The organism is Acidovorax benzenivorans (genome assembly GCF_028680575.1).
GTDB classification, from domain to species: Bacteria; Pseudomonadota; Gammaproteobacteria; order Burkholderiales; family Burkholderiaceae_C; genus Acidovorax; species Acidovorax benzenivorans.
In genome coordinates this window covers 1-57,671 of record NZ_JAPCKI010000006.1, presented here as the reverse complement: position 1 = coordinate 57,671, position 57,671 = coordinate 1, and the positions used below count along the sequence as shown (strand labels likewise).

The following is a 57,671-nucleotide window of genomic DNA, read 5'->3' as shown; positions in this document are numbered from 1 at the left end:
GGGGCAGCCCGGCACTACGGCGGCGGCGCCGACCGGTTTGACCACACCGCGCTCGACGGCACCCTGGGCCTGGCCTGGCGGGCCGAACGCCATGAACTGATTGCGTCTGCCCAGGGCTCCTACTACGCGCTGGACGGCACGCGGCTGCGCACCATGGACGGTGTGCTGGGCGAGTGGATCTATCGCATCGACGGTTTTCGCCAGTGGGGTAGTTTTGTGCAGGTGCTGGAGGTACGTTACCCCTCGCAGGCGCTGCGCAATGTGCGCCGCAGTGTGGTGGGCACCTCGTATTCCCACCTGTTTCGCAATGGGTCGTCGGCCTATGGGGGCGTGTATGGCGGCCAGGAGCGCGCGCAGGCCAACGGCGCCGACGCGCTGGGGCACCGGTTGTGGGGCCTGCGTGCAGGGGGGCAGTGGCCGCTGGCACCGCAGTGGTCTGTGTTTGCCAGTGCGGACTGGGAGCACCGGCGCTATGGCGGGCAAGACCCGTTTTTTGCAGTCACCCGGACCGACCGCCAGTCCCAGGTGGCGCTGGGGCTGAACTGGACGCCATCGCCTGGCTGGCGGGTTACGCCGCAATGGTCGTTCACGCGCAATGCATCCACGCTGCCCATTACCGACTATGAGCGCCGGGTGTTTTCTGTCACCGTGCGCCGGGAGTTCTGAATGTTGCTGCAAACCTGGGTCTGCGCCGACTCACCATGGAGTTGCCTATGACGTCCGACCAAAAACGCGCACGGCTGGCGCTGCTGATGGGCATGGTGGCGGCGTGGCCACTCACGGGGCTGGCCGCTGCCGGGCTGGTGCAGTTCACGGCGGGCGATGTGCAGCTACGGCGCGGTGAGACCTTGTCGCGTTTGTCCAAGGGGGCAGAGTTGGACGGTGGAGACGTGGTGCTCACCGGCACCGAGGGCAGGGCGCAGATTCGGTTTTCGGATGGTGGCCTGGTGGCCCTGTACCCAGACTCGCAGTTCACCGTGACCCGGTATGCCGACGGCGCGGGGACGGGCGAGGACCATTTTGTGGTCAACCTGCTGCGGGGTGGGATGCGAGCGCTCACCGGGCTGATCGGCAAACGCAACCCGGCCAATTACCGGGTGGTCACGCCGACGGCGGTGGTGGGTATTCGGGGCTCGGCCTTCTTGTTGGCCATCGATGCCAACGGCCAGGTGTTCGTGTCGGGGGAGCAGGATGAGATCGAGGTGTGCACCCAGGCGGGCTGTGTGGGGGTGACGGCTGGCGAAGCCGTGCTGGTGGTGTCGGACCAGGACTTGCCCGTCTATACCCACACCCGCGCGTTGTTGCCGGTGCCCCAGGTACAGACGCCCCTGGTGGCGGGTGACCAACTGGATGTGCAGGGACGCCGCGCGTTTGTGTACATCGTTCCTGCGCCGGTGCCTGTGGCGGTTCCCCCACCGCCAGGGGCCACGCCACCCCCCGCACCCGTGCCGATGGCGCCCCCGCCTCCCACGGGCGCGCCGCAGCCGGGCACCCCTGCGCCGCCTGCGCCCACGCCCACCACGCCACCGCCGCCCACGCGGCCAACGGCGCCGCAGCCTCCGGGAACTACAGCGCCGCCACCCGTTACCACGGCACCACCCCCAACGGTACGGCCGCCGTTTGTGTTCATCCCGGTGTTGCCCATCATCCTGCTGCCTCCGCCGCCACCGCCCGTGATCCGGTAGTGGAAAGGTAGGTCACCCACTGGCCGATGCGTGCGCGTGGATGTTGCAGCGCTGCCCTTCCGCGTCTGTTGACGGCCCTCTGGGGGGCGTCAACGGGCCCTCAGAGTTGGTAGAACGCCCGGATCAGGTCCCAGGCTTCTTGTGGGTCATCGGTGTAGTGGAATAGCTGGAGGTCCTGCGCCGAGATCGTGCCTTCTTCCACCAGCACATCAAAGTTGATGAGGCGCTTCCAGTAGTCGGTACCGAACAGCACGATAGGTACGGGTTTGGCCTTTTTGGTCTGCACCAGGGTCAGCACTTCAAACAGCTCGTCCAGCGTGCCAAAGCCGCCTGGGAAGGCCACCAAGGCCTTCGCGCGCATCATGAAGTGCATCTTGCGCAGCGCGAAGTAGTGGAACTTGAAGGACAGCGAGGGCGAGATGAAGCGATTGCCGCTTTGCTCGTGGGGCAGGGCGATGTTCAGTCCCACGTTCAGTGCACCGGCGTCGTGCGCGCCCCGGTTGGCGGCCTCCATGATGCCGGGGCCGCCGCCCGTGCAAATGTAGATGCGGTCGGCGGGGCGCTGGTGTTCGCTGTAGTCGGCCACCAGCTTGGCGAACTGGCGGGCCAGGTCGTAGTAGCCCGCGTTGCGCACCGCCAGGCGCGCGCGGCGCACCCGCTCGGTGTCGCCGCTGGCTTCAGCGTCGGCCAGCTGAGTGGCTGCCTCGTCGGGCGCCACGAAGCGCGCGCTGCCATAAACCACCACAGTGTTTTCAATGCCTTGCTCGGCTTGGCCCAGGTCGGGCTTGAGCATTTCGAGCTGAAAGCGGATGCCCCGGGTCTCGCGGCGGAACATGAATTCGGGGTCGGCAAAGGCCATGCGGTTGGCATCGGCCTGCAGGGGGTTGCCGTTGTGGGCGTGGTTGTGCAGCTCGGCCCAGGCATCGGCCAGGCGGCGTTCGTTGAGTTGGGTGTTGGATTCCATGAGGGGCTCGCGTGTCGGTCGGGGAATGAGAGAAGGAGTGGCGGCACCGGCAGCAGCCGGTGGTGGCCCGTGCAGTGTGGCGTGGATTTATGACGAAATAGCTTGCAGGCGCATACGCATCATGCGCGTGATGCTATGAAATAAGAAGCACTTTGCATGCCAAGCACCGTGAGGCCCAGGGAGCCGAGCAGGTGCAGCGCTGTGGTGCCCAGTGCCATGGCGTAGCGCTGCACCATCAGCATCTCGACGACTTCGGCCGAGAAGCTGGAGAACGTGGTGAGTGCGCCCAGAAACCCGGTGACCAGTGCCAGCCGCCACACGGGATCGATCTGGGGCATGGCGTGGAACACGGCGACGAACACACCGATGAGGTAGCCGCCCACCAGGTTGGCGGCCAGCGTGCCCCAGGGGATCAGACCCCCTGGACTGAGCCACAGACCCAGGCGCCAGCGGGCCAATGCGCCCACACAGGCTCCGAGGCAAATGGCAAAAACATTGAGCATCGGGGGATTGTCGCTGGATTTGACACCCCCTTTTGAGCCGCCCCCGCACGTTGCCCTGCGGCCACCGCCGGGCCCTGGCCGCAGGCGGCCTTGCTGGGTGGCCTGGGCGAGGGCTGCGCCTGTTTCATGCGCAGCTCCCCGGGGGAATGTGGCCGGTGGCGGCCGTTCAGCGTGCCGACATCTGCTGTGGCAACCAGGTCACGATGCCGGGGAACACATAGATCAGCGCCACGGCACCACACATCAGGAGAAACATGGGCATGGCCACCTTGGCGATCCAGGGCAACTGGCGCCCCGTCATGCCCTGCAGCACGAACAGGTTGAAGCCCACGGGGGGCGTAATCTGCGCCATCTCGACCACCAACACGATGAAGATGCCGAACCAGATGGGGTCGATGCCGGCCGCCTGCACCGTGGGCATGAGCACGCCCATGGTCAGCACCACCATCGAGATGCCGTCCAGAAAGCACCCGAGGATGATGTAGAAAATGGCCAGTGCCACGATGAGCTGGGCCTGGTTCAGGCCGAGTGATGCGATCCATTCCGCCAGGTGGCGCGGAAGGCCGATATAGCCCATGGCCAGCGTGAGAAAGGCAGCCCCTGCCAGGATGAGCGCGATCATGCAGTACAGGCGCGTGGCGCCCATCAACGAGTCCTTGAAGGTGCCCCAGGTCATGGAGCCCTGCACGGCCGACAGCACCAGCGAGCCCACCACGCCCACGGCCGCTGCCTCGGTGGCGGTGGCAAAACCGGTGTAGATGGAGCCCAGCACCGCCGCAATCAGCAGCACCACGGGGATCAGGCTGCGCGATTCGGACAGCTTCTGCATGAAGGTCATGCTCCCGTCGGCGGCAGGCACTTGCTCGGGGTGGCGCAGCGCCCAGACCATGATGTAGCCCGAGAACAGGGCCGCCAGCAAAATGCCCGGCAACACGCCCGCGATGAACAGCTGCGAGATGGAGACCTCTGCCGACACGCCGTAGACGATCATGATGATCGACGGCGGGATCAGCAGACCCAGCGTGCTGGCCCCGGCCAGCGTGCCCACCACCATGTGCTCGGGGTAGCCTCTGCGCGTCAGCTCGGGCAGCGTCATCTTGCCGATGGTGGCGCAAGTGGCGGCACTCGACCCCGACACGGCGGCAAAGATGGTGCAGCCCACCACATTGGTGTGCAGCAGGCGACCCGGTAGCGCTTGTACCCAGGGGGCCAGGCCCTTGAACATGTCTTGCGACAGCCGGGTGCGAAACAGGATTTCGCCCATCCAGATGAACAGCGGCAGGGCGGTGAGGGTCCAACTGGAGGCGCTGCCCCAGATGGTCACTGCCATCGCATCGCCCGCCGGGCGTGCAGAAAATAGCTGCATGGCGATCCAGGCGACGCCGGAGAGGGTGAGCCCGATCCATACGCCGCTGCCCAGAATCAGGAACAGCGACAGTACGAGCAGGCCGGTTATGGCGAGATCACTCATGGTAGGTAGTGCCGGGTTTATTCATTGCGCAATGCTTCGCCGGATGAGGCATCCACACGCTTGCCCATCATCTCCAGCACCAGTTCGTCCACGAACGCGATGGCCAGAATTACCGTGCCAACGGCCATGGCGATTTGTGGAATCCACAGCGGTGTGGCGTCACTGCTGGTGGAGATGTCGTGGAACTCGTGCGACTGCCACGCCAGCTTGCAGCTGTACACCGCAAACAACAGCGCCAGCAGTGAGGCAATGGCCAGGGCCCAGATCTCGAACGCCTTTTTGGCGCCGCCCTTCAGAAAGTTGAGCAGCAGCGTGACGCGGATGTGTTCGCCGCGCTTCAAGGTATGGGCCAGCGCCAGAAAACCCGCAGCGGCCATCAGATAGCCCGCATAGGCATCGGTGCCCGGCACATGGAAGTGGAACTGCCGGCTGGCGATGGACAGCAGCACCATCCCCAGCAAGCCGATCATGAAAAGCGCCGCCAGGGCGGCGGCGCTGTCGTACAAAAAGTCCAGCAGACGACGCATGGGCGTGGGTGCCTGGGCTTACTTGCGGTAGGCGTCGATAAGCGCCTTGCCTTCGGGACCGGCCTTGTCGAGCCATTCCTTGAGCATGGTGTCACCCACCTTGGCCATGTCGGCCTTCAGGGCGGCGGGTGGGGCCTCTACCGCCATGCCGTTGGCCTTGAGCTTGGCCACCGTGTCGGTGTTGACCTTGGCACTGTTGGCCCAGCCGCGCGCTTCGGCGTCGGCTCCGGCCTTGAGCAGGGCGTCCTGCAGTGGTTTTTCGAGCGCGTCAAACGCCTTCTTGTTCATGAGCACCGCGTTCTTGGGCAACCAAGCCTGCGTGTCGTAGTAGAACTTGAGGTGCTCGTACAGCTTGCTGTCCACACCCGTGGCGCCCGAGGTCATCGTCGATTCGACCACGCCTGTGGCCAGTGCCTGCGAGAACTCGGCCGCCTGCACCGTCACGGGCTGTGCGCCCACCAGTTCTGCAATGCGGGCGGTGGCAGGGCTGTAGGCGCGCCACTTAATACCCTTGAGGTCAGCGGCGGAGGCCAGCGGCTTCTTGGTGTAGATGCCTTGGGGTGGCCAGGCCACGGCGTACAGCAACATCATTCCCTGTTCAGCCAGCTTCTTTTCCAGGAAGGGCTTCTGGGCAGCGTAGAGCTTCTTGGATGCGTCGTAGCTGTCGGCCAGGAAGGGCAGGCCATCCACGCCAAACAGCTGCCATTCGTTCTGGAAGTTGGCGAGCAGGATCTCGCCCATCTGTGCCTGGCCGCCTTGCACGGCGCGCTTGATTTCAGGCGCCTTGAACAGTGCGGCATTGGCGTGCACCGTGATCTTGAGCTTGCCACTGGTGGCCTTGTCCACATCGCTGGCCAGTTGCACCATGTTCTCGGTGTGGAAGTTGGTGGCCGGGTAGGCGGCGGCCAAGTCCCACTTGGTTTGCGCAAAAGCCGAGGTGACGGTCAGGCCAGCGGCCAGTGCCAGGCCGAGTGCGGTGACGGGGAAGATTCGACGCTTCATGAAGTTGCTCCGCAGGGTTGTGTATGTAACAAATCACTGTATCGGAAGCCGATCCAATTGCGATAGGTGTTTTGCCTAAACGCTGACAATTTGCCAACAAATTACCATCGACTTGCCTACAATGCCCCATGCATATCCCGTGCCAATGACAGCAACCACAGGCCCGAACCCGCCATGAAATCTGAAGCCAAGCCCAAATCCAAGGCCAAGGTCGACTCCGGTCCCATCGTTTCGTCGGCGCACCTGGTGTCGGCCCAGAGCGCAGAGATGAGCGAGTTTGAGTTTGGCCTCATCGTGGCGGGCAATGCGTTTCATCGCTGGGTGGCGCATTGCATGTCTGCCTCGGGGTTGAAAGACCTGGCGCCGCTGGATGTGCTGGTGTTGCACCACGTCACACACCGGGCGCGCGACAAGCGGTTGGCCGACATTTGTTTCATCATGAACATGGAGGACACCCACCTTGTGAACTATTCGCTCAAGAAGCTGCAGTCTCTGGGCGTGGTGGCCTCGCAAAAAAATGGCAAGGAAGTCACCTACGCGGCCACCGACATGGGGCGCACCTATGTAGAGCGGTACCGAGAGATTCGCGAGTCTTGCCTGATGGATGCGCTCAAGGCCGACGATGCACTCAATCGCGACATTGGCGAACTGGCGCGGCTGCTGCGTGTGCTGTCAGGTATGTATGACCAGGCGGCGCGCTCTGCGGCATCGTTGTAGGCGCTGAACGGCAGGCCGGATTCAAGGGCAGAGGGCGGCCAGCGTGCCGTGCGGTCGCAGATGACGTCGTTGTTGGATATCAGCTTCGGCGGGCTAGCTTTTGCCAGGCCGCAGTGGCCGCCAGCACGGTGTGCATTTGCACCGTATGCGCTTGGCGGAAGTCGTCACCTTCAATGGTTTCGTCGGGGTACTCTGTGATCAGGGTGACCGGCGCGGAGTCGGGGTTGGCCGTTTCGGTCGCGGTGTAGGCCGTGCCGTGCAGCACTTCAAATTGAAGCTTGCCCGAGTGGCGCTCGTACAGCGCCATTTGCCGTGCATTGAAGGCGGCGAGGCCCGGCACTTGGTTCAGCGCGGCGCACACCGCGTGCAGCAATGCCATGGCTTCGTTTTGCCAGCCTGGGTGGTACCGCAGGATCAGAAAAAAGCCCTTGGGTATGGTCCATAGCTCAAAACCGCGCGGCATATAACCCGACAACGGGCGCGTCCATTCGTGGGCCGGGTAGCCGTGCAGGTTGAGGTGCAGTTGCGCACCCGAGCGGGCGAGGGCTTGCTGGCGGGCTGCGCGCTCATACAGAGGCGCCCCCTTGCGGTACTCGATGTCGTCGCCCAGAGCTGAATACCGCGCCGCATGGTGCATGTGTAGCGCGTTGTGCCCGCGCAGTTCGCGGTGCAGGGCGTAGCCGTCGGGATTTTCCAGGGCCATCAGCACAAAGTGGGCGCCAGCGTGGTTGTTCAGTGTTCGGGCTGCGCGCAAGGCGCCGACGATGCCAGAAGTTTCGTTGGCGTGCTGACCACCACTGATGAATACCGGCGCGTCGGTGCCGTGGCGGTACAGGGCCTGAACCGCGCGGCCCTGGCGGCTGGCGGCGCCGAAGCGTTCGCCAGCTATCTGGTCCATTTCGGTGGCGATGCGTTCGGGCGATGGCGCTGTGCCCAACACGTCCAGTGGTTCATCCGTTGCCGGAAGCGCCGCTGCGCACAGGTCTTGGGCTGCCGTGTCAAAGGCTTTTTGCGCGATGCGTAGCCGTGGCGCGTGCGAGCTGGCACGCAGGTCGGGCACGATTTGCCCAGGTTGCAGACTGCGGTCGCCCGCAGGGCGGCCAGAGCGCCGCTGGAAAACCTCCAGCAGCGAAAAATAGATGTCTTCGTGCAGGCCCTCAAGGCTGCTGATGGTCTCGTGACCGACGGGTAGTCGCTGCTCGATACCAGGCATGTCGATGCGGATATCAAGGCGCTCAAAGTAGGGCTCCTCGGCACGCCAGGGGTGGTTGGCTACCGTGTCCATTACCGTGGCAAACAGCTGTTCGTAGTCGGTGACCCGGGCCATATCCAGCACGGGCTGTGTGGCGGACTCAGGCGTGGCCCGCACCCACCCCGTGGGGGACAGCAGTGTGATGCCTTGCAAATCCGTGTGCACGCGGTTGGGCGCCCAGACGCGAGCCTGGAGCCGTGTGCCGTCGCGATAGGTGCCTTCGATGCGGTAGTGCAGATCCTCCGTACCCGGCACGAAGCTGAGTTGGCAATGCACCAGCAGTGCCGTCAAGGGATAGGCTTCTTGTAAAAACCGCTGGGGGGACGCCTGCGGGTGCACCGGATAGTGGATCGTTACTTCAGCCAGCAGGCTCGCGTCGATGTCTTCGATGAAATAAAACACCAGCGGCTTGTAGGCGCTGTGCAGGTGCGCCTGCACGCCCGCTGCGGCCAGTTGGCGTTCGGCCGCGCGGCGGGCCGCCATGCCTTCAAACAGCCAGGCCTGTACGCTCGCTCCGCGCCAGGCGGGGTTGGAAAACTCTTCGACCCATGCATCCAGGGTGCGGGGGAAGCTCTGGTCCAAGAGGAGCGCGGTGTTGGTTTGCATCACTGTTTTCCGGTCGGGTCGATGCGGTCACGCAGCCAGTCACCCAGCAGATTCAAGCCCAGTACGGTCAACATAATGGCCATGCCTGGGAAGACACTGATCCACCAAGCGGTCTGCATGTAAGTGCGGCCGTCGGCCAGCATGCCGCCCCAGCTGGGGATCAGCGGATCGACACCCAACCCCAGAAAGGTCAGGCTGGACTCCAGCAGGATGTTGTTGGCCACGTTGAGTGTCATCAAGATGATGACGGGGCCGATGACGTTGGGCAGGATATGGTGACGAACCATTGCCAGATCCCGCACGCCAAAGGCCCGAGCTGCCTGGACGAATTCACGCTCTCTCACCTGCAGCACCATGCCGCGCACCAGGCGCGCAAACTGCACCCACTGGGAGATCACCATGAAAACGATGATGTTGAACAGGCCTCCGCCCAGGATGGAAATGAAAGTCAACGCAATCAGGATGAAGGGCAGGGCCAGCTGAATATCCACACAGCGCATCAGCAGCATGTCCCAAAAGCCGCGGTAGTAGCCTGCAACCAGCCCGATCACGATTCCGAGCACCGAGGCGCCCGCCACCGAAGCGAAGCCCACCAGCAAGGAGATTCGACCGCCGACCAAGACGCGCGCCAATACGTCGCGCCCCAGGGCATCGGTGCCAAGGGGATGGGCCCAACTGGTGAATGGCGCGGTCAACCGGGCACTCAGATCCATGGCAGCGCCGCCGTCCGGAAAAATCCAGACCGAGCACAACACAAGCAGCAGCATCGACCCCGTGAGCACAACGCCGAGTACGAATTCGAGCGAGCGCCATTGCATCCCGCGAGAGGTTTGAACCGGTGCTGCCGCCGGGGTAGTTGTAGAAGCGGTGGATTGCATGGTTTTGCAGTGTTTCTTGCAGTGCTATTTGGTGCGAATGCGAGGGTCGACCAGGCCGTAGGCAATATCGACCAGCAGATTGACGGCGACGATCAACACCGACAACACCGTTACCGTGCCTTGCAGCACCGGATAGTCGCGGCTGGCAATCGCTTCAAACGCCAAGGTGCCTAAACCGGGCCAGTTGAAAACGCGTTCGACAACCACTAGGCCTCCGACCAGATTGCCAAACTGCAGCCCGATGTACGTGATCAGGGGAATGGCGCAGTTGCGCAGCGCATGTTTGTACAAAACAACGCGGTCCTTGAGCCCCTTGGCACGCGCCACCATGATGTATTGCGCAGACAAGGTTTCCAGCATGGCCGTGCGCACCAAACGCACATTGGTCGCCGACAAAATGATGGCCATGGTCAGTGCCGGCATCACCAGACTAATGGGGCCGTCCCAGCCCGACGGCGGCAGCAGTGGGAAGGTGATGGACAGCAGCAGCACCAGCATGATGGCCAGCCAGAAGTTGGGAAACGACAGGCCCACCAGCGAAAGAATGCGGATGCATTGGTCTGTGCCTTTGCCTTTGTGCACCGCCGCCTGTATGCCCAGCGGCACCGAAACGAGCACCGACAAGAACAACGACACCAGCGCCAGCGCCAGCGTGGCGGGCAAGGCGTCGGCGATCAGTCGCGACACGGGTGTGCCACCCATGAAGCTTTTTCCAAGATCGCCCACCACCGCGCCTCGAAGAAATTCAAAGTACTGCACCGCAAAGGGGCGCTCCAGCCCCAGTCCCTCGCGGATGTTACGCAGATCCTCTTCGGTCACGCTACCGGCCCCCTGGGCCAGCATCAATGCGGGGTCTCCCGACAGTCGCACTGCATAGGCCACAAACAGGGTGACCACGAGCACGACGAAAATCGCCTGCAGCAGTCGCTTCATCAAAAATCCACTCATGGGGCTGGCGAGTCAGGTTAGAGGGTGGAAGGGGAGCTGGAATGGCCTAAAAGACGCTCAGTCGACCGAAGCGTCGACGAAGCGGAAGCGGCCATCGGCTGGCAACGCCAGGTTTTTGGCGCGCTTGTTCAGGCCGTAGATGGTGTTCAGGCTGTACAGGGGCATTTCCAGCGCTTCATCGGCTACGTAGCGCGCAATTTGCTGGAGCGTGGTCTTGCGTGCAGCCTGATCCCAGGTGTTGCGCTGGGTGTGCAGCAAGGCGTTGAGCTTGGCGTCGTCGTCAAACGGGTTCCAGCGCTGCTTGGTGTAGTACATCGAATACGCAGTGTTGTCGTAGTCGAAGGTCCAGCCGCCCCATTGGTTTTGCCACATCTCGCCGGTCTTGCCTGCGGGGATGATGTCGTTGAGCAGCACGTTGGTGTCGTAAGGCTTGAGGGACGCCACGATGCCCACGCCCTGCAGATAGCTGGCCACGGCCTGCGCCACTTCACGGAAGTTGCTGTCCGAGCCGCGGAAGTCGATCTGGATCTGCGTGCCGGGCTTGACGCCTGCCTTGGCCAGCATGGCCTTGGCCTGGGTCGGATTGAACGGCAGCGGCTTGAGGGCCGGGTCATTGCCGAAAGACAAAGTGCCCTGGAAGCTGGCGATGGGCTTGGCATTGCCCAGCAAGATCGACTTGATGATGGCATCGCGGTCCACGGCCATGGTCAGCGCCTTGCGCACGTCCTTGTTTTTCATGATGCCGCGCTGCGTGTTGTAGCGCATGGCCAAGGCCACAGGGCCATCCATGCTCTGCACGGCCAGCTTGCTGTCTTTTTTCAGCGTGTCGATCATCGCCAGGGGGATCTGGTTGGCCACGTCGATACGGCCCGCCTGCAATTCGGCGGCTTGTGTGGCGGGCTCCGTGATGAAGCGGTAGACCAGGTTGTCCAGCTTGGGCGCGCCGCCCCAATAGCTTGCATTGCGCTCAAAAGAGAGGCTGACCTTGGGTTTGTAGTCGACGAATTTGAAGGGGCCGGTGCCGACAGGGTTCGCTCCAAAATAGGTGCTGCCCTTTTCGGTGATGTACTTGGGTGGAACGATCATGGCGCCGTAGCCAGCCAGTTTGGTCAGTAGCACGGGGTCCGGGTTCTTCAGCACGAAGTCCACGGTGTTGGCGTTGACCACCACCACTTTTTCGATCGCGTTGTAGTTCGATTGTTGTGGGCCCTTCTTGCCTTCGTCGCCCAGCAGGCGGTCGAATGTGAACTTGACTGCATCGGCGTTGAAGGGTTCGCCGTTGTGGAACTTGACACCTTCGCGCAGCGTGAAGCGCAGCTTGGTGTTGTTGTCCAAAAACTCCCACTTGGTGGCCAGGCCGGGCACCAGCTTCATATCGGGTGTCCGCATGATCAGGCCATCAAACACCTGGCTGCCCACCGCGCCCCACGACACCAGGAAGGTCGCGATCGGGTCCCAGTTGCCCGGGTCCTGGTGGATGGCCACGTTCAGCGTGCCAGCGGCATGGGCGCCTGTGGTCAGAACGCTGGCAAGAGCGAAGCTGGTAGCGGCAACGAGGGTTTTCAGTTTCATGGTGTGCATCCTGGAAGTGAGTTGGGGACGAGCGTGGAGCGGCTGAACTTTTTGCAGATGGACTGACGGAATAACCAAACAATGGCGAACGGACTGAATGAATGAATGACTGAAGGGCGGACGCCTTGGTGGGCGGGCTGATGCCATGTTTCAGGCTGGGGCGACGAGCGCGACGCGATGGCCTGGTGCTACATCGCGAAAGCGCAGGATCGCTGGCTCATTGCCCACCTTGCGCACGGGGCTGGGGATCTCGCCTTCGACCAGGCGGGCGTCAATGGTGCGTCCTGGCTCTGCGATCGGTACGGCGGCCAGCAGCTTCTTGGTATAGGGGTGCTGCGGGTTTTCGAAAATATCCTGGCGGCTACCGATTTCGACAATCTGCCCCAGGTACATCACAGCCACGCGGTGGCTGATTTTTTCGACAACGGCCATGTCGTGGGTGATGAACAGGTAAGACAGTTTGAGCCGGGCTTGCAGTTCCATCAACAGGTCAATGATCTGCGCTTGAATCGAGACGTCAAGCGCTGACACCGACTCGTCGGCAATGATGAGCTGGGGGTTGCAGGCCAGGGCACGCGCAATACACACGCGCTGGCGCTGGCCGCCGGATAGCTCGTGTGGGTAGCGGTGCAGGTGTTCGGTGCTCAGGCCCACATCGCGCAGCAACTCGGCCAGGCGTTTTTGCACGGCTTCGTTGCTGGTCAGAAGGCGGTGGGTGTGGATGGGTTCGGCAATGCTGAAGCCGATGGTCTTGCGCGGGTCCAGTGCAGCAAAGGGATCCTGAAAGATGTACTGGATTTCTTGCTTGATGCGCTGGCGGCCCGCTGCGTCCAGGCTTTGAACATCCTGGCCGTTGAATCGCACCGTGCCACCGCTGGCGGGCACGAGTTGTTGCAAGGTTTTGCCAATTGTGGATTTCCCACTCCCGGACTCGCCCACTAGCGCCAAAGTTTCACCGGGGTGGATTTCCAGGCTCACTTGTTCGACGGCGTGCACACGGTGGGTCACACGGCCCAGCAGCGAGTGGCCTACGTCAAAACGGGTTGTCAGCTTGTCAACGCTGAGCAAGGTGGTGGCGGCATCGACCGTGTCTTGAACTTGTGTGGTGCCCACTTCGCGCGGCGTGTCGCCATCCAGCACGATCAGCGGCGTGCGTTGGGGCAGGGGCTGGCCTTGCATGCTGCCCAGCTTGGGCACGGCCGAGAGCAAGGCGCGCGTGTAGGGGTGCTGGGGGTTTCGGAAAATTTGCTCGACGGGGCCTTGCTCGACCTGGCGGCCTCGCCACATCACCACGACATCGTCGGCCATCTGTGCCACGACACCCATGTCATGCGTAATGAATATGACGGCGGTGTTCAGGTCACGCTGCAGCTCACGGATGATGTTCAAAATCTGCGCTTGGATCGTGACGTCAAGGGCCGTGGTGGGCTCGTCGGCAATCAGCAGCGAAGGTTGGCATGACAAGGCCATGGCAATCATCACGCGCTGGCGCATGCCGCCCGACAACGAATGCGGATAGCTATCTGCCAGACGCTCGGCGTCCGGTAGGCGCACCTTCTGCAGCAGGACCAGGGTCTGCGCCCGTGCCTGCGCCGGGCTCATGCCTTGGTGCAGGATGAGCGCCTCTGCGATCTGGTTGCCGATGGTGAACACGGGGTTCAGCGAGGTCATCGGCTCCTGGAAGATCATGGCGATCTCGTTGCCACGGATGCGCCGCAATGTGTCGTCCTTTGCGGCTGTGAGGTCCAACGCGCCACTGCTGGGAGACTGGAACAGCACCTGTCCATGGGTGATGTGACCAACCGAATAGTCGGTGAGCCGCATGATGGCCTGCGAGGTCACGGATTTGCCCGAGCCCGACTCTCCCACGACGGCGAGTGTGCGGCCCGCGTGGACATCAAAACTGACCCCGTCCACCGCCTTGAAGCGACCGCCGGGCACGTTAAATTCCACGGAAAGAGACCGCACGGAAAGCAGCGGCGTTGTCGCCGATTCGGGACTGATTGTCATCGTGGAAGGGAGGAGAGGAGCATCAATTCATGTGCGTGGAAGACGAGCCGCAAGATGATGGGAGCCGCCGCTGGATATAAGCTGTTGCTCACAAGTAGTGCTCGATGGAGTGACGCCAACGCAGGGAGATCAATGTACTGGACGGAGTGCTCTGTCCATCTAGGTGTTTGCCACAGTGTCGACAAATTATCGACAAATTACCATCAAAGCGGCACCATAATACCTGCTTGCACATCCCGTGCCAGCCGTGTGCCCGGTCGGAACCTTCGCCATGAACATCTCCGCTAAGCCAGCTACCGATGCGCTTTCCATCGTTTCGTCGGCGCACCTTGTCTCGGCCCAGAGTGCAGAGATGAGCGAGTTCGAGTTTGGCCTCATCGTGGCGGGCAACGCGTTTCATCGCTGGGTGGTGCATTGCATGGCTGCAGCTGGGCTCAAGGACCTGACACCGCTCGATGTGGTGGTGCTGCACCATGTGTCCCACCGCGCACGCGATAAGCGCCTTGCGGACATCTGCTTCATCATGAATGTGGAAGACACGCACCTGGTGAACTACTCGCTCAAGAAGCTGCAGACCCTGGGTGTGGTGGCTTCGCAAAAGAATGGCAAGGATGTCACCTATGCCGCCACCGACTCGGGTCGCTCCTACGTGCAGCGCTACCGCGAGATTCGTGAAAGTTGCCTGATCAATGCGCTGAATGCCGATGATTCGCTGAATCGCGACATCGGCGAGCTGGCCCGTTTGCTGCGTGTGCTTTCGGGTATGTATGACCAGGCAGCGCGCTCTGCGGCTTCGTTGTGACTGCGGCCGCCCTTGTTTCTTAAAATTTTGAATAAAAATGGCTCTACCGCTTATCCATAAAGCGGTAGCAGCTATAAATTGAGTAGCACTTATATGTCCAACCAACCCTCTCCTTTGTCCCGCTGGCAGTTCTGGATCGACCGTGGAGGCACGTTCACCGACGTGGTGGGCAAGCGGCCCAATGCGGATGGGTCTTTTACCCTGGTCACCCACAAGCTGCTGTCCGAGAACCCCGAGCAGTACAAGGATGCCGCCGTGGCGGGCATTCGTCACCTGCTGGGCCTGCAGCCTGGCGAGCCGGTGACGCCCGAGCTGGTGGAGTGCGTGAAGATGGGCACCACGGTGGCCACCAACGCGCTGCTGGAGCGCAAGGGCGAGCCCACGCTGCTCATTACCACCAAGGGGTTCAAGGACGCGCTGCGCATCGCGTACCAGAACCGCCCGCGCATCTTCGACCGCCACATCGTGCTGCCCGAGCTGTTGTATGAGCGCGTGATCGAGGCGCAGGAACGTGTGGGCGCACAGGGCGAGGTGATTGAGCCGCTGGATGAAGACCACCTGAAAGAACGCCTGTGGGCCGCCTATGACGCGGGCCTGCGCAGCGCAGCCATCGTGTTCATGCACGGCTACCGCTACACCGCCCACGAAGAAGCCGCAGCCCGCATTGCGCGCGAAGCGGGCTTTACGCAGGTCAGTGCCTCCCACGCCACCAGCCCCATGATGAAGCTGGTGAGCCGGGGCGACACCACGGTGGTGGATGCGTACCTGTCGCCCATCCTGCGCCGTTATGTGGACCAGGTGGCCAGCGAGATGCCGGGCGTGCAGCTGTTCTTCATGCAGTCGTCGGGCGGGCTCACCGATGCGCAGGTGTTCCAGGGCAAGGATGCGATCCTTTCTGGCCCCGCTGGCGGCATCGTGGGCATGGCGCGCACGGCGGGCCTCGCGGGCCACGACAAGGTGATCGGCTTTGACATGGGCGGCACCAGCACCGATGTAAGCCACTACGCGGGCGAGTTCGAGCGCGAGTTCGAGACCCAGGTGGCGGGTGTGCGCATGCGCGCGCCCATGATGAGCATCCACACCGTGGCGGCCGGTGGCGGCTCCATCTTGGGTTTTGACGGTGCGCGCTTCCGCGTCGGTCCCGAAAGCGCAGGCGCCAACCCTGGCCCCGCCAGCTATCGCCGCGGCGGCCCGCTGGCCGTGACGGATGCGAACGTGATGGTGGGCAAGATCCAACCCGCGCATTTCCCCAAGGTGTTTGGCCACGCAGCCAACGAGGCGCTGGATGGTGATGCGGTAGCGCAGAAGTTTGGCGACCTCGCCACGCAGACCGGGCGCAAGGCCGAGGATGTGGCCCACGGCTTTATCCAGATCGCCGTGCAGCAGATGGCCAACGCCATCAAGAAGATCAGCGTGGCGCGCGGCTATGACGTGACGCGCTACACGCTGCAGTGTTTTGGCGGCGCGGGCGGCCAGCATGCGTGCTTGGTGGCTGACGCTTTAGGCATGACCCGCGTGTTTGTGCACCCGTTGGCCGGTGTACTCAGCGCCTATGGCATGGGCCTGGCGGACCAGAACGTGATCCGTGAGCAGGCGGTAGAGGCCAAGCTGGCGCCCGAAGCGTTGGCAGGCATCGAGGCCACGCTGGAGCAACTGGCCACCACCGCACGCACCGAGCTGGAGCGCCAGCAGTCGGGCAGCGGCACAGCCGTGGTGCACCGCCGTGTGCATGTGCGCTACGAGGGCAGCGACTCGGCTCTGATTGTTCCGTTTGGCTCGATGGCCGAGATCACTGCCGCGTTCGAGAACGCCTACCGCCAGCGTTTTGCCTTCCTGATGCAGGGCAAGGGCCTGGTGGTGGAGGCCGTGTCGGTCGAGGCCGTGGTGCCCGGCGATGCGCCCGAGGAGCCACGCCACGCGCTGCAGCCCGCGCGCGAAGTGCCGCGCCGCAGCACCGTGCGCATGTATACGGGTGGCGTGGACGGCATTGCTGCGTGGCACGACGCTGCCCTGGTGGTGCGCGAGGACCTGCGCCCCGGCGATGTGATCCCCGGCCCGGCCATCATTGCCGAGAAGAACGCCACAACAATAGTCGAGCCCGGCTGGGAAGCCGCACTGACCGAGCTGGACCACCTGCTGCTCAACCGCCGCGTGGCGCGCGCCGTGCAGCACGCCGTGGGCACCACGGTAGACCCGGTGCTGCTGGAGGTGTTCAATAACCTGTTCATGAACATCGCCGAGCAGATGGGGCTACAGCTGCAGAACACGGCCTATTCGGTCAACATCAAGGAGCGTCTGGACTTCAGCTGTGCGCTGTTCGACACCGCTGGCAACCTGATTGCCAACGCGCCGCACATGCCGGTGCACCTCGGGTCGATGGGTGAAAGCATCAAGACGGTGATCCGCGAGAACGCCGGCAAGATGCAGCCCGGCGATGTGTATGTGCTCAACGACCCTTACCACGGCGGCACGCATTTGCCGGACATCACGGTCATCACGCCGGTTTACATCGCGGACGAGGCCGAGCCCACTTTTTACGTCGGCAGCCGGGGCCACCACGCGGATGTGGGCGGCACCACGCCGGGCTCCATGCCACCGTTCTCCACGCGCATCGAGGAAGAGGGCGTGCAGATCAACAACGTGAAGCTGGTGGAGCGCGGCGTGCTGCGCGAAGCAGAGATGGTTGCGCTGCTGCAAAGCGGCGAGTACCCCAGCCGCAACCCGCAGCAGAACATGGCCGACTTGCGTGCGCAGATCGCGGCCAACGAAAAGGGCCAGCAGGAGCTGCGCCGCATGGTGGCCGAGTTTGGCCTCGATGTCGTGTTGGCCTACATGCGCCATGTGCAGGACAACGCCGAGGAATCTGTGCGCCGGGTCATCACACGGCTGAAGGATGGCGCATTCACCCTGCCGCTGGACAATGGCGCGCAGATCAGCGTGGCCGTGAAGGTGGATGCGAAAAGCCGCAGCGCCACCATCGACTTCACCGGCACCAGCGCGCAGCAGACCAACAACTTCAACGCGCCCACGGCGGTGTGCATGGCGGCGGTGTTGTATGTGTTCCGCACGCTGGTGGACGACGACATTCCGCTCAACGCCGGGTGCCTGAAGCCGCTCAACGTCATCATCCCGCCCGGCAGCATGCTCAACCCGAACCCACCGGCCTCGGTGGTGGCGGGCAATGTGGAGACATCCACCTGCATCACCAACGCGCTGTATGGTGCGCTGGGCCTGATGGCGGCGGGGCAGTGCACCATGAACAACTTCACCTTTGGCAGCACGCGCTACCAGTACTACGAGACCATCTCGGGCGGCAGCGGCGCGGGTGGTGTGTGGGATGCCAGCGGGCAGCTCACCGGTGGTTTTGCGGGCACCAGTGTCGTGCAGTGCCACATGACCAACTCGCGCCTGACGGACCCCGAGGTGCTGGAGTTCCGCTTCCCGGTGCGGCTGGAGGGCTACGAGATCCGCAAGGGCTCGGGTGGCGCCGGGCAGTACAAGGGCGGTGACGGTGGCATCCGCCGCGTGCGCTTCCTGGAGCCGATGACGGCCAGCATTTTGTCGAACGGCCGCCACCATGGCGCGTTTGGCATGGCAGGTGGCAAGCCGGGTGCCGTGGGCATCAACAAGGTGGTGCGCAGCGATGGCCGGGTGGAGCTGCTGGACCACATTGGCCAGGCCGAAATGCAGCCGGGCGATGTGTTTGAGATCCACACGCCGGGCGGTGGTGGATTCGGTACCCTGGGCTGAAAATAGTAGAGAAAATGGCCTCTAGCGCTTATCCGTAAAGCGCTAGCAGCTATGAAATCAGGAGTTTTTGGCTTCGGAGGCTGCCTTGGGCTGGCTCAGGCTGGGTGGCACATCCTGCCCTGCCTGCCGCGCACGGAACAGCGCCGCGCGCATGAGAAAGATCGACATCACCGGCACCGTGATCGCCACGAACACGGCGATCAGCAGCGCATGCAGCGCCAGGCTGCGGTCGGCCACCGAGAAGTACAGCACCGTGCCATGCATGATCAGCCAGCAGCCCAACGTGGCGATGATGGACGGTGCGTGCACACGCTCAAAAAACGTGGGCAGCCGCAGCAGGCCGAAGGAGCCCAACAGCGCCAGCGCTGCACCGGCCAGCACCAGCACGGCCACGATGATTTCGAGCCACAGCGGAAGGACAGCGATGGTGGCGGCCTCGGTCATTCGATCACCTCGCCACGCAGCAAAAACTTGGCCATGGCCATCGATCCGACAAAGCTGAACAGCGCCAGCAGCAGCGCGGCCTCGAAGTAGTTCTTGCTGCCATACAGCAGGCCAAGCACCAGCATCACCAGCATGCCGCTGAGGTACATGCAGTCCAGCGCCAGCACGCGGTCTTGCGCCGAGGGGCCTTTGAGCAGTCGGATCAACGCGCAGCCCATGGCCAGTACCAACATGAACAGCGCCACCGGCAGGGCCCAGTCAAGCACAGGGGTCATTCAAAGATCTCCATGAGAGGTGCTTCGTAGCGCTGTTTGACGGACGCTGCAATGGCAGCGGCGTCGTCCAGCTCCAGCACATGCAGCAGCAGCATGCTGCGGTCCAACGAAATTTCGGCCCATGCCGTGCCGGGAGTGATGCACACGATCATCGCCAGCACGGCCAGGGCGTTGGGGTCGCGCACTTCCAGCGGGATGTGTACAAAGCCTGCGGGGTACCGCCTGCGGCCGGGCGTCAGCAGCAGCCGCGCCACGGCCAGGTTGGACTGCACCGTGTCTGCGACCACCGTGAGCGCCAGGCGCAGCACGGCGCCCGGCTTGCGGATGCGCACCGGCAGCGGGCGCAGCCCGGCGGTGAGCAGCGGGATGGCCAGTGCCAGCACCGTGCCCAGTACGAAGTGGCCCGCGCTCAGGCTGCGGTTGAGCAGCAGCCACAGGCCCAGCAGTGCCAGCGAGAGCAGCGGGGCCGGCACCAAGCGCCGCAGCAGGTGGGGGCGTGGCGGTGTGGATGGGGTGTGTGGCGCCACGGGGTGGCCAGGTTGAGTCATGGCTTTTCCCCTGGTGGTGTGGTTTCAGGTGTCGCCGCTGGCGAGGGAGCGACCGGGGTGGCGGTCATCACGGCACGCACGTAGGTGGCAGGCGCATGCAGGGCATCGGCCGTGGCCTGGGTGTAGCGCATCACGGCACCGGCCTGCCACACCAGCGCCACGCAGGCCAGCAGCAGCAGGGCAATGGGCAGCCCCTCCAGCACCAGGAGCTGGGGCGAAGCCCGGCCCTGGGCCGCCCAGAAGTGGCGGATGCCCGCGCGCGTGAGTGCCAGCAGTGCCAACAGCCCCGAGCCCACCAGCAGCGCCACCAGCATCCAGCCCGCAGCGCCCAGCCGAAAGCCCTGGGACGCGCCCAGCCCCAGCGGGTTGAGCAGCGCATGGATCATGGCGAACTTGCCCACAAAGCCAGGCAGTGGTGGCAGGCCCGCAATGACCAGCGTGCAGGCCATGAATGCCAAGCCCAGAAAGGCCGCCGCTGCGGGGATGACCTGGCCGATCAGCGCCTGTTCTTCGTCGTCAAGGTTCATGCCTTCGGTGGGCACCAGATCGGCCGACAGAAACGGCGCGTCATCGGTCTGTTCGTAGGGAGCCAGGTTGGCACCGTTGTTGCGCCAGCGGTCGATCAGGTCCGTGAGCAAAAACAGCGCGCTCACGGCCAGGGTGGAGCTGAGCAGGTAATACAGCAAACCGCCCGTGAGCAGGTTCTGCCCGAATCCCACGGCGGCCAGCAACGTGCCTGACGACAGAATGGCGCTGAAACCCGCCAGGTGCCCCAGCCGCTGCGAGCCAAGCATGCCGATGGCACCAAAGGCCATGGTCAGCATGCCGCCGCCAATGAGCCACTGGCTGCCAAACTGGGCCGAATCACCGGCCTCGGCGCCAAACAGCAGCGTCCACAGCCGCAGCACGCTGTACACACCGACCTTGGTCATCAGGGCAAACAGCGCTCCGACGGGCGCGGTGGCCGCGCTGTAGGCGGGCACCAGCCAGAAGTTGAGCGGCCACACCGCGGCCTTGATGAGGAACGCCACCGCCAGGATGGCTGCGGCCGCGTGTAGCAGCCCCCGGTCTGTGGCGGCCACTGTGGCCATGCTTTGCGCCAGATCGGCCATGTTGAGCGTGCCAGTGATGCCATACAGCATCGACACACCAATCAGGAACAGCGAAGACGCCGCCAGGTTGATTGCGATGTAGTGCAGACCTGCCGACACACGTGGGCGGCCCGAGCCATGCAGCAGCAGGCCGTAGGACGCAGCCAGCATGATCTCGAAGAACACAAACAGGTTGAACAGGTCGGCGGTGAGAAACGCCCCCGCCAGCCCCATGAGCTGGAACTGGAACAGCGGATGAAAGTGCACGCCCGCCCGGTGCCAGCGCGCGGCCGAAAACAGCACGGTGGCCAGCGCCACCGTGCTGGTCAGCACCAGCATCATGGCCGACAGGCGGTCGATGACCAGCACGATGCCAAACGGCGCAGGCCAGTTGCCCGGCAGGTACACCCCCAGGCTGGTCTGCACACTGGGCTGCTTGGCCTGCACCAGCAGCAGCACGGCCACCACCAGGCCCAAAAAGGTCGAGGTGATGTTGAGCGTGACCTTGGTGCGCTGGCGCTCCTCGCGCAGCAGCAGCATGAGCCCGGCCGTAAGCAGCGGCAGCGCGATGGGTGCGAGGATCAGGTGCGGCATCAACCGATCCAACATAAGTTGCACGGATGTCATGTCGGTTGTCCATGGCACAACGACCGAAACTGGCGCGGCCTAGGCCAGAGCAGCCGAGAAAGGGCCGCCCCGCATCGAGGGCTGCGTCCCCCTGCCCGCAGCGCGCAGCGCTGCGAGAGCGGGGGGAAGGCGCGAAGCGCCTCAGGGGGGTGTTGCTTCATCACAGCATCTCCTGCGCATCCTTGGCGCGGGTGCCATCCACATGGTCGGTGCCGGCCATTCCGCGCGACGCCAGCAGCACCACGAGGAAGAGGGCGGTCATGGCAAAGCCGATCACGATGGCGGTGAGCGTGAGGGCCTGGGGCATGGGGTCGGCATAGTGGGCCAGGTCCTGCGGCACGCCGGGCTGCAGCACGGGCTCCTTGTCGATGGCCAAGCCCAGTCGGCCCATGCTGAAGATGAAGAGGTTGACGGCGTACGACAGCAGCGACAGGCCCATGATGACCTGGAAGGTGCGCGGGCGCAGTAGCAGCCACACGCCCGAGCCGGTGAGCACGCCGATGGCCAGGGCCAGTATCAGTTCCATGGGCCTTCTCCGGGTGTAGCGGCGGTCTGGGCTTCTTCGGCCACACGCGCGCTGTGGTAGCGGTGGCTGCGCACCGACTGGTGGGCAATGCCGGTGAGGATGAGCATGGTGGAGCCCACCACCAGGGTGAACACGCCGATGTCGAAGAACAGCGCGCTGGCCACATGGATTTCACCCACCACGGGCAGCGAGAAATGTGCCGTGTGGCTGGTCAGAAACGGATAGCCCCAGGCCAGCGCGCCCATGCCGGTGGCCAGTGCTGCCAGCAGCCCTGCACCGATCCAGCGACGCGGGTACAGCGGCAGGTGGGCCTCGACCCAGGAGGTGCCGGAGACGATGTACTGCAGCAGCAGTGCCACAGAGAACACCAGCCCCGCCACAAAGCCGCCGCCGGGCTCGTTGTGCCCGCGCATGAACAGGTACACCGCCACCAGCGTGGCAAACGGCAGCATCAGTCGCACCAGCACGGCGGGCACCATCAGGTAGCCCACGGCGGTGTCGGCCGTCTGGCGTGGGCTGCCCAGGTCGGTGTCCACATCAGCGGGCAGGGCTCGTTGCTGTGGGGGCAGGTCCATCACCTCGCGTGCGGGCCGAAAGCGCCGCAGCAGCGCATACACGGTGAGCGCCACGACGCCCAGCACCACGATCTCGCCAAAGGTGTCGAAGCCCCGGAAGTCCACCAGCATCACGTTGACCACATTGGTGCCGCCGCCGCCGGTCAGTGCGTTTTCCAGAAAGAACGTGGAGGTGCTGTCCGGGAACGGGCGGCGCATCATCACGAACGACAGCAGTGCCATGCCACCGCCAGCGGCCAGCGTCAGCGCCATGTCGCGGTAGCGCCGCAATTGGGTGCGCCGTTCTTCGGCGAGCGTGGGCACGCGCAGGCTTTCGTCCCGCCGGGGCAGCCAGCGCAGGCCCAGCAGGATGAGGATGGTGGTCACCACCTCCACCACGATCTGCGTGAGCGCCAGGTCGGGTGCCGAGAACCACAGGAAGGTCAGGCACACGCACAGCCCGGAGCCGCCCACCAGCGTCAGGGCCGCCAACCGGTGGTATTTGGCCTGCCATGCCGCCGCCACGGCGCACATGGCGCCCAGCAGCCACAGCAGCGCAAAGGCGGGCGACAGCGGCAACTGCACCCGGTCGCCAATCGGCAAGCCCCGCGCCCACAGGGGCAGGGTGCCTGCCACCAGCGCGGCGCAGACCAGCCAGAACATCTGCCACTGCAGGCGGCCCGTGCCCAGCAGGCGGCGGCCGTTGCGGCCCATCAGGCTGATCACGGCCAGCGTGGTCTCAAAGGCACGCTGGCCGTTGATGTGCTGCATGACGGGGGGCGCATCGATGGCGTCTTTTGCGCGTTGCCAGCGCAGCAGCGCGTACAGCGCCACACCCCCACCCAGCGCCACCAGGCTCATCACAAAGGGCGTGTTGAATCCGTGCCAGACCGCCAGGCTGTAAGTGGGCAGCTCGCCCCCCACCACGGGCCGCGCAGCTGCGGCCAGATAGGTGCCTACCGACCACGCGGGCAGCGTGCCCACCACCAGGCAGGCCAGCACCAGCAGCTCGACCGGCACCCGCATCCAGTGCGGTGGCTCATGGGGTGGACGCGGCAGGTCGGTGGCGGGCGGGCCCCAGAACACGTCCACCGTGAAGCGCAGCGAATACGCCACGCTGAACATGCCGGCCACGGTGGCGGCGGTGGGCAGCAGCCATTCCAGCAGGGGCGTGGTGTTCACGTACACCGTTTCGGCAAAGAACATTTCCTTGGACAGGAAGCCGTTGAGCAGTGGCACGCCCGCCATCGCCGCGCTGGCCACCATGGCCAGGGTGGCGGTGATGGGCATCATGGTGCGCAAGCCCGACAGGCGCCGTATGTCGCGTGTGCCACTTTCATGGTCCACGATGCCGACGGCCATGAACAGCGAGGCCTTGAAGGTGGCGTGGTTCATGATGTGGAACACGGCGGCCACGGCAGCGAGCGGGCTGTTCAGGCCCAGCAGCAGCGTAATGAGACCCAGGTGCGAAATGGTCGAATAGGCCAGCAGCCCCTTGAGGTCGTTCTGGAACATGGCTGCATAGCCACCCACCAGCAGCGTGGCCAGGCCCGCGCCACCCACCAGCCAGAACCATTGCTCGGTGCCCGCCAGCGCCGGCCACAGTCGCGCCAGCAGAAACACGCCTGCCTTGACCATGGTGGCCGAGTGCAGGTAGGCCGACACCGGCGTGGGCGCGGCCATGGCGTTGGGCAGCCAGAAGTGGAACGGGAACTGCGCGCTTTTGGTGAGCGCGCCCAGCAGAATCAGGACGAGTGCGGTGGTGTAGAGCGGGTGGTTCTGGATCAACTGCCTGGCGGCCAGCACATGGTCGAGGTCATAGCTGCCCACGATGTGGCCCAGCACCAGCATGCCCGCCAGCATGGCCAACCCGCCCGTGCCCGTGACCGTCAGCGCCATGCGCGCACCGCGCCGGGCGTCCTTGCGGTGGTGCCAGTAGCCGATCAGCAAGAAGGAGAACAGGCTGGTCAGCTCCCAGAAGAATGCGATCTGGATGATGTTGCCCGACAGCACCACGCCCGCCATCGCGCCCATGAAGGCAAGAAAAAACGAGAAGAAGCGCGGCACCGGGTCGGCGGGCGACATGTAGTAGCGCGCATACAGCACCACCAGGCTGCCCACGCCCAGCACCAGCATGCAGAACATCCAGGCAAAGCCGTCCATGCGGATGATGAGGTTCAGGCCCAGAGCGGGTAGCCAGGCCAGCTCTTGCCGGATCACACCGCCATCGGCAATCTCGGGGAAGTAAAGCGCCGCCTGCACCGTGCAGAACAAGGCGATAAGTCCTGCCAGGGTGGACTCGGTATTGCGGGCGTTGGAGGGCAGAACCGCCGCCAGCAGGCTGCCGATGAAGGGGAGAAGGATGAGCGTGATCAGGGGCATGCGCGAACGATTTTAGGGGTTGCCCCTAAAAACCCTGCCCAGCCCTTGGTGCCGCGCTGGTGATGAGTACAAGAAAACAAGCCCGCTAGAGCGGGCTTGCTGCTTGTAAAGTCTGCTTAGTTTTTGCTAGCGCTGGCTGCAGGAGCTGCAGGAGCTGCAGGAGCCTGGGCGGCTGGTGCCGCCGTCGGTGTGGCGGCTGGTGTGGCCGCCTCCTTGCCAGCGCTGCCACGGGCCTTGCTGTCCGCTGCCTGGGCGCTGCTGTGTTTTTGTTTGTTCTTGGCTTCTGCCTTGGCGGCGGCTGCCGCGCTGTATTTCTTGCCGTTGACGGTAAGGCCTTCTTTGGAGAAGTTGACGGCGCTCTTGTTGCCCACGCCCCCCACACGGCCGATGAAGTCCGCCCAGTCCTTGAAGGGTGCGTTCTGGCGCTCTTGCAGGATGCGGGCCGACAGGCCCGGCCCAATACCTTTGATGCCGTCGAGTTCGGCTTCGGTGGCGGAGTTCGCGTCCACGGCGGCGAAGGCGGCGGTGGCCAGCAGCAGGGAGGCGATCAGGGTCAGCAATTTCTTCAGCATGGAGGTGAACCTTGGTTTTGGAGTGGGCAGATCAGAGTTCTTCGACCCGGCGTGCAGGGTAGCTGTCCCAGGTCTGGCAGCCGGGGCATTGCCAGAAATGCTGGCGGGCCTCGAAACCGCAGGCCGCGCAGCGGTAGCGGGTCAGGGGCTTGACGGCATGGTCCAGAGCACGTTGGACCTGGGGATGAAATTCCTCATGCTCCAGCTTTTCGGTGGCCAGCCACTTGGCGGCTGCGACCAGCGAGCGCTCCTTGTCCAGGTGCTCCACATAGCGCTGGCGGGCGGATGGGCGGGTGGCCTCGTCGGCGGCTTCCATGGCCACGATGCTTTCCAGCACGTCCAGCGAAGGCGCCTGCGCGTAGTGGGCCTGCAGCAGGGCGTGCACTTCTTGTGTGCGGCCGGTGGCCGTTGCGGCCTCGACCAGCAGCGGGGCTGCCAGGGGTAGCGCTGCGGGGTTGTGCTCGCCCAAGGTTTTGAGTGTGGACAGCACTGCTGCGGGTTGGCCCATGAGGCGTTGCAGGCGTGCCAGCTCAATGCGCGCGCGCGCTGCTTCGGGGGCGGCGGTCACGGCCTGCTCCAGCAAGGCCTGGGCACCCGGCAGGTCGCCCTGGGCGCTCAGCGCCAGCGCCTGCTCGCACAGGTAGTGGGCTTGCCGGGTGCTGAAGTCGCCCTGGTCGGCATCGTGCATCTTGCGGGCGATGGTGGCGGCGTGGGGCCAGTCGCGCGAGCGTTCGTAGATGGCCAGCAGGGCCAAGCGGGCCTGGGCCTCGAACGGGGTACCTTCCAGGCGCTGCAGCGCGTCTTCGGCGCGGTCCAGCAGCCCGGCTTTCAAGAAGTCGAGTGCCAGTGCATGTTGGGCGCGCTCGCGATCAGTACGGCTCAGATCGCCGCGCGAGAGCAGGTGCTCGTGCACACGCACGGCGCGGTCGTATTCGCCCCGGCGGCGAAACAGGTTGCCCAGCGCGAAGTGCAGCTCGGACGTATCGGGGTCGTTCTGCACGGCCTCGATGAAAGCGTCGATGGCCTGGTCCTGCTGTTCGTTGAGCAGGAAGTTCAGGCCCTTGAAGTACGCCTTGGGCGCCCGCCGGTTCTCCGCACGCAGCTGGCGCAGGTCAAAGCGCGAAGCCAGCCAACCCAGCACAAAAGCCAGGGGCAGGCCCAGCAGTATCCAGCTCAGGTCAAATTCCATGGATCGAAGACAGGTCAGGAGGTGGTGGGGGCGCTGTGGGCGTAGCGTTGGGGGCAGGTGGCACCACGGGGGCGGGTGCAATGACCGCCGCCTGGGCGCGGCGGGCTGCGGTGCGGTGCCTCCACCAGCGCGGCACCATGCCCAGGGCCCCCACGACCAGCCCCGCAGCAAAGGCGGTCAGCACCACCAGCACCAAGGGCGCGCGCCATTGGGTGCCAAAGAAAAAGTGCACGGTCGCGTCCTGCTGATTGTTCAGCGCGAAGGCGAAGAGCGTAAAAAAAATGGCTGCCTTGAGCAGCCACAGGAGGTATTTCATCGGTCTCCCCAGTGGTGGGGCGATTCTAAGAGCTTGGCGCTGCAGCCCCATGTGTATCGGCTGTCCGCGCATAAGGGTCAAAAAGGCTACGAGCGCAGGTGCATCATGCGCTTGCAGCTATTAATTTTGATATCAAGTACCCGTAGCGCTTGTTGCGGGCTGGGTCTTTTCTTCCATTTCGGCCGTGCGTTTGTCCACGGCTTCGCGCAGGGCCTTGCCCGGCTTGAAATGGGGCACACGTTTTTCGGGAATGGCCACGGCCTCGCCGCTGCGCGGATTGCGGCCCATGCGCGGAGGGCGGTGGTTCACCGAGAAACTGCCAAAGCCCCGGATCTCAATGCGGTGCCCACGTACCAGCGCCTCGCCCACGGCGTCCAGAATGGTCTTGACGGCGTATTCGGCATCGCGGTGGGTGAGCTGGCCGAAGCGGGCGGCCAGTTCTTCGACGAGGTCTGAGCGGGTCATGGAATCTTGGGACATAGGCAGTCTTGGCTGAAAAAAGAGCGGGCGCCGAGGCGCCCGCTGTCTGACCGTCCAAGAGGCCTCTGCATGAATCTTCGCGTGGCTCGATTCGCGCAGAGGCTCCTTGGCGGGGCAGCGCTTTACTTTTCCGAGTTGTCCAGCTTGGCGCGCAGCAGGGCGCCCAGGCTGGTCGTGCCGGCGCTTTCGCGGCTCGATTGCTGGCTCAGGCTGGCCATGGCGCCTTGCTCGTCGGCCATGTCCTTTTGCTTGATCGACAGCTGGATGTTGCGGGTCTTGCGATCCACATTGACCACCACAGCAGTGACTTCGTCGCCTTCCTTGAGCACGTTGCGGGCATCTTCCACGCGGTCGCGGGAGATTTCCGAAGCGCGCAGGTAGCCCACGATGTCTTCGCCGAGGTCGATTTCAGCGCCACGGGCGTCCACGGTCTTGACCTTGCCGGTCACCGTCTGGCCCTTGTCGTTCACGGTCACGAAGGTCGTGAATGGGTCGCCGTCGAGCTGCTTGATGCCCAGCGAGATGCGTTCGCGGTCCACGTCCACAGCCAGCACGATGGCTTCGACTTCTTGGCCCTTCTTGTAGTTACGAACAGCGGCTTCGCCGGGTTCGTTCCACGACAGGTCGGACAGGTGCACCAGGCCGTCGATGCCGGCAGCCAGGCCCACGAACACGCCGAAGTCGGTAATCGACTTGATAGGACCCTTCACGCGGTCGCCGCGCTTCGTGTCCTGGGCGAATTCTTGCCATGGGTTGGCCTTGCACTGCTTCATGCCCAGGCTGATACGGCGCTTGTCTTCGTCGATTTCCAGAACCATGACTTCGACTTCGTCGCCCAGCGAAACCAGCTTGGCGGGAGCGATGTTCTTGTTGGTCCAGTCCATTTCAGACACGTGCACCAGGCCTTCGATGCCGGGTTCGAGTTCGACGAACGCGCCGTAGTCGGCAATGTTCGTGATCTTGCCGAACAGGCGGGTCGATTGTGGGTAGCGGCGGTTCACGCCCATCCATGGGTCGTCGCCCATTTGCTTCAGACCCAGCGAGACACGGTTCTTTTCGGTGTCGAACTTCAGGATCTTGGCGGTGATTTCTTGGCCAGCGGTCACCACTTCGGAAGGGTGACGCACGCGGCGCCATGCCATGTCGGTGATGTGCAGCAGACCGTCGATACCGCCCAGGTCCACGAACGCACCGTATTCGGTGATGTTCTTGACCACGCCTTGAACGATGGAGCCTTCCTTCAGGGTTTCCATCAGCTTGGCGCGCTCTTCGCCCATGGAGGCTTCCACCACAGCGCGGCGGCTCAGCACCACGTTGTTGCGCTTGCGGTCCAGCTTGATGACCTTGAATTCCATGGTCTTGTTTTCGTACGGCGTCAGATCCTTGATCGGACGGGTATCGATCAGCGAACCGGGCAGGAATGCGCGGATGCCGTTGACCAGGACAGTCAGGCCGCCCTTGACCTTGCCGCTGGTCGTGCCAGTGACGAATTCGCCGGATTCCAGGGCCTTTTCCAGGCTCATCCAGGAGGCCAGACGCTTGGCGGTGTCACGCGACAGGATGGTGTCGCCGTAGCCGTTTTCGATGGAACCAATGGCCACCGACACGAAGTCACCCACTTGGACTTCGACTTCGCCCTTGTCGTTCTTGAACTCTTCCAGCGGCACGTAGGCTTCGGACTTGAGGCCAGCGTTCACGACCACGAAGTTGTGCTCAACGCGCACGACTTCAGCGGTGATGACTTCGCCTGGGCGCATTTCGGTGCGCTGCAAGGATTCTTCAAAAAGGGCGGCAAAAGATTCGGACATGTGTTTCCTTGCCACAAACAGGATTCCAGTAGCACCATTGCTACTGTTTTTATAGCTGCTTGCGGTGGTTTTTTGCGGCAGAGCCGCGGGTTAGGTTATCGATCCACACAACCTGTGCGCTGGCGCGCGAGAGGGGCTGTGTGGGCCTGTGGCAAAGCCTTTCGACCTTGCCTGGAGCCCGAGGGCTCCACGTTGTCAGCGCTGCGCAGAAGCTGCGAAGGGCTGGCGCTCCTGCCACCAGGTCAGCACCTTTTCAACGGCTTGTTCAATCGTCAAATCGGAGTTGTCCAGGACCAGAGCGTCCTGCGCGGGCTTGAGGGGTGCAACGCTGCGGGAGCTGTCCCGGGCGTCGCGCGCCTCCAAATCTGCGCGAAGGTCTTCGATACTAGCCGAAAAACCCTTTGAAATCAACTGTTTATAACGGCGCTCGGCGCGGCAGGCGGCGCTAGCGGTCAAAAACACCTTCAAGGGCGCGTCTGGGAAGATCACCGTGCCCATGTCGCGGCCATCAGCCACCAGCCCCGGCAACCGCCGGAAGCTGTGCTGGAGCTGAACCAGCGCGGTGCGCACGGCGGGCAAGGCGGATACGCGGGACGCGTTCATGCCCGCCTCTTCGGTGCGAATGGCGTCGGTCACATCGTCGCTGCCCAGCAGCACTTTGCTGCCCTCAAACCGCACTGGCAACGTCTGGGCCAGGGTGGCGATACGGGCTTCGTGGTCAGCGTCTATGGCGAGGCCGGCCTGCAGCGCGGCGAGAGCGGTGATGCGGTACATCGCGCCTGAGTCCAGGAAGCCATAGCCCAGCCGCTGTGCTACCGCCGCTGCCACGGTGCCTTTGCCCGATGCCGTGGGGCCGTCAATGCAGATCACGGGAATCTGCGGCGCCGCCACCTGGGCCACCGAGAACAAGGCCTCGAAGTAGTCCGGGAAGGTCTTGGCTACGCACTTGGGGTCTTCGATGCGCACGGGCAGAGCGGCAGGGTTGAACGCTGCGAGCGAGAAACACATGGCCACGCGGTGGTCGTCATAAGTGTGGATGCTGGCGGGTTTCCAGTCTTCTACACGCTCTGGTGGGGTCACGCGGATGAAGTCGGCGCCTTCTTCCACCGTGGCGCCGAGTTTGCGCAGTTCGGTCGCCATGGCGGCGATGCGGTCGGTTTCCTTCACGCGCCAGCTCGCGATGTTGCGCAGCGTGGTGGTGCCGTTGGCGTACAAGGCCATCACCGCCAGGGTCATGGCCGCGTCGGGGATGTGGTTGCAATCCAGGTCAATGGCTTGCAGGGGCCACGCGCCGCGGTCGATCTGCAGCCAGTTGGGGCCACCGGTAACCACCGCGCCCATGGCCCGGGCCGCTTCCACAAAGCGGATGTCGCCCTGGATCGAATCGAGGCCCACACCTTGTATCTTGATGCCGGATTTGGCGTCTTTTTGGCCGGTAGCGCCGGTCACTATTGCCCCAAGCGCTATGAAATAGCTAGCAGATGACGCATCTGCCTCCACATGGATGTCTCCCGGGGATTGATAGCGGCTGCCTGCAGCAATGGTGAAGCGCTGCCAGTTTTGGTGCTCGACCACGATGCCAAAGCGTGCCAGCAGCTGCAGGGTGATGGCGATGTAGGGCTTGGAAATCAGCTCGCCCACCACCTCGATCACGATGGGCTGAGTGACGGCGGCCAGCGGCAGCGCCATGAGCAGGGCTGTCAGGAACTGGCTGGACACATCGCCGCGAACGCGGATCGGTGCTGCCAGCGCCAGGGCGGGAACCCCCTGCGCATGCGCGATGCGCAGCGGGGGGTAGCCATCATTGCCCAGGTAATCGATCTGGCAACCCAATTGGCGCAGCGCATCGACCAGATCGCCGATGGGGCGCTCATGCATGCGCGGCACACCCGACAGCTCGAACTCCCCACCCAACAGCGCCAACGCCGCCGTCAGCGGGCGCATGGCGGTGCCGGCGTTGCCCAGGAACAGTTTGGCGGGCGACAGCGGCGTGCTGCCACCCAGGCCAGTGATGTGCACCGTGCTGCCCCCGGACTCGTCCACCACGCAGCCGATCTGGCGCAGTGCGTCCAGCATCACCCGGGTGTCATCGGACGCCAGCAGGTCGTGCACGGTGGTGGTGCCGCTGCTCAGCGCCGCCAGCAGCAGCACGCGGTTGGAAATGCTCTTGGAGCCGGGCAGGGGGACTTCGCCTGCAGCGGCTTGCAGGGCGGGGAGATCAAGGAATGCGGTGCTATACATCGGTATCTTTCGTCCATTGGGTGCAAGCGCCCGTCATTACTGGCGCAGGCCCATCCCAGTGCACCCGTGGAGCTGGCTTTGCCAGGCCACCGGGTGCGTCCCCCTTGGGGGAAGGCGCCGCAGGCGGCTCAGGGGGTTACTTTCTCTTCGCGCCCATGCGCCAATGGGCGCGGGTTTCGCTGGCCAGGGTCAGCATGTCTTCGAGTGCCTGGGCGTTGCCTTTTTCCATGGCTTGCTCGATGTTGTGCAGGGCCTGCTGGAACTGCTTGGACTGGGCAATCAACTCGTCCCGGTTGGACAGCAGGATGTCGCGCCACACTTTGGGGTCGCTAGCGGCAATGCGTGTGAAGTCGCGGAATCCGGGGCCTGCGAGCGACAGGAAGTCGTCGCCGTGTGCCTGGCCCGTGATGCTGTTCATCATCGCAAACGCGAGCAAATGGGGCAGGTGGCTGACGGCGGCAAAGGCCGCGTCATGCGACTCGGGCGACATGCTGGTCACGCGGCAGCCCAGCGCGGTCCAGATCTTTTCTGCGTCCTGCAATTGGGCCGTCAGGGTGCGCTCAGTGGGGGTCAGGATCACCTGGCGCCCGCTGTACAGGTCGGCCTCGGCGTGTTCCACGCCCGAAACCTCGCGCCCTGTGATCGGGTGTGCTGGCACAAACGAGCCCACCTGGTCACGCAGCGAACGCTGCGCTGCCTGAACCACGTCGGACTTGGTCGAACCCACGTCCATGATGAGCATCTGCGGGGTGACCAGGTGCTTGATGGCCTTGAGGGTGGCCTCGGTGGCTGCCACCGGCACGGCTACCAGCACAACGTCGGCGCCCGCCACGGCCAGCAGTGCGGAGGGTGCCTCGACGTCGATCACGCCCAACTGGCGGGCGCGGTCGGTGGTGGAGGGTGACTTGCTGTAGCCCACTACGCGCTTGACCAATCCGGCTTTTTTCATGGCCAAGGCGAACGAGCCTCCCATGAGTCCACAGCCGATCAGCCCCAATTGTTCGAACATGGCGACGGCTCCTTATGACGAAACAGGGTAGGTCCCCAGGACCTTGTAGAACGCACACAGGCTGCGCAGTTCTTCCAGGGCCCGCGCCACATGCGGCTGGGCGGGGTGGCCGTCGAGGTCGATGTAGAAGTAATACTCCCACTGGCCGGTGCGGGCCGGGCGCGATTCAAAACGCGTCATGGACACACCATGCGTCTTGAGCGGCACCAGCAAGTCGTGCACGGCGCCGGGCTGATTGGGCACCGAGACCACTAGGCTGGTGCAGTCCTTGCCCGACGGCGGTGGCGTCTGCAGCGTGTGCGGCAGGCAGATGATGGCGAAGCGGGTGCGGTTGTAGGCGTCATCCTGGATGGCGTGCGAGACGATGTGCAAGCCGAATTGGGCGGCTGCACGCTCGCTGGAGAGGGCCGCCCAGGCAGGGTTGGTGGTGGCCAGGCGCGCGCCTTCGGCATTGCTGGACACCGGGCGGCGCTCAGCATGTGGCAGGTGCTTGGACAACCAAGCCTGGCATTGTGCGAGCGCCTGCGGATGAGCCATCACCACCTCGATGCCTTCGAGCGAGTTGCTGGTCCGCAGCAGGTTGTGGCGCACCAGCAGGCTGACTTCGCCCACCACGTGGGTGGGGGTGTGCAGGAACAGGTCGAGCGAGCGAGTGACCACGCCTTCGGTAGAGTTCTCTACGCCCACCACGCCGTACTGCGCGCTGCCCGCTGCCGTGGCGTGGAACACCTCGTCGAAGTTGGCGCAGTACATCAGGTCGGCCGCACCACCAAAGAACTCGATGGCGGCCTGCTCGCAGAACGTGCCCTCGGGGCCCAGCACGGCTACGCGCTGGGGCGATTCGAGGGCCAGACAGGCAGACATGATTTCGCGCCAGATGGCCGCCACGTGTGCACCCTTGAGCGGGCCGGGATTGGCGTTGGTGATCTTGTCGATGACCTGTGCCACGCGGTCGGGCCGGAAAAAGGGCGTGCCTTCGCGCTTCTTGACCTCACCCACCTGTTCGGCCACGAGCGCCCGTTGGTTCAGCAGCGTGAGCAGTTGCTGGTCGATGCTGTCGATCTGCACGCGCAGGCTGGCGAGGTCGGGTGAGGCTTGCGGATTGTTCATGGGCGGTGGGGTAGCGGTGCGTGCTCTCAGAGCCGTTTTCTGTTTTTGTCGGGTGCACGCTCAAGCGTGCTTTTGCTCAAATTCTCGCATGTAGTCCACCAGCACCTGCACGCCCGCCAGCGGCATGGCGTTGTAAATGCTGGCGCGCATGCCACCCACGGACTTGTGGCCCTTGAGTTGCAGCAGACCGCGCTCTTTGGCGCCGGCCAGGAAGGCGTCGTTACGGCTTTCGTCACGCAGGAAGAATGGGATGTTCATGCGCGAGCGGCAGTTGGCCGCTACCTTGTTGACGTACAGCTGCGATTGGTCGATGGCGTTGTACAGCAGCGTGGCCTTGGCGATGTTGCGCTGCTCCATGGCGGCCACACCGGTCAGGCCGCCTTCGGTCTGGCGCTTGAGCCACTGGAAGGTCAGCCCGGCGATGTAGATGCCCCAGGTGGGCGGTGTGTTGTACATGGACTGGTTGTCGGCCACGATTTTGTAGTCGAAGGCGCTGGGACAGGCGGGCAGGGCATGGCCCAGCAGGTCTTCGCGCACGATCACCAGCGTGAGGCCTGCAGGGCCCAGGTTCTTTTGCGCGCCGCCAAAAGCCAGGCCCACGCGGCTCCAGTCCACGGGCCGCGATGCCACATGCGAGGAGAAATCGATCACCAGCGGTGCATCGCTGCCCAGTGCCTTGAGGTCGGGCAGCTGGTGGAACTCAGTGCCATTGATGGTTTCGTTGCTGCACAGGTGTAGGTAGCTCGCACCCCGGCTGACCGTCCAGGAGGCTGGGTCTGGCAAGGTGGTGAAGCCCGTGTCTTCAGCCGTGGCGGCGATGTTGACTTCTGACGCGTATTTGCGCGCTTCTTTTTGCGACTTCTGGCTCCAGCTGCCGGTGACCACAAAGTCGACCACCCCGGCACGCGACAGGTTGAGCGGGACGATGGCGTTCTCGGCCAGGCCTCCGCCTTGCATGAAGAGGATTTTGAACTGCGACGGCACGGCCAGCAGTTCGCGCAGATCGGCTTCAGCCTTCTCGTAGATGGACAGAAACTCCTTGCCACGGTGGCTCATTTCCATCACGCCCATGCCGCTACCGTGCCAGTCCAGCATCTCGGCGGCGGCTTGTTCCAGGACTTCGGAGGGGATGGCGGCGGGGCCAGCGGAAAAGTTGTAAGGACGTGTCATGGTAGGGGCTCAAAATGGATCAGGCGCTTATTCAATAAGCGCCTGATGCTTCTCTTTTTGTAGCATTTGCAGCGCGCATCTGCGCGCCGCAGTGGTCAGGCGTCGGGGGTGTCGGGTGCGGATGGGGTTCCGCTGTCCGTGCTTCCTTCGCCATCGGTCTCTGCATCCGTCACATTGGCATCGTTCTCGACGATGCGTTGCAAGCCGCTGAGCTTGGAGCCTTCGTCCAGCGCAATCAGGGTCACACCCTGCGTGGCACGCCCCAGTTCGCGGATCTCGCTCACGCGGGTACGCACCAGCACACCCTTGTCGGTGATCAGCATGATCTCGTCGTCCGCATGCACCAGGGTAGCGGCCACAACCTTGCCGTTGCGCTCGCTTTGCTGGATCGCGATCATGCCCTTGGTGCCGCGACCGTGGCGGGTGTATTCGGTGATGCTGGTGCGCTTGCCGTAGCCGTTTTCTGTGGCGGTCAACACGCTCTGTGTTTCGTCTTCGGCGACCAGCATGGCGATGACGCTCTGTCCGTCTTCCAGCATCATGCCGCGCACACCACGTGCTGCACGGCCCAGGGGGCGCACATCGTTTTCGTCGAAGCGTACGGCCTTGCCGCCATCGCTGAACAGCATCACATCGTGCTTGCCATCAGTCAGGGCGGCGCCGATCAGGTAGTCGCCGTCATCCAGGTTGACGGCAATGATGCCGCCCTTGCGTGGATTGCTGAATTCGTCCAGCGCCGTCTTCTTCACGGTGCCCATGCTGGTGCCCATGAACACATAGCGGTCGGCCGGGAAGCTGCGCATGTCGCCGGTGAGCGGCAACACGACGTTGATCTTTTCGCCGTCCTGCAGCGGGAACATGTTGACGATGGGGCGGCCGCGCGAGCCGCGCGAGCCTGCAGGTACTTCCCACACCTTGAGCCAGTACAGGCGGCCCCGGTTGGAGAAGCACAGGATGTAGTCGTGCGTATTGGCGATGAAGAGCTGGTCGATCCAGTCGTCTTCCTTGGTCGCCGTGGCCTGCTTGCCGCGTCCGCCGCGCTTTTGGGCACGGTATTCGCTCAAAGGCTGGCTCTTGATGTAACCGGTGTGGGACAGCGTCACCACCATGTCGGTGGGGGTGATCAGGTCTTCGGTGGAGAGATCTTGCGCGCTGTATTCAACGATCGAGCGGCGTGCACCCAGCTTGTGCTGGCCAAATTCCTGCTTGATGGAGGTGAGCTCGTCGCCGATGATGACCGACACGCGCTCTGGCTTGGCCAGGATGTCCAGCAGGTCTTCGATGACCGCCATGACTTCCTTGTACTCGGCGACGATCTTGTCCTGCTCCAGGCCAGTCAGGCGCTGCAGGCGCATCTGCAGGATTTCCTGGGCCTGCGTTTCCGACAGGCGGTACAGGCCGTCCTGGCCCATGCCGAATTCCTTCTCCAGGTCGTCGGGGCGGTAGTCATCGGCGTTGATCACGCCGCCGTCGGCCCGCGTGCGGGTCAGCATCTCGCGCACCAGCTTGCTGTCCCAAGGGCGGGCCATCAGTTCGGCCTTGGCCACCGGTGGGGTGGGGGCGTTGCGGATGATGGCGATGAAGTCGTCGATGTTGGCCAGTGCCACGGCCAAGCCTTCGAGCACATGGCCCCGGTCGCGCGCCTTGCGCAGCTCGAACACCGTGCGGCGGGTTACCACTTCGCGGCGGTGCTGCAAAAAGACGCTGATCAGGTCGCGCAGGTTGCACAGGCGAGGCTGGCCGTCGATCAGCGCCACCATGTTCATGCCGAACGTGTCCTGCAGCTGCGTCTGCTTGTACAGGTTGTTCAGCACCACCTCGGGTACTTCGCCGCGCTTGAGCTCGATCACCAGGCGCATGCCCGACTTGTCGGACTCGTCCTGGATGTGGCTGATGCCTTCGATCTTCTTCTCGTGCACCAGCTCGGCCATGCGCTCCTGCAGCGTCTTCTTGTTGACCTGGTAGGGCAGCTCGTCCACGATGATCGCCTGGCGCTGGCCCCGATCGATGTCCTCGAAGTGGCACTTGGCACGCATCACCACCTTGCCACGCCCGGTGCGGTAGCCGTCCTTCACGCCATTGATGCCGTAGATGATGCCGGCTGTGGGGAAATCGGGGGCCGGGATGATTTCCATCAACTCGTCAATGGTCGTTTCGGGGTTGCGCAGCATGTGCAGGCACGCATCGACCACTTCGTTAAGGTTGTGTGGCGGAATATTGGTGGCCATACCCACCGCAATACCCGCTGACCCATTCACCAGCAAATTCGGCAGTTTGCTGGGCAATACAAGCGGTTCTTTCTCGCTGCCGTCGTAGTTGGGGCCGAAATCGACGGTTTCCTTGTCGATATCTCCCAGCATTTCATGCGCAATTTTGGCCAGGCGAATTTCGGTGTACCGCATGGCCGCAGCGTTGTCGCCGTCCACCGAGCCGAAATTGCCCTGCCCATCGACCAGCATGTGGCGCAGCGAGAAATCCTGCGCCATCCGCACGATGGTGTCGTACACCGCTGAGTCACCGTGCGGGTGGTATTTACCGATCACGTCGCCCACGATACGGGCCGACTTTTTATAAGGGCGGTTCCAGTCGTTATTGAGTTCGTGCATCGCAAAAAGTACGCGGCGGTGCACGGGCTTCAAGCCGTCTCGCGCGTCGGGCAGTGCACGACCCACGATCACGCTCATCGCGTAATCGAGGTAACTGCGCCGCATCTCTTCTTCGAGGCTGATCGGCAGGGTTTCTTTGGCAAACTGGGTCATTGGGACGGCGGGGGCGGCAAAGGAGAGCTATTTTAGGCGTAAGACCGTGTAGCGACGACGCAACATATCGAAGCAATTCAGGTTTTGTCCTACGGGCCCCGACCGGTCCGCACCGCTTTTGCCCTGTTACGTATGGCACAATCGTTTGAACGCTTAGGGTGGTGGTCATCCCAGGCGTCCTGATTCGCAGCGCGGCTGCGGCTTTTTCCCCAAGAGGAGAACCATGAAGAAACTGAACAAAGTGGCGATGTTGTTTGCCTCTGCAGCGCTCGCAACCGCCGCTGGCGCACAAACCGTTGATAACTGGAAAAACGCTTCTGGCATCGTCTGGAAGAACGGTACCAACGAATACTGCTGGCGCGATGCCAACTGGACGCCTGCTACGGCTGCTGCTGGCTGTGATGGCGCTATCGCTGCTGCTGCACCTGCTGCTGCTCCTGCTGCCGCCGCTGCCCCAGCTGCCAAGCCAGCACCTGCACCAGCTCCTGCTCCCGCAGTGGCTACCAAGGTGACTTACGCTGCTGATGCGTTCTTCGACTTCGACAAGTCGGTGCTCAAGCCAGAAGGCAAGGCCAAGCTGGACGACCTGGTTTCCAAGGTCAAGGGCATTAACCTGGAAGTGATCATTGCCGTGGGTCATACCGACTCCGTGGGCTCTGATGCTTACAACCAGAAGCTGTCGGTGCGTCGTTCTGAAGCCGTGAAGGCTTATTTGGTGTCCAAGGGCATCGAAAAGAACCGCGTTTACACCGAAGGCAAGGGCGAAAAGCAACCCGTGGCTGACAACAAGACCGCCGAAGGCCGTGCGAAGAACCGTCGCGTGGAAATCGAAGTGGTCGGAACCCGCGCTTCCAAGTAATCTTCGGATTGCTTCACAAAAAAGCCCCGCTCGCGGGGCTTTTTTGCGTCTGGAGATTTTCGTGCCCTACCTTCATGGACAATTGGTGACATGAGCGAAACCGTCAATGCAGATCCGGCCGAACTGGCCAAGTTTTCAGAGCTGGCCCATCGGTGGTGGGACCCAGATAGTGAATTCCGCCCTTTGCACCAGATCAACCCGCTGCGGCTTGACTGGATTCATGGATTGACTGCCTTGGCTGGCAAACGTGTTTTGGATGTGGGCTGTGGCGGCGGCATTCTGGCCGACTCCATGGCGCGCAAGGGTGCGGATGTGCTTGGTATCGATCTGGCAACCAAGGCGCTGCGCGTGGCGCAGTTGCATGCCCTGGAGGCTGAAACTCAAAACGTGCAGTACCGTGAAATCAGCGCTGAGGCGATGGCCCTGGAGCAACCTGCTGGTTTTGACGTGGTGACCTGCATGGAAATGCTGGAGCATGTGCCCGATCCCGCCTCGGTGGTTCGCGCTTGCGCCACGCTGGTCAAACCCGGTGGCTGGGTTTTCTTCTCTACCATCAACCGCAATGCCAAGGCGTTTCTGTTGGCCATCGTAGGCGCGGAGTATGTGCTCAACATGCTGCCACGCGGAACCCATGAGTACGCCAAGATGATTCGCCCCAGTGAGCTGGCCGGGCACTGCCGCAGCGCGGACTTGGACGTTTTGCACACCAGGGGGCTGGAGTACAACCCGCTGACGCGTCGCTATTGGCTTAGCGCCAACACCAGCGTCAATTACCTGTTTGCCGCGCGTCGCTTGGGCTGATATGGGTACCGTTTTTTATGGCATTCGCGCAGTCCTGTTTGATCTGGATGGGACCCTGATCGACAGCGCCCCGGATTTGGGTGCTGCTGCGGACAAGATGCGCATCGACCGAGGCCTGCCTTCGTTGCCCTTGGCTCGATATCGCCCGATGGCGGGTGCCGGAGCCCGCGGCATGCTGGCAGAGGCTTTTGGCATGGGGCCGGATCACCCGGACTTTGCCGTCATGCGCGAAGAGTTTTTTGTGAACTACGAATCCCGCATGACGGCACAGACCACCATCTTCGAAGGCGTGCCCGAATTGGTCCATCAGATTCTTGGGCGGAACATGGCGTGGGGGGTGGTGACCAATAAATCAGCCCGCTTTACCGAACCCCTGACTCAGACCATTCCATTATTTGCCACTGCTTCGGCCGTGGTCAGTGGCGACACCACGCCGCACGCCAAGCCCCACCCCGCACCTTTGTTGGAGGCGGCCGCGCGTTTGCGTGTGCCACCGGAGCAGTGCATCTACGTAGGCGATGACGAACGGGACATTGTGGCGGGTCTGGCAGCAGGTATGGGCACAGTGGCCGCCACCTACGGCTACTTGGGGGCCAAGACCGATCCGGCGGAGTGGGGGGCGCACGCCGCAATTAAATCTCCCAGCGAGCTCTTGCAATTGCTCGCGAGCGCCTAAAATAGAAAACCTAGGGGCTGTCCTGGTTTCGACGTGGGTTCGGGATCAGTGTGGTGCATGTCGAGCTTGAGTCACGCTCGTAAATCTCGATTTAACAAACTAACTGCAAACGACGAACGTTTCGCACTCGCTGCTTAATTGCCAGTGAGCCTTGCAACAGTTGGCCGATGGGCTGGGCAAGGGGGTTCTGAGCAATCAGTGCCTCCCGGCTGCAAGGATAATTACATGGGCTGGCTTCTATCCGGGTACCTTGGATGGGAGCGAGAAAATAGGGTGCTGGCGGCTCATGTAGCGTGCGACTGCGCGACATGAGTAGCGAGATCCAAATCAGACCGCTAAACATGTAGATCTGCCTGACGAAGGCTTGCGGACGCGGGTTCAATTCCCGCCAGCTCCACCATTACGACGTCCAAGGGCGTTCACCAACATCCGGTGAACGCCCTTTTTCTTTGGTAAATCAATGGGTTACGGTGCGGAGACGTCCGGAGCAGTCTGCTGGCAGCCAGGCTGAGGCGGGGGAACAGACGGGGGAACAGAATCCGAAAAGGGTAGACTGGCGGCGTTTGTTCCCCCGTTTCAGAGGGGAAAACCGAGCTAAACCGCTGGAGGTGTTCCCCCATGTTGACCGACGCACAGTGCCGCAACGCCGTCTGTTCCCCCGCATCGAAGCGGGAGCGTTTATCGGACTCGGGAGGCTTGTACCTGGAAGTCGCTCCCGGGGGATCGAGGCGCTGGTTCTGGAAGTATCGGCATGAGGGCAAGGAAGGGCGCATGGCTCTGGGCAGCTATCCCTCGGTCAGCCTGACGGCGGCTCGCAAGGCTCGTGATACCGCCAGGCTGCAGAAATCGACAGGAATTAATCCTGTGCACGCAAGAAAGGTGGAAAGGCTGAAGGCTTCTGCCAGCGCTGGAGATACCTTCAAGGCTGTCGCTCTGGAGTGGTACGAAAAACAGAAGCCTCTATGGAGTGATTCTCATGCTGAGCGCTCGCTGCGCCAGTTCGAACGTGATCTCTTTCCGTGGCTAGGGGGGCGTCGCCTAGCTGAGATTGAGCCGGTGGAACTGCTGGCAACCCTGCGTAAGGTGGAAGAGCGCGGGGCTGTAGAGACGGCCGATCGTGGGCTGATGTTGGCTCGCCAGGTCTGGCGTTATGGCGTCGCGACAGGCAGGGTAGGGCGGGACATCACGGGAGACCTTAAAGGCGCGTTGTCTCCGTATCGCGGCAAGCACTTTGCCGCTATCACCGAGCCAGTCAAGCTGGCTGAGCTGTTGCGGGCCATCCAAGCTTACAAGGGCGGGCCTATTGTGCGGGCAGCATTGCAATTGGCGCCCTTGCTGTTTCAGCGACCTGGTGAATTGCGTGGTGCAGCTTGGGCTGAAGTGGACTTGGATGCTGCCCTCTGGACGATTCCGGCTGCGCGGATGAAGCGGGGCAAGGATGGGAAGGAAAATGGGGATCCACATCTGGTGCCTCTTTCAACCCAGGCTGTGAAAGTGTTGCGGGAGCTGTATCCGTTGACGGGCCACAGCGCCTTGGTGTTTCCCGGGGAGCGCAACCACAGTCGGCCTATTTCAGAGAACTCAGTGCGAACCGCGCTCATCACGATGGGCTATACGCCGGAGATCCAAACATGGCATGGATTTCGCGCCACGGCGCGAACAATGCTGGCGGAGCGATTGGATGCCGACCCGCTGGTGATTGAGGCGCAACTGGCTCACGCCGTGAAGGACGCCAATGGGCGCGCTTACAACAGGACCCAGTATCTGGCTCATCGAACGAAGATGATGCAACGGTGGGCTGACTATCTGGACAGCCTGAGAGAAGACAAAGCAGCAGCAGGCAAGATGACTTCCAAAACTCTTGGCAATGCAAATACCTGATCTGCCGTTTCGCTGGGCTTGGTCACTGCGGTGGTTTGCCATGAATCGATGGCAGTTTCTCTCCAACTGATGTTGAGACCCTGTCGGCAAAGCGTGTGAGCTTGGCGGTGTGAACGGCCGTTCTGTAGCGATCTCGGTCAGACGGCGCCGCGCGTCAGGCGATCGGTCCTTGTCGCATTCCGGTCATCCAGGCGGCAGCCGGACCGAGCTCTGCTCGACCGGTCTAACGCGTAGGCCGGTCGTTTGATGATGTTGCCCGCGCCGTTGACGTCCGAGTGACCGCTATCGCAACGACCATCGACAACGCGCTGGTCAAGCAGCGACCGTCTGACTAAAACCAATCGGCCTATGTGAGTCACGGGGCACTTCAGTCAGAGCGAAGCCACAAGGCCGTCATTTGGTACGCAGCCATTGCATGGCCCAGCCCGATGTGCATAGTATCGTGCGCGGAACGGATGCGATCCCGAGGCGGGATGATCTAACCCAAGCACAGGTTTCTTGTTGCTACATCCACTTTCTGACAAGATGCTATAGCGCGCAAGTTGTGCGATTGTATGCAGGCGCGCAATTTTGGAGGACTCTGCATGCCTAAGTTCGGAACTCACATTCTGATTGCCGAAATCGCTGCGAAACGTCGCCCGGAGCTGTTTGAGTCGCCCGACGTTGGAAATTCTTTTCGACTGGGCGCGGTTGGTCCGGACCTGACTCTCTTCCTGTTCGATCCTTTTTTTACGGACAGAGGGGTGAAGGATGGTTTCAACGAAGCAATTCACGTATTCTCTGAAATCAGGAGCATAAAGAAAACGCTGAATGAGTTGGCAGATGATCTCAGTAAACCGATCGATGATGCTGCTGATTGGGTTACTGGCGGTTTGTACCCCGCTATCAAATCGGTAACCGAGACCGCTATTGAGGCCGCCATCCTCGCACTGAAGCTCGGTTTGGCCACAAGTGCCTCACCCATCAATATTAAAAATCCGCTAGCTGAACTTTATGCAAAGGGACTGATCAATCCGGCGCTGTTGCTGGACCCCAAATATTTGTCCAAGGACTTCTTGGTTGAGGCGACCGATAACTCTGGCTTCCCGTTTAGACACTTTGGGCATCCATTCACAGACGATTCCCCTTGGTCAGGCAATCCCGCTGACAATGTTGCCAGTTACAGCAAGTGGTGGTGGATGGATCTGCTCCACTATCGCCACACTGGCACCTTCGCAAAGAACATGTTGGGGGCCGCAAAGGATCCTTTGACGCGGGCCTACGCGAAGGGCTACCTGAGCCATGTCGCTGGCGATATTTGCGGACACCCGTTTGTCAACTCGCTAGTGGATGGACCATTCAGGAACCACGCATACCGCCACCTCGTGCTTGAAGGCCTAGCCGATACGTGGCTATGGGATCAGCAAGGACGCGGCGACATCGTTGTCTCCAAACTGCATGACCGACTGGCGCTGTCACCATCTGACTTGGACAAGGTGTCGGGCTTTCTAATTGATGCACTCAGAAAGACCTATCGGCCACCGATGGTGCCCAACCAAATTCCCGGCAATGGTGGCTACCCGAGCAAATTTGACCTCCGCGCTGCATATGAGGCCATGCAGTTGTACTTGGACATGTCTACTTCAGACGGGCTAGTGCGCCCGACGCCGCCACCTGATGATCCAGGGGAATTACTCGACGAGCTGCAGACGCTGTTGTCTAGGAACACCCCTTCCAATCCACCATCTTTTAACCCAAACAATCCCATTGACTACTTGGCGGCACTCATCGGGTGGTTCCTGAAAGGTGTTGTCTACATCGCCATGCTTGCCACACTGCCTGTAGCAGTGATGGCTCGCCTCGTGAACTTGGCGCCACGATGGGCGCTTTATGTAATAGAGATGGCGATCTACTTCATTGTAAGCGCCATCCGCCTGATGCTCGCTCTAATGGGATATGGATACGCGTCGAGGGATGATTTCTCAAATTTCGGATTTATCGAAAGCTTGATCCGGACAAAGAACACCGACGTATACCCGATGAAGAGTACGCCGAAGCCTAAGCCTCCGTACTACTGGCTCGTTACGCCGAGGAAATTGGGAGCGCCTAGGGAGCCTAATTCAACCTTTGTGGGGCCGATCCCGAGTGGCTCAACGCCTTACTGGATGATTGATTCTCAGAACACCATGCATCCTGACTTATTTTTCCTACAGGAACTGATGAGCGCCCCAACGCCAAAAGACACGGAAAGTATTTTGGCCTATTTGCAGCGCAAGAACGGATTCGGAAATGCTGTTGACTTCTACTTGGCACTATTGGAGGAAAGGCTCCCGATCCCGGATCTTGACCTCGATGGTGATCGTGGCTATGCGTCTAGGCCATGGACTGAACTCCCGCCCAATGAAAGGTATGTGTAGGAATACCACTCCTCTGAAACATAAAGGTGTCTATCATTGGTTGTGCATGCAGCGTATGAGGGTTAATGTATGAGCGTCAATCGTCAAAAATTTGATAAAGGCTCGTTCGCCACCGGTTCCACATCCGCGCAATCAGTGGGAACCGAGTCAAGAGAGAATTTGAAAAATCTGACTTCTGCAAGCGAAGGTCTACCTGTACAAGTAAATCAAGATAATCCACTCCCGCAACCATTCCTTTTGCTAAAAGTCAATATGGAGGAAGGCTCCGATATTGCTAAAAGGCGCAGCTTTCCGGAGTTTTCTAAGCGTGAACCAGTCTGCTTGGAGTGGAGAAACGTCGTCAACCCGGCTAGTACGAGTTTCATTTCATTGACCGTGACCAATTTGGGGCAAGTAGCAAGTGACGCTGTTCGAATCCACTACCAATTCGTGTACTGCACCTACCGTGATCATGCCCGAGATCAAGGGTTCACCATCGATCATGCGTTTGAAGCGAAGTCAGATGAGAAGTCCTTCTTTGTCGACTTCGTGCCGGCCAGTAGTAATCGTGTTTTTTTGATCCCATATCCAATAGACACAACGAGTTTTCCTGAACTGAAGAACTTGTATTTCCGTGCAAGGGTATCAACGCTATGGGAGGCTAAAGTGCCAATCGAGAACTGGGACTTCGCCACGGACCCAAAGGTCACTGAGGCGACGAAGGTTTTTCCATAGAACATTGCAGTTAAAAAGGCTTTTACTTGCCAACCGGTGCTGCAAGCCATTTCCAGGAGAAACCAGTGTCCAGAATATTCCGCACTATCCAGTTCATCCAGTAGGTTTCGCGGGATACATCAAGTTGGGTGTCGCAATGACACTCCTAGACAACGCTGTATCCGCCATCCGCCTTGGTGTGCAAGATTTCTAGTCCACCGAGAGCGTGCGACTGGTCTGCTGTCCGGAACTTTACGATGGGTGTGCTGCTGCTCTTCAAGGAAAAGCTTCGCCAGCTATTACCTCCTGACTCTGATGAGGGGCTTCGCAAAGAGGGGTTGAGAACCGTCCACCGTCCAAACGGAGAACTGGCGTTTAAAGAGGGCGGTCAGAAAACTGTCGACGTTCAGCAGATTAAGGAACGATTCGAGGCGCTTGACGTTTCAGTTGACTGGAGGCGGTTCGAGCAACTTGCAAAATTCCCAAATGATCTGGAGCACTATGAATCGCCTACATGGTCCGCCCAAGGAGAACAAGCGTTTACGTTGTGATGGTCTGAAGGGGTTTGCTGCCTTACATCCGGGCTGTTGGCGCAGTGGTTGCTGCTGCCCATGATGGCTATTCGCGGCTGGGGTTCCTATCTCCGGGATGTACTCAAGGTACTGGCGATTCATCGGAATTTCCCAACCCGGTTTGACCGTCATTCCATCAATACGCTTTGTGCAGGTTCTCCTTCAAATCGGTGTCGTCGGTCTGAGGCGCTCCGCGCTGACGGATCAGGCAGTCACCGTCTCAAGCGGATTCCAACGGGTGCGATCGAAGGCCATACCCCTGGCTAGAACCGCCCACGCGGTGCGCGCCATCTTGTTGGCCAACGCCACCACCACGACGTTGTAATGTCGCCGCTGCAGCAACCGTTCAATCCAGTCAGATTTTCCGGATCGGGCAATCACGGCCCTGGCGCCGGCGATCAACAAGGTTCGCAAGTAGGTGTCTCCGCGCTTGGAGATGCCCAACTGCTGCGTCTTCCCCCCAGTGCCTACGTGACGAGGTACCAACCCTACCCATGAGGCGAACTGCCGCGCGGATTTGAATGTGCAGAAGTCCCCGACCGCCGCCACCAGCGCCGAGGCTGTCAGGTCTCCGACACCAGGAATCTGCTGAATGGCCTGCATCTGCCGGTCCTCTCGGATCATGGCGCCCAGCCGCTGGCCAATCTGGTCGATGTCATCTTGCAATCCATCGATGCGTTTGAGCTGTTCCTGGATGCAGATGACCAGATCGGCAGGCAGGTGACCACTCTCCTGGGCCTCGGCGATTTCGGTCTGTATCGTCTTGAGCAATTGGTTGTGCCCTATGGGCATGGCAATACCGAACTCGGCCAGGATGCCTCGCAGGGCATTGGTTTGCATGATGCGCATCTTCATCATCTGACGGCGCATGCCGTGCAGTGCCAGACAAGCTTGCTGGCGCTCCGATTTCACGGGTACCGGCAAGATGTGCGGCTGTTGTGCCGCCACCCAGATTGCCTGTGCATCCATCGCATCGGTCTTGTCGCGGAGCAAGAAGGCTTTGACATGCTGGGCAGGCAACAGCTTGACCTCATGTCCCAGCGCCTGGATCGTCCTGGCCCAGTAATGCGATGACCCACAAGCTTCCATCGCCACCAGGCTGCGGTTGCATTTGGCGAAGAATTCCGTGAGTTTGGCGCGTTTGATTTGGCGTCGCTGGATCTCGCCCGACTCCACATCAACGATGTGCAGTTGGAACACCGACTTTGCCAAGTCCAGACCAATGACGGGCAGATTCAGAGTCGATTGCATGGTGGCCTCCAGGATCAGTGGTTGCGAGAGCTGCCACTCTGGCACTTTGCAGCTGAACTTGCGACATCTACCCCGGCTTTACGGGATGACGACCACACGTCAGCAGCAGTGGCAGAGGTGGACGGACCATGCCATCTCCGGGGCGAATTCACCACAGAGCGGTCGGCTAGTCGGGCCAGATAGGGCGAAGTCGCAGGTACCGACCGCGGCCAGTTGCAGTCAGTCACCAATGGAAGTCCGGATGAGGCTGGAGCCAGCCCCCAACCGTTGGACCTCCAACTTAAAAATTCGACCCACTGTGGAAAGAGAGACCACCGAATTCCGCCTGATAGCCGACGTTAGCTGTCCCTTTACGTGAAATGTTCTCGGGATGTTTGAGGAGAACTTGGCCCGCGTAATGGGCAGCAACTAAACGTGCATACCGTGGAGGGTGCGTATACCTGCGACAGATGGGCCTCAATCCTCCTAACCGGCCATGGACATCTCTGCTCTGATGTGCACCTATAGTTGATAGTGGTCTAGCACTGAGAGACAGATCTGCTGATGTCGAATCCTACTACTGCAAGGGACACTAGAAGTGAGTAATGAATACCCAGTGCGCGCCGAGACGCACGTCTCGGAGACGGAATCCCTCACCATTTTGAGACAAGCACTTCCAAGCCTTTGGGTGATACGCGAGGTAAGCGAGCGCGATTACGGCCTTGACGTGTATGTAGAAATAGTCGGGGACGACAGGATGATGCGGGGCAATCTAGTTGCCATTCAGCTCAAAAGCAAAGCGTGGGTGAAATTTTCGACTTCGGAACCAAAGCGCTCGACATTTCACAAGGTTGAACGCGCAACCCTCAATTACTGGCTAGGTATGCCTGTGCCGGTCTTTCTTTGTTTGGTGTGCCTGAAAACAAAGCAGTGCTTCTGGGTGAACGTGAAAAAACAACACCGCGAAGGAGTTTATTCATTGTGTAGGACAGCTAGGGATTCAGAGGAGGTACTTGGCGACGGGCAGGAAGATGGCAAAAATCAAGAGGGAAAAAATAAATCCTGCGCTAGAAATCCTGTGATCAGGCTTCTAGAAAAAAATCATTTAAATTCCATTCCAACGGACTTTTTGACATCATACTTTACAGAGCGTGAATGGCCTCGTGTAGAAGCAGCCATTGAAAGAGGATTAACGTCTTTCACATCTCTGGGGCCGCTGGTGCTAATGTGTGAACGCAAGGATGAAAATTCGCAGTGCACAACTACCTTGCAATACTTAGTAGACGGGCACTTCGAAATATTTAGGACACTGTCGGAGCACCTCCTAGGGAAATCCCAAGCTGATCATGCTTACTGGTATCAGGAAAACACTAAGCATGCGGAGACGAGAGGGCTGGCGAAATCTTACACTTTCTACTTTAGGACAGTGCATAAAATTTTCAGGCAGATACTCTTGGAATACCGAAAGTGCTTGATCGTTGCATACGACATGGTGACCAAGACGCACAGCGAATACTTTGACCAGCGGTTCCCATTCTTGCGATCACACCTAGAGTGCCGGCCGTTGACGTTTCTTGCGGATGATTGGTATGCTCGATATTTTTTTGATGAATACGAGGGCGAAACGAAGCATCCGGAAAAATTATTTTTTGAAGACTTTGATGAATACGATTGGGCTTTGAACGATATTGGGCGTAGTTAAACACCCTCCGAATTTCTTGGACCGAATCGCTCAGTTCCTTGACGAGTTGAAAGAGGATTTGGCTGATCCCACATTGGTGTATCCGCTGGCGAATGAAAGGCGGGCGGAACGCATGAATATGCAGCGCCGTTTCCTCTCGAAAAAACTGCAGGAAGGCAGAGCGCTGGCCGGGAACCCCAGGGAGATCGATCCGTTGCGGTCCGCGTGTTGTACTGTACGAAGGTTCCACGAGTCATTCTGGATATCAAGGCCAGAGAGCCGGTGCCGGTTGTTGAACCTGGAGGCCCCGGGGCGCCCTTTCGGGCGAATACGGACTCACAGCCCAAGCTGCCAATGGCGAGTAAGACGGCCGAGACGGCCTATTTGGTGTCCACGCAGGCTAAAGGCCCTCTTTAACCGAGTGAGTTGGAGGGAAGAAAGTCCGCGCCATCGACCCAAAGTTGTTGTGGGGTCCGTTGCACTCTGCCAGTGACTGCGTCCATTGCGACGCTGTCATTCGAACCGTGGGTGCGACTGACAGCAGTCAGCCTGAAGGTGACGGCTGAGGTCAATGGGCGCCCAATCAATTGCGATTCCCAACCCAGAAATCAGACCGACCATATTGTTGACGGGGAAGCGCTTGAAATCGGCTACCGTGTGGGGTCAAACAATCCTGCATAGCAATCTGGATGAGTAACAGCCCCACCACAGAGACCCGCGTTGCGGTGCTGGTCGACTGCGACAACGTCTCGCCTGAAATCCTTGAACATGCGCTGCGCATGGTGGCCCAGTTTGGCCGCGTCGTGCTGCGTCGCGGCTATGGCAACCAGGCCACGCTGGCGAACAAATGGCAGGAGGCCTTGGTACGCCTGGCGTTCACTCCGTGCCTGCAGTACCAGTATGCGGCCGGCAAGAACACCGCTGACATCGCCCTTGCGCTGGACGCGTTGGAAGCGCTCTTCGATGCAAGGGCGGACACCTTCTGCCTGGTCACCAGCGATTCCGATTTTGCCTACCTGTGCCGCAAGCTGCGAGAGCGTGGAGCGACGGTGTGCATCGTCGGTGAGCCCAAGACGCCCGATGCGTTGCGCAATGCCAGCGACCAGTTCTTCGAATGGGTCCGTCCCGCACCGCCGGCCGAGCAGGTCCTCGACACTGTTCAAAAGCCCGCGGCGAAACCAGAGCCGCCCCACGCCGATCAGGCCAGGCAGGAGCCTTCCAAGCCTGCGGTCAAGCGCAGGCCACGCTTCCTTGTGGAAGCCGTGGCGCTTCTTGCCAGCGACACCTCGGAGGGCAAGGTGGGTCTTGGCGCCCTCGGCCAATACCTCAAGCGCACCGATCCGGCCTTCTCTCCACAGACTTACGGGCACTCCGGATTGTTGAACATGGTCAAGACGTACGACCTGCTGGCGCCCCAGCAGGAGCCGGGAGGGCATTGGTCGGTGAGTCTGCAGCCCAAGACGGAGAGCGCGCTGGAGACGGACGCACCGCGCGTGTAGGGCTCTGGTCCGGGTCAGCGCTGGTGCGTTCTTTCGTGTCGTACCCGAGGAGGTGTTGGTGAAGCGTTCAGAACTTTATGGGCTGGTCTGGAAAACGCCGCTCCGGCATCTGGGACCTCAATTAGGCCTGTCGGACGTCGGCCTGTCCAAACTCTGCCGCAGGTACAACATTCCTGTGCCGCCTGTCGGCTTCTGGACCCGCCATGCGGCTGGAAAGCCGAGTCTCCCCACACCATTGCCGCAGGCAGATGAGGATGCCGTGATTCGTTTGCCGGAAGAGGGGATGACCGCGGCACGGTCGGCTGATGCCACGAGGTTCCAGCAAGTCCGGCAAACTTTCTCCCGCGCGAAAGACGGCATCGCCGTGTCGCCCATCGAAATACCAACCTCACTCGACAACTGCCATCCCCTGGTGGCCAGGACGGCCCGCTTTTTCCGGTCCATCGAGCGCGAGGAACAGAAGCGGGCGCGGGACAGGGAACGTGCTGCGGGTCAGGGGAGGCCCTTCTTCGGCGGCATCACAGGACACCATATGTCGATGGGACGGTACATCACCGACGGAGGCTGCCTGCGCATCACCGCCACGACGGCCAACATTGACTGGATCCTCCGTTTCCACGAGGCGCTGCTTCGTGGACTCATCGCGGGAGGTTGTCAGATCGTTGCCAGCGGCAAGGGTTCCCGTAACACGGTCGATATCCGCAGGGCAGGAGGCTCGATTCGCCTGAACTTCGCCGAACAGGCGGAAAAAATCATCAAGCCCCCGCGCAAGGGCGTCTTCTATGAGCCTGCGGAGTACAGGGCCCTTGATGCCTACAAGCTGAAGCTGGAGCGAGACTGGAGCGCCATTGCCCGCCAGTGGACGGGGACCCGGGAGCAGATGGAGCAACGACTCCCCGAGATCACGCAGGCCCTGATCGCATTTCCTGAGGCGGAAGCGCTTCGCTCGAAGCTGGTGGCCGAGGAAGCAGCCATGCGGGCGAAGGTGCGGCAGGAAGCCGATCTCGCACGTCAAATCGCGGCCGCCGCCGAAGAGGCACGCGCCAAGCGCCGGGAAGCCCGGGCATCCCAGCTACAGCGCGCGCTTGCTGTTGGGGAGGCATTTGGAGACTATCACCGTGTCCTGGACATGCTGTCCCGCCTGGAGGTGATTGCAGGCAACAAGTCAGAGGACGAGGCCCTGCATACATGGATCGCTCTGGTGCGAGACAGTCTCAAGGATCCCGTGCATGGGCTTGCCGACGCGTTGCGGGCCGAAGGCGCAGCGCTGGATCGGCCGCTGTGGTGGCCCGAGTGAGGCTTTCTGGGGTTTGCCTTGTGCACCCCTGCGGAACGGATCAGGGTCCAGTGCTTTTCTGTACGAGATGACCTGAGGTCGTGCATGCGTCTGCTCCGGCGCCTAGTTGCAAGCTCTGGTGGGGGTTGCTCTCTGGCCATGGAGACGGGCCTCTGCGAAGTCTGCTCCTATCGAGCCCGATGATTGACCGGCCGCTCTTGACTGCTCTGGCCTTTTTCTGATGATATGAGGATGCAGTGGTTCAAGGCACTCGGCGCTGCTCAGTCCTTACGGTAGCTCTCCAAGCACGCGCACCTCTTTGAGCGAGTGCTGCGTCTCGGCTTGGGTATTGCCAAACCGCCTGCGCACTTCGCGTTCTAGCTCGTGCGCCATGCCGCGTGCTTCCTTCTCTCCGCGCAGCGCCCGCAGTCGCCACTCACGTGCTTGGGCAATCAGCTCATCGTCATGCAATTCTTGGATTTCCATGGCAGATGTCATTGTGCTCAGGTGAAGGAGGGCCGCAGTTTGTGGGGGTATGACGTCTTGCACTGAAAGAGGACGCTTGGCTTGTTCGTCGCCGGCCTGTGGACCGGGTCGGCCGCGCTGTCGTGCCTTGCATCGAGCCACCCCTGGCGTCTCGCCCCTTCGGGCTTCCATCGTCCCCTCTCCTTGCTCGGCTGACGCCTTCGGCCCGGCTCGTTGAGCCAGGCCTGCGCGCTGCGCTTGCCTTCAGGGGATCGGCTTTATAGCCCATCCCCGCCGCACTGCGCTTGGCGCCCCTGTGATACCGCCGAACCGGTCGCGCCGGATCGGCCTTCGCGCCTTTGGCGCTGCGCGCTCTCGCTTGCGTGGGGTCGGCGTGCATGGCGGGGCCGTGCCTGTTCAGCCGTCTTTCCTTCCCTCATCACCTTTTTCGCGACCGTAGCCCGCGCCGGGGTGCCGTCAAGGTGCGCCAGGCCGTGTCCTCGCCTTCGGCTGCGGGCCGCACCACTCCTGGCGCTTCTTCCTTGACGGCACCCCGGCGCGCGCTCCTTTGGCCGCGGGCGATGAACTCAGGAAAGACGGTGGCAACGAGGCCAACCGGGTTCCTCGTGCCGACCCCACCGGAAGCCCGAAGAGGGCTCTGAATCTAGGAATCCGGTGAGGCTTGTTCAACAGCCAACTTCGTCAGGAGAAATCACCATGCAACTCGCATCCCGTTTCGCGCCGCAATCACCGGTGCTGCGTTCCGAGCATCCTTTGTCGGACGACCAGATCAGGGCCGTGGCCCCGTCCATCTTTGCGCAGGCCCCGCACGGCAGCCGGTCCGAGCGCTACAGCTACATCCCCACGGCGACCGTGCTGCAGAAGCTGAGAGGGGAGGGCTTCCAACCCTTCATGGTCTGCCAGACCCGTGTGCGCCAGGAGGGGCGGCGCGACTTCACCAAGCACATGATCCGGCTGCGCCATGCCAGCCAGATCAATGGCCGCGAGGCCAACGAAATCATCCTGCTCAACTCCCATGACGGGACCAGCAGCTACCAGATGCTGGCGGGCATGTTCCGCTTCGTCTGCCAAAACGGACTGGTGTGCGGCGATACCGTGGCCGATGTGCGCGTGCCCCACAAGGGCGATGTGGCCGGGCAGGTCATTGAGGGCGCGTATGAAGTCCAGAATGGCTTTGGTCAGGCCCAGCAATCCCGCGAATCCATGCAGGCGATCACCCTGGACGCCGGGGAGTCGGAGGTGTTTGCCCGCGCCGCGCTGACCCTCAAGTACGACGACCCGGCCAAGCCTGCACCCATCACGGAAACACAAATCCTGATGCCGCGCCGCACGGACGACGACCGCCGCGACTTGTGGAGCGTGTTCAACCGCACCCAAGAAAACCTCATCAAGGGCGGCCTGCGCGCCCGCGCCGCCAACGGGCGCCGCCAGAGCACCCGGCCCGTGCAGGGTATTGACCAGAACCTGCGCCTGAACCGCGCCCTGTGGCTGCTGGCCGATGGCATGCGCCAGCTCAAGGCCTGAGCTTCGTTCGGAGGGGCGCAGCCCCTCCTGCCATTCCTTGTTTTTCTCGCTTTCCTTTTGTCTCTTTCCCTTTCTTTGACCGATAGGAGCTTCATCATGAACACCGCTACCTTTCAAGAAACCCACGCCATCACCACGGGCAGCACCGCCGCCGCCATGTCGGTGTCGCAGGAACTGCTGCTGATCCCGTTGTCCAGGCTGCGGCCCTCCAGCCGCAACGTGCGCAAGAGCGGCGGCACGTCGATTCCCGAACTCGCATCGAGCATCGCCCGTGTGGGCCTGCTGCAAAACCTCACCGTGGTGGCTGCGCCCGATGGCGAGCATTACGAGGTGGTGGCCGGGCGGCGGCGCCTCGCAGCGCTCAAGCTGCTGGTCAAGCGCCGCAAGCTGGCGAAAGAGCGTGAGGTCTATTGCCTGCTGGTGCAGGACGATGCAGCGCGCACCGTGAGCCTGACCGAAAACGTCCAGCGCGAGGCCATGTCTCCCATTGAAGAACTGTTTGCATGGAAAGATTTGGTGGCTGAAGGCCGACCGGTGGAGGACATTGCTGCAGATTTCGGTGTGACGCCGTTGGTGGTTCAGCGGCGCTTGAAGCTTGCCAATGTCTCGCCCCGCCTGCTGGCGGACTTCGGAACGCAGGCTGTGACGCTGGAGCAGTTGATGGCGCTGGCCATCACCGACGACCATGCGGCGCAGGAGGCAGCTTTCTACGAATCACCCCAATGGCAGCGCAGCCCGGACGCGTTGCGCGACCACCTGACCAGTGAAGAAATCGATGCCAGCCGCGATGCGGTGGTGCGATGTGTCGGACTGGAGTCCTACGAACAGGCGGGCGGCGGCGTGCGCCGCGACCTGTTTGCGGATGAACACAATGGCATCTTCCTGACCGATGGGGCGCTGCTGGAGGCGCTGGCGCGAGACAAGCTCGCTCCACTGGCCGAGCAGGTGCACGCCGAAGGCTGGGCCTGGGTGGATGTGGCGCCGCGTGCCACCGCATCTGACCTCTACCAGTTCCAGCGGGCGCGCAGCACACGCCGGGAGCCCACCAAGACCGAGGCCAAACGCATCGCCAAGCTGGAAGACCAGCAGGCGAAATTGCAGGAGCAACTGGACGACGAGAATGAGGACATGACCGACGAGCAGGCGCAGGCGCTGCACGACGCCATGGACGCACTCGGCAATGAGCTGGAGGCCGTGGAACGCCAACTGGTCGAATACCCGCCCGCCGTGGTGGCGCTGGCCGGTGCCGTGGTGTCGGTCGATCACATGGGCGGGGTGGTGGTGCACCGTGGCCTCCTGCGCGAGGAACAGGCCAAGGTCCTGCGGGATAAGGCGCGGCAGGAAGAGGGCGGGGCGGGCGGCAACCCGGATACCGACACCGACGAGCCTGCTAAGTCAGGAATCTCGGAGAAGCTGGCCAAGCGCCTCAGCGCGCACCGCACGGCAGCGCTGCAGGCCGAGGTGGCTCGGCATCCCCACGTTGCACTGGTCGCCCTGGTGCATCGCCTTGCGCTGAGGGTGATCGTGGGGAGCTACGGGGTGGGAGACTCGGCAGTCAATATTTCTGCGACACCACAGGATGGGCTTGGACTGCATGCGCCCGACATGGCCGATGCCCCCGCAGCCGTGGGCATGCTCAAGGTGCGGGAGGCCTGGGTCCATCGCCTGCCCAGCGACTCGGACGCGCTGTTCGCGGAACTGCTGGCGTTCCCGCAGCAGGAGCTGCTGTCCTTGCTGGCGGTGTGTGTGGCTTCCACGGTCAGCGCGCTGGCTTCGCAGGAAGGAGAAGTCCCCGCCACTGCGCTGGCGCATGCCGTGAACCTCGACATGCACGATTGGTGGATCCCGACCGCCGCAGGCTACTTCGAGCATGTCTCGAAAGCCAAGGCGCTGGAAGCGGTGCAGGTGTTTGCGCCCGATCAGGTGAACCGGCTGGGCAAGCTCAGGAAGGCAGAGATTGCGAGCGAGGCCGAGCGGCTGGCTGCGGGGACGGGGTGGCTGCCGGTGATGTTCCGGGGGCAGGAAGCGGCTGTCGAAGTCGAAGCAGGGGCGGGGCGCGCGGTCGGGGGTGATGCCAATGCCTGCGCCGATGCCAGCGGCAGTGCCGATTCGGAGGTCCACGAGGACGCACACGCTGTGGCGTGAGCATGAAGCCCCGGCCAGTGGGCCGGGGCTTTTTGCATAGGCGCGACGCGCGCGGCAGGTCTGCCACGCGCGTTGGGACTTCCGGGGTACCAAGTCCGCTGCGACCAGAGCGGCGCGCTACGCCAGCACTCGCTGCGGTGGGTGAAAGGATTCTGCGGGTCACGGGAGCATCGAGCAGCGCCGATCACCCGCAATCCTGCGCTGATCTGGCTTGTGAAAACTCACCCAGACAACCCATGAACCACCAAGGCGTCAGCGAGATATTCTTTGAAGAGTCCTACACCGTACCGGCGGACCAGACGGCGAAGTCGCTCTTCGCCCGGCTGCCTCACGGCAGCGGGTATGCGGAGCGACTGATTGAATGCCTTGCCACGGGGTACCTGGTGGCAGTGATCGAATCCGTTTGCATCCGGGAGATGCAGCAGTACGTCGATGAAGCTGAAGTGGTGGTGGGCCGAACGATCCGCATCGACCACCGAGGCCCGATCCCGCCAGGGTCTTCTCTGCGGCTGCGCGGATGGCTGGAACGGATGGGGGAGCGGAGCGCGACGTTCCGTGTGCAGGCCTGCGACACGGACGAAATCGTGTGCGAGGCCACTGTCACGCTGGTGACGGTGCAGCGGACGGTCATCGAGACACGCATCGCGGCCAAGGTCGAGGCGCTTCAGCGTGTGCACCATCACATGGGAATGGCGCGATAGCCCGTGGATGCGAGCATGCGTCCGTACTGCCAGGGCGACTTCCTGACCTTCTCCCGCGGCCGTGCTCAGGACGTGCGCCGTACCTGCCGCAACGTGAATTGCCTGGTGCTTGAACGTCGGTGACGGCCGGCTTGAGTCGCGTATGGCGCTGTGCCGCAAGCGCTGCGCTACGGTGAGGCGGAGCGGCGCGGGGCCATGAACCCTTTCGGTACAGGATCACCCCCACAGCGGCCTTGTATTTGCCGTGAATCCTGGCTCCGGCACGGTGGTGCTGCACTTCGTTTGCGCCGCCTCGGGCTTCTTCGCCGCAACCGTCCGGCCCGACAAATTTCCCCTCCGCTGCGCGGATTCCTCGCGCGGCAAATTTCTCGGGCCTCCCGGTCCTTCGCTGCGCTGCGGCCCCTGTGCTTCGCTGCGGGGTGCGGCGCGCCCGACCCTCGCCCGTCGGATCACGCCAAGGCCGCGATGGGCGCGACCTGGACAAACTCGAAAGGACTTCATCATGGCCAACATCGGCACCTTCACCACACAGAACGGCAGCTACACCGGCACGGTTCGCACCCTGACGCTCAACGTCAAGGTCCGTCTCGTTCCCAGCGACAAGGCAAGCGAGAACGCTCCGGACTACCGCGTCGTCGCAGTCAATGGACTGGAGATCGGCGCAGCGTGGAAGAAACTCAGCAAGGCGGAGCGCCCCTACCTGTCCGTGACCCTGGACGATCCGTCGTTCCCTGCCACCCTCTACGCCCGCTTGGTCGAAGGCGATGATGGTGCGCACAACCTGATCTGGTCGCGCAGCAAGGGCGACTGACGTCGCCCTCGGCGCCCCGCTCAGCGGGGCGCTCTTGTCTCGTCGCGTTGGAGAGTCGCGGTGCGTGCGTTGTTTCGCCCGGTAGTGCGGAAGTACGACAAAGCGTTCATCCGTGTTTGCGGATTTGGCGCGTTGTTGGATCTGTGGGTTTGCTGCTCTGTGGGTTTCCGTGAATCCGTCGTGATGGGTTCATGGGACTGCGGTTTTGCGTCAATGTGTCTTTTGTGGCTTTACTGAGTTGTGCGTCTCCGGCCTGGCCGGAGCGCGCTGGCGTGCTGTGCACCGAGCCACCGGAGGCGTCTCGTCCTTGCGGGCTTTCATCGCTGACGCCTTCGCCCCTGCGGTGCTGCGCGCTGTGCTTACCTCCTGGGGATCGACCTGCGGCCCATCCCCGCCGCGCCGGGCTTGGCGCCCCCTCCGATACCGCCGAACCGGTTTGCCGGATCGGCAGGGAGGGCTGCGACTTCGATGACCGACTTGCTTTGCGGGCGGGGCTGGCTTACTGTTCCCTTCACCCTATCACGCCGTCGGGTAGCAGCGGCGCATTGCTGCGCCGCCGCCCCCTAAGAACCGGACGTGCGAGTCACCCCGCATCCGGCTCAAGCCATTCTTCAGCACCATGGGGTGGCACCGAACAATCTGACGGAACGTT

At 62.2% G+C, this 57,671-nt stretch carries 47 protein-coding genes and 1 other RNA gene (1 of these 48 running past the window's edge); 20 read left to right on the top strand and 28 right to left on the bottom strand.

What is annotated here, in order from left to right; genetic code table 11:
• Positions 1-666: the 3' end of a surface lipoprotein assembly modifier gene (locus OIN59_RS12245; protein WP_274110681.1), read on the top strand. The gene continues 672 nt to the left of window position 1, outside the view; the window shows 666 of its 1,338 coding nt (coding positions 673-1,338); the start codon falls outside the window, past its left edge; its stop codon occupies positions 664-666.
• A 47-nt stretch (positions 667-713) separates the two neighbouring features.
• Positions 714-1,685, top strand: coding sequence for a FecR family protein (locus OIN59_RS12240; RefSeq protein ID WP_274110679.1), 972 nt, complete (start codon positions 714-716; stop codon positions 1,683-1,685).
• Positions 1,686-1,785: 100 nt separating this feature from the next.
• Here the strand turns inward: OIN59_RS12240 and OIN59_RS12235 are convergent, their stop codons facing one another.
• From OIN59_RS12235 to OIN59_RS12215, 5 genes are all read right to left on the bottom strand, one after another.
• Positions 1,786-2,649, bottom strand: coding sequence for an LOG family protein (locus OIN59_RS12235; RefSeq protein ID WP_274110677.1), 864 nt, complete (start codon positions 2,647-2,649; stop codon positions 1,786-1,788).
• 119 nt (positions 2,650-2,768) lie between these two features.
• The gene (gene crcB, locus OIN59_RS12230) at positions 2,769-3,152 is read right to left on the bottom strand and encodes a fluoride efflux transporter CrcB (RefSeq protein WP_274110675.1); all 384 of its coding nucleotides are present in this window, start codon (positions 3,150-3,152) and stop codon (positions 2,769-2,771) included.
• A 166-nt stretch (positions 3,153-3,318) separates the two neighbouring features.
• The gene (locus OIN59_RS12225; protein WP_274110673.1) at positions 3,319-4,623 is read right to left on the bottom strand and encodes a TRAP transporter large permease; all 1,305 of its coding nucleotides are present in this window, start codon (positions 4,621-4,623) and stop codon (positions 3,319-3,321) included.
• A gap of 17 nt (positions 4,624-4,640) precedes the next feature.
• Positions 4,641-5,150, bottom strand: a complete 510-nt coding sequence (locus OIN59_RS12220; protein WP_274110671.1) for a TRAP transporter small permease — start codon at positions 5,148-5,150, stop codon at positions 4,641-4,643.
• A gap of 18 nt (positions 5,151-5,168) precedes the next feature.
• A complete protein-coding gene (locus OIN59_RS12215) occupies positions 5,169-6,152 on the bottom strand; it encodes a TRAP transporter substrate-binding protein (protein WP_274110669.1) in 984 nt (327 codons plus the stop codon).
• A 174-nt stretch (positions 6,153-6,326) separates the two neighbouring features.
• On the opposite strand from OIN59_RS12215, the gene OIN59_RS12210 reads away from it, so the two are divergent.
• Complete coding sequence (locus tag OIN59_RS12210; protein ID WP_274110667.1) at positions 6,327-6,869, top strand: winged helix DNA-binding protein; 543 nt, start codon at positions 6,327-6,329, stop codon at positions 6,867-6,869.
• Between the two features lie 79 nt (positions 6,870-6,948).
• Here OIN59_RS12210 and OIN59_RS12205 read toward each other — a convergent pair whose 3' ends face one another.
• The 5 genes from OIN59_RS12205 to OIN59_RS12185 all read right to left on the bottom strand — a co-directional run bounded on the left by OIN59_RS12205 (position 6,949) and on the right by OIN59_RS12185 (position 14,135).
• Positions 6,949-8,727, bottom strand: coding sequence for a M14 family metallopeptidase (locus tag OIN59_RS12205; RefSeq protein WP_274110665.1), 1,779 nt, complete (start codon positions 8,725-8,727; stop codon positions 6,949-6,951).
• Complete coding sequence (locus OIN59_RS12200; RefSeq protein ID WP_274110663.1) at positions 8,727-9,605, bottom strand: ABC transporter permease; 879 nt, start codon at positions 9,603-9,605, stop codon at positions 8,727-8,729. The genes OIN59_RS12205 and OIN59_RS12200 overlap by 1 nt, the downstream gene beginning before the upstream one ends.
• A 24-nt stretch (positions 9,606-9,629) precedes the next feature.
• Positions 9,630-10,553, bottom strand: a complete 924-nt coding sequence (locus tag OIN59_RS12195; RefSeq protein WP_274110661.1) for an ABC transporter permease — start codon at positions 10,551-10,553, stop codon at positions 9,630-9,632.
• 57 nt (positions 10,554-10,610) lie between these two features.
• Positions 10,611-12,125, bottom strand: a complete 1,515-nt coding sequence (locus OIN59_RS12190) for an ABC transporter substrate-binding protein (protein WP_274110659.1) — start codon at positions 12,123-12,125, stop codon at positions 10,611-10,613.
• Between the two features lie 150 nt (positions 12,126-12,275).
• Positions 12,276-14,135 (bottom strand): ABC transporter ATP-binding protein, encoded by a 1,860-nt coding sequence (locus OIN59_RS12185; protein WP_274110657.1) that lies wholly within the window; start codon positions 14,133-14,135, stop codon positions 12,276-12,278.
• Positions 14,136-14,406: 271 nt separating this feature from the next.
• Between OIN59_RS12185 and OIN59_RS12180 the strand changes: the two genes are divergently transcribed.
• Positions 14,407-14,937, top strand: a complete 531-nt coding sequence (locus tag OIN59_RS12180) for a winged helix DNA-binding protein (RefSeq protein WP_274110655.1) — start codon at positions 14,407-14,409, stop codon at positions 14,935-14,937.
• A 93-nt stretch (positions 14,938-15,030) separates the two neighbouring features.
• The gene (locus tag OIN59_RS12175) at positions 15,031-18,687 is read left to right on the top strand and encodes a hydantoinase B/oxoprolinase family protein (RefSeq protein WP_274110653.1); all 3,657 of its coding nucleotides are present in this window, start codon (positions 15,031-15,033) and stop codon (positions 18,685-18,687) included.
• 57 nt (positions 18,688-18,744) lie between these two features.
• On the opposite strand, the gene mnhG is transcribed toward OIN59_RS12175, so the two are convergent.
• From mnhG to gyrA, 16 genes are all read right to left on the bottom strand, one after another.
• Complete coding sequence (gene mnhG / locus OIN59_RS12170; protein WP_274110651.1) at positions 18,745-19,131, bottom strand: monovalent cation/H(+) antiporter subunit G; 387 nt, start codon at positions 19,129-19,131, stop codon at positions 18,745-18,747.
• A complete protein-coding gene (locus tag OIN59_RS12165; RefSeq protein WP_274110649.1) occupies positions 19,128-19,406 on the bottom strand; it encodes a K+/H+ antiporter subunit F in 279 nt (92 codons plus the stop codon). The genes mnhG and OIN59_RS12165 overlap by 4 nt, the downstream gene beginning before the upstream one ends.
• Positions 19,403-19,894 carry a Na+/H+ antiporter subunit E gene (locus tag OIN59_RS12160; RefSeq protein ID WP_274111165.1) on the bottom strand — a complete coding sequence of 164 codons (492 nt, stop codon included), beginning with the start codon at positions 19,892-19,894 and terminating at the stop codon, positions 19,403-19,405. The genes OIN59_RS12165 and OIN59_RS12160 overlap by 4 nt, the downstream gene beginning before the upstream one ends.
• A gap of 56 nt (positions 19,895-19,950) precedes the next feature.
• Positions 19,951-21,672 carry a monovalent cation/H+ antiporter subunit D gene (locus OIN59_RS12155; protein ID WP_274110647.1) on the bottom strand — a complete coding sequence of 574 codons (1,722 nt, stop codon included), beginning with the start codon at positions 21,670-21,672 and terminating at the stop codon, positions 19,951-19,953.
• Positions 21,673-21,832: 160 nt separating this feature from the next.
• On the bottom strand, positions 21,833-22,198 hold the full coding sequence (locus OIN59_RS12150; RefSeq protein ID WP_274110646.1) for a Na+/H+ antiporter subunit C: 366 nt from the start codon (positions 22,196-22,198) through the stop codon (positions 21,833-21,835).
• Positions 22,189-25,134 carry a monovalent cation/H+ antiporter subunit A gene (locus tag OIN59_RS12145; RefSeq protein ID WP_274110643.1) on the bottom strand — a complete coding sequence of 982 codons (2,946 nt, stop codon included), beginning with the start codon at positions 25,132-25,134 and terminating at the stop codon, positions 22,189-22,191. The genes OIN59_RS12150 and OIN59_RS12145 overlap by 10 nt, the downstream gene beginning before the upstream one ends.
• Positions 25,135-25,250: 116 nt before the next feature.
• Positions 25,251-25,706: a ComEA family DNA-binding protein gene (locus OIN59_RS12140; protein ID WP_274110641.1), complete on the bottom strand. Its 456-nt coding sequence runs from the start codon at positions 25,704-25,706 to the stop codon at positions 25,251-25,253.
• Positions 25,707-25,737: 31 nt separating this feature from the next.
• Positions 25,738-26,895: a lipopolysaccharide assembly protein LapB gene (gene lapB, locus OIN59_RS12135; RefSeq protein ID WP_274110639.1), complete on the bottom strand. Its 1,158-nt coding sequence runs from the start codon at positions 26,893-26,895 to the stop codon at positions 25,738-25,740.
• Positions 26,885-27,211: a LapA family protein gene (locus OIN59_RS12130; RefSeq protein WP_274110637.1), complete on the bottom strand. Its 327-nt coding sequence runs from the start codon at positions 27,209-27,211 to the stop codon at positions 26,885-26,887. The genes lapB and OIN59_RS12130 overlap by 11 nt, the downstream gene beginning before the upstream one ends.
• A gap of 132 nt (positions 27,212-27,343) precedes the next feature.
• Positions 27,344-27,676 (bottom strand): integration host factor subunit beta, encoded by a 333-nt coding sequence (locus OIN59_RS12125; RefSeq protein WP_456057490.1) that lies wholly within the window; start codon positions 27,674-27,676, stop codon positions 27,344-27,346.
• A 137-nt stretch (positions 27,677-27,813) separates the two neighbouring features.
• On the bottom strand, positions 27,814-29,514 hold the full coding sequence (rpsA, locus tag OIN59_RS12120; RefSeq protein WP_274110633.1) for a 30S ribosomal protein S1: 1,701 nt from the start codon (positions 29,512-29,514) through the stop codon (positions 27,814-27,816).
• A gap of 180 nt (positions 29,515-29,694) precedes the next feature.
• A complete protein-coding gene (locus tag OIN59_RS12115; RefSeq protein WP_274110631.1) occupies positions 29,695-31,740 on the bottom strand; it encodes a bifunctional 3-phosphoshikimate 1-carboxyvinyltransferase/cytidylate kinase in 2,046 nt (681 codons plus the stop codon).
• Positions 31,741-31,876: 136 nt separating this feature from the next.
• Complete coding sequence (locus OIN59_RS12110; RefSeq protein WP_274110629.1) at positions 31,877-32,749, bottom strand: prephenate dehydrogenase; 873 nt, start codon at positions 32,747-32,749, stop codon at positions 31,877-31,879.
• A 12-nt stretch (positions 32,750-32,761) separates the two neighbouring features.
• Complete coding sequence (pheA, locus tag OIN59_RS12105; protein WP_274110627.1) at positions 32,762-33,859, bottom strand: prephenate dehydratase; 1,098 nt, start codon at positions 33,857-33,859, stop codon at positions 32,762-32,764.
• Between the two features lie 60 nt (positions 33,860-33,919).
• Entirely contained in the window at positions 33,920-35,029 is a 1,110-nt protein-coding gene (gene serC / locus OIN59_RS12100; RefSeq protein ID WP_274110625.1) for a 3-phosphoserine/phosphohydroxythreonine transaminase, read from the bottom strand.
• Between the two features lie 95 nt (positions 35,030-35,124).
• The gene (gyrA, locus tag OIN59_RS12095; RefSeq protein ID WP_274110623.1) at positions 35,125-37,788 is read right to left on the bottom strand and encodes a DNA gyrase subunit A; all 2,664 of its coding nucleotides are present in this window, start codon (positions 37,786-37,788) and stop codon (positions 35,125-35,127) included.
• A gap of 223 nt (positions 37,789-38,011) precedes the next feature.
• On the opposite strand from gyrA, the gene ompA reads away from it, so the two are divergent.
• The 8 genes from ompA to OIN59_RS12055 all read left to right on the top strand — a co-directional run bounded on the left by ompA (position 38,012) and on the right by OIN59_RS12055 (position 45,645).
• Positions 38,012-38,647: an outer membrane protein OmpA gene (gene ompA, locus OIN59_RS12090; RefSeq protein WP_274110621.1), complete on the top strand. Its 636-nt coding sequence runs from the start codon at positions 38,012-38,014 to the stop codon at positions 38,645-38,647.
• A gap of 90 nt (positions 38,648-38,737) precedes the next feature.
• Entirely contained in the window at positions 38,738-39,448 is a 711-nt protein-coding gene (gene ubiG, locus OIN59_RS12085) for a bifunctional 2-polyprenyl-6-hydroxyphenol methylase/3-demethylubiquinol 3-O-methyltransferase UbiG (protein ID WP_274110619.1), read from the top strand.
• A 1-nt stretch (position 39,449) separates the two neighbouring features.
• Positions 39,450-40,124, top strand: coding sequence for an HAD family hydrolase (locus OIN59_RS12080; protein WP_274111163.1), 675 nt, complete (start codon positions 39,450-39,452; stop codon positions 40,122-40,124).
• A gap of 13 nt (positions 40,125-40,137) precedes the next feature.
• Positions 40,138-40,524, top strand: a transfer-messenger RNA (tmRNA) gene (gene ssrA, locus OIN59_RS12075).
• A 218-nt stretch (positions 40,525-40,742) separates the two neighbouring features.
• The gene (locus tag OIN59_RS12070; RefSeq protein WP_274110617.1) at positions 40,743-42,005 is read left to right on the top strand and encodes a tyrosine-type recombinase/integrase; all 1,263 of its coding nucleotides are present in this window, start codon (positions 40,743-40,745) and stop codon (positions 42,003-42,005) included.
• Between the two features lie 584 nt (positions 42,006-42,589).
• Entirely contained in the window at positions 42,590-44,401 is a 1,812-nt protein-coding gene (locus OIN59_RS12065; RefSeq protein WP_274110615.1) for a hypothetical protein, read from the top strand.
• A gap of 69 nt (positions 44,402-44,470) precedes the next feature.
• Complete coding sequence (locus tag OIN59_RS12060; RefSeq protein WP_274110613.1) at positions 44,471-45,115, top strand: hypothetical protein; 645 nt, start codon at positions 44,471-44,473, stop codon at positions 45,113-45,115.
• A 236-nt stretch (positions 45,116-45,351) separates the two neighbouring features.
• A complete protein-coding gene (locus tag OIN59_RS12055) occupies positions 45,352-45,645 on the top strand; it encodes a hypothetical protein (RefSeq protein WP_274110611.1) in 294 nt (97 codons plus the stop codon).
• A gap of 225 nt (positions 45,646-45,870) precedes the next feature.
• On the opposite strand, the gene OIN59_RS12050 is transcribed toward OIN59_RS12055, so the two are convergent.
• Positions 45,871-46,905: an IS110 family RNA-guided transposase gene (locus OIN59_RS12050; protein WP_274111161.1), complete on the bottom strand. Its 1,035-nt coding sequence runs from the start codon at positions 46,903-46,905 to the stop codon at positions 45,871-45,873.
• A 589-nt stretch (positions 46,906-47,494) separates the two neighbouring features.
• Between OIN59_RS12050 and OIN59_RS12045 the strand changes: the two genes are divergently transcribed.
• The 3 genes from OIN59_RS12045 to OIN59_RS12035 all read left to right on the top strand — a co-directional run bounded on the left by OIN59_RS12045 (position 47,495) and on the right by OIN59_RS12035 (position 51,373).
• Entirely contained in the window at positions 47,495-48,598 is a 1,104-nt protein-coding gene (locus OIN59_RS12045) for a DUF4365 domain-containing protein (RefSeq protein ID WP_274110609.1), read from the top strand.
• 668 nt (positions 48,599-49,266) lie between these two features.
• Positions 49,267-50,076 (top strand): NYN domain-containing protein, encoded by an 810-nt coding sequence (locus OIN59_RS12040; protein WP_274110607.1) that lies wholly within the window; start codon positions 49,267-49,269, stop codon positions 50,074-50,076.
• A gap of 58 nt (positions 50,077-50,134) precedes the next feature.
• On the top strand, positions 50,135-51,373 hold the full coding sequence (locus OIN59_RS12035) for a hypothetical protein (protein ID WP_274110605.1): 1,239 nt from the start codon (positions 50,135-50,137) through the stop codon (positions 51,371-51,373).
• 267 nt (positions 51,374-51,640) lie between these two features.
• Here OIN59_RS12035 and OIN59_RS12030 read toward each other — a convergent pair whose 3' ends face one another.
• Complete coding sequence (locus OIN59_RS12030) at positions 51,641-51,838, bottom strand: hypothetical protein (protein ID WP_274110602.1); 198 nt, start codon at positions 51,836-51,838, stop codon at positions 51,641-51,643.
• Between the two features lie 696 nt (positions 51,839-52,534).
• On the opposite strand from OIN59_RS12030, the gene OIN59_RS12025 reads away from it, so the two are divergent.
• The 4 genes from OIN59_RS12025 to OIN59_RS12010 all read left to right on the top strand — a co-directional run bounded on the left by OIN59_RS12025 (position 52,535) and on the right by OIN59_RS12010 (position 57,019).
• The gene (locus OIN59_RS12025; RefSeq protein WP_274110600.1) at positions 52,535-53,362 is read left to right on the top strand and encodes a DUF932 domain-containing protein; all 828 of its coding nucleotides are present in this window, start codon (positions 52,535-52,537) and stop codon (positions 53,360-53,362) included.
• A gap of 96 nt (positions 53,363-53,458) precedes the next feature.
• Complete coding sequence (locus tag OIN59_RS12020; RefSeq protein ID WP_274110598.1) at positions 53,459-55,507, top strand: ParB/RepB/Spo0J family partition protein; 2,049 nt, start codon at positions 53,459-53,461, stop codon at positions 55,505-55,507.
• Between the two features lie 236 nt (positions 55,508-55,743).
• Positions 55,744-56,208, top strand: coding sequence for a thioesterase family protein (locus OIN59_RS12015; protein WP_274110596.1), 465 nt, complete (start codon positions 55,744-55,746; stop codon positions 56,206-56,208).
• Positions 56,209-56,710: 502 nt separating this feature from the next.
• Positions 56,711-57,019 (top strand): DUF736 domain-containing protein, encoded by a 309-nt coding sequence (locus OIN59_RS12010; RefSeq protein ID WP_274110594.1) that lies wholly within the window; start codon positions 56,711-56,713, stop codon positions 57,017-57,019.
• Positions 57,020-57,671: the final 652 nt, after the last annotated feature.

What these genes read in the sequence shown, in the direction of transcription:
- OIN59_RS12025 (WP_274110600.1), top strand. Translation starts at nt 52,535, where the DNA reads ATGCAACTCGCATCCCGTTTCGCGCCGCAATCACCGGTGCTGCGTTCC.
- OIN59_RS12070 (WP_274110617.1), top strand. Translation starts at nt 40,743, where the DNA reads ATGTTGACCGACGCACAGTGCCGCAACGCCGTCTGTTCCCCCGCATCG.
- ompA (WP_274110621.1), top strand. Translation starts at nt 38,012, where the DNA reads ATGAAGAAACTGAACAAAGTGGCGATGTTGTTTGCCTCTGCAGCGCTC.
- OIN59_RS12060 (WP_274110613.1), top strand. Translation starts at nt 44,471, where the DNA reads ATGAGCGTCAATCGTCAAAAATTTGATAAAGGCTCGTTCGCCACCGGT.
- OIN59_RS12145 (WP_274110643.1), bottom strand. Translation starts at nt 25,134, where the DNA reads ATGCCCCTGATCACGCTCATCCTTCTCCCCTTCATCGGCAGCCTGCTG.
- OIN59_RS12175 (WP_274110653.1), top strand. Translation starts at nt 15,031, where the DNA reads ATGTCCAACCAACCCTCTCCTTTGTCCCGCTGGCAGTTCTGGATCGAC.
- OIN59_RS12165 (WP_274110649.1), bottom strand. Translation starts at nt 19,406, where the DNA reads ATGACCCCTGTGCTTGACTGGGCCCTGCCGGTGGCGCTGTTCATGTTG.
- mnhG (WP_274110651.1), bottom strand. Translation starts at nt 19,131, where the DNA reads ATGACCGAGGCCGCCACCATCGCTGTCCTTCCGCTGTGGCTCGAAATC.
- crcB (WP_274110675.1), bottom strand. Translation starts at nt 3,152, where the DNA reads ATGCTCAATGTTTTTGCCATTTGCCTCGGAGCCTGTGTGGGCGCATTG.
- OIN59_RS12110 (WP_274110629.1), bottom strand. Translation starts at nt 32,749, where the DNA reads ATGTTCGAACAATTGGGGCTGATCGGCTGTGGACTCATGGGAGGCTCG.
- gyrA (WP_274110623.1), bottom strand. Translation starts at nt 37,788, where the DNA reads ATGACCCAGTTTGCCAAAGAAACCCTGCCGATCAGCCTCGAAGAAGAG.
- OIN59_RS12185 (WP_274110657.1), bottom strand. Translation starts at nt 14,135, where the DNA reads ATGACAATCAGTCCCGAATCGGCGACAACGCCGCTGCTTTCCGTGCGG.
- OIN59_RS12180 (WP_274110655.1), top strand. Translation starts at nt 14,407, where the DNA reads ATGAACATCTCCGCTAAGCCAGCTACCGATGCGCTTTCCATCGTTTCG.
- OIN59_RS12125 (WP_456057490.1), bottom strand. Translation starts at nt 27,676, where the DNA reads ATGACCCGCTCAGACCTCGTCGAAGAACTGGCCGCCCGCTTCGGCCAG.
- lapB (WP_274110639.1), bottom strand. Translation starts at nt 26,895, where the DNA reads ATGGAATTTGACCTGAGCTGGATACTGCTGGGCCTGCCCCTGGCTTTT.
- OIN59_RS12155 (WP_274110647.1), bottom strand. Translation starts at nt 21,672, where the DNA reads ATGACATCCGTGCAACTTATGTTGGATCGGTTGATGCCGCACCTGATC.
- OIN59_RS12205 (WP_274110665.1), bottom strand. Translation starts at nt 8,727, where the DNA reads ATGCAAACCAACACCGCGCTCCTCTTGGACCAGAGCTTCCCCCGCACC.
- OIN59_RS12215 (WP_274110669.1), bottom strand. Translation starts at nt 6,152, where the DNA reads ATGAAGCGTCGAATCTTCCCCGTCACCGCACTCGGCCTGGCACTGGCC.
- serC (WP_274110625.1), bottom strand. Translation starts at nt 35,029, where the DNA reads ATGACACGTCCTTACAACTTTTCCGCTGGCCCCGCCGCCATCCCCTCC.
- OIN59_RS12220 (WP_274110671.1), bottom strand. Translation starts at nt 5,150, where the DNA reads ATGCGTCGTCTGCTGGACTTTTTGTACGACAGCGCCGCCGCCCTGGCG.
- ubiG (WP_274110619.1), top strand. Translation starts at nt 38,738, where the DNA reads ATGAGCGAAACCGTCAATGCAGATCCGGCCGAACTGGCCAAGTTTTCA.
- pheA (WP_274110627.1), bottom strand. Translation starts at nt 33,859, where the DNA reads ATGAACAATCCGCAAGCCTCACCCGACCTCGCCAGCCTGCGCGTGCAG.
- OIN59_RS12080 (WP_274111163.1), top strand. Translation starts at nt 39,450, where the DNA reads ATGGGTACCGTTTTTTATGGCATTCGCGCAGTCCTGTTTGATCTGGAT.
- OIN59_RS12240 (WP_274110679.1), top strand. Translation starts at nt 714, where the DNA reads ATGACGTCCGACCAAAAACGCGCACGGCTGGCGCTGCTGATGGGCATG.
- OIN59_RS12200 (WP_274110663.1), bottom strand. Translation starts at nt 9,605, where the DNA reads ATGCAATCCACCGCTTCTACAACTACCCCGGCGGCAGCACCGGTTCAA.
- OIN59_RS12190 (WP_274110659.1), bottom strand. Translation starts at nt 12,125, where the DNA reads ATGAAACTGAAAACCCTCGTTGCCGCTACCAGCTTCGCTCTTGCCAGC.
- OIN59_RS12115 (WP_274110631.1), bottom strand. Translation starts at nt 31,740, where the DNA reads ATGTATAGCACCGCATTCCTTGATCTCCCCGCCCTGCAAGCCGCTGCA.
- OIN59_RS12020 (WP_274110598.1), top strand. Translation starts at nt 53,459, where the DNA reads ATGAACACCGCTACCTTTCAAGAAACCCACGCCATCACCACGGGCAGC.
- OIN59_RS12140 (WP_274110641.1), bottom strand. Translation starts at nt 25,706, where the DNA reads ATGCTGAAGAAATTGCTGACCCTGATCGCCTCCCTGCTGCTGGCCACC.
- OIN59_RS12210 (WP_274110667.1), top strand. Translation starts at nt 6,327, where the DNA reads ATGAAATCTGAAGCCAAGCCCAAATCCAAGGCCAAGGTCGACTCCGGT.
- OIN59_RS12030 (WP_274110602.1), bottom strand. Translation starts at nt 51,838, where the DNA reads ATGGAAATCCAAGAATTGCATGACGATGAGCTGATTGCCCAAGCACGT.
- OIN59_RS12225 (WP_274110673.1), bottom strand. Translation starts at nt 4,623, where the DNA reads ATGAGTGATCTCGCCATAACCGGCCTGCTCGTACTGTCGCTGTTCCTG.
- OIN59_RS12015 (WP_274110596.1), top strand. Translation starts at nt 55,744, where the DNA reads ATGAACCACCAAGGCGTCAGCGAGATATTCTTTGAAGAGTCCTACACC.
- OIN59_RS12065 (WP_274110615.1), top strand. Translation starts at nt 42,590, where the DNA reads ATGCCTAAGTTCGGAACTCACATTCTGATTGCCGAAATCGCTGCGAAA.
- OIN59_RS12130 (WP_274110637.1), bottom strand. Translation starts at nt 27,211, where the DNA reads ATGAAATACCTCCTGTGGCTGCTCAAGGCAGCCATTTTTTTTACGCTC.
- OIN59_RS12150 (WP_274110646.1), bottom strand. Translation starts at nt 22,198, where the DNA reads ATGGAACTGATACTGGCCCTGGCCATCGGCGTGCTCACCGGCTCGGGC.
- OIN59_RS12040 (WP_274110607.1), top strand. Translation starts at nt 49,267, where the DNA reads ATGAGTAACAGCCCCACCACAGAGACCCGCGTTGCGGTGCTGGTCGAC.
- OIN59_RS12235 (WP_274110677.1), bottom strand. Translation starts at nt 2,649, where the DNA reads ATGGAATCCAACACCCAACTCAACGAACGCCGCCTGGCCGATGCCTGG.
- OIN59_RS12195 (WP_274110661.1), bottom strand. Translation starts at nt 10,553, where the DNA reads ATGAGTGGATTTTTGATGAAGCGACTGCTGCAGGCGATTTTCGTCGTG.
- OIN59_RS12010 (WP_274110594.1), top strand. Translation starts at nt 56,711, where the DNA reads ATGGCCAACATCGGCACCTTCACCACACAGAACGGCAGCTACACCGGC.
- OIN59_RS12055 (WP_274110611.1), top strand. Translation starts at nt 45,352, where the DNA reads ATGGGTGTGCTGCTGCTCTTCAAGGAAAAGCTTCGCCAGCTATTACCT.